Origin of the sequence: Aromatoleum anaerobium, from assembly GCF_012910705.2 — a bacterium.
In the GTDB taxonomy this organism is placed as follows: Bacteria; Pseudomonadota; Gammaproteobacteria; order Burkholderiales; family Rhodocyclaceae; genus Aromatoleum; species Aromatoleum anaerobium.
In genome coordinates this window covers 1-57671 of sequence record NZ_WTVG02000032.1, presented here as the reverse complement: position 1 = coordinate 57671, position 57671 = coordinate 1, and the positions used below count along the sequence as shown (strand labels likewise).

General features: G+C 63.7%; 44 protein-coding genes, 1 tRNA gene, 2 pseudogenes and 1 riboswitch (1 of these 48 running past the window's edge). Of the genes and pseudogenes, 23 read left to right on the top strand and 24 right to left on the bottom strand.

The features are described 5' to 3' along the window. On the bottom strand, positions 1 to 116 hold the start of the coding sequence (locus GO606_RS01550) for a beta-barrel assembly-enhancing protease (protein ID WP_169117936.1). It extends 1324 nt beyond the left edge of the window; the window shows 116 of its 1440 coding nt (coding positions 1–116); it begins with the start codon at positions 114 to 116; its stop codon lies beyond the left edge, outside the window. A 79-nt stretch (positions 117 to 195) separates the two neighbouring features. Between GO606_RS01550 and moaC the strand changes: the two genes are divergently transcribed. Continuing rightward, positions 196 to 705: a cyclic pyranopterin monophosphate synthase MoaC gene (gene moaC, locus GO606_RS01545; protein ID WP_169117937.1), complete on the top strand. Its 510-nt coding sequence runs from the start codon at positions 196 to 198 to the stop codon at positions 703 to 705. A gap of 198 nt (positions 706 to 903) precedes the next feature. On the opposite strand, the gene GO606_RS01540 is transcribed toward moaC, so the two are convergent. Together GO606_RS01540 and GO606_RS01535 are read right to left on the bottom strand one after the other, a co-directional pair. After that, entirely contained in the window at positions 904 to 1806 is a 903-nt protein-coding gene (locus tag GO606_RS01540; RefSeq protein ID WP_169117938.1) for a DNA-3-methyladenine glycosylase family protein, read from the bottom strand. After that, positions 1803 to 2330 carry a methylated-DNA--[protein]-cysteine S-methyltransferase gene (locus GO606_RS01535; protein ID WP_169117939.1) on the bottom strand — a complete coding sequence of 176 codons (528 nt, stop codon included), beginning with the start codon at positions 2328 to 2330 and terminating at the stop codon, positions 1803 to 1805. The genes GO606_RS01540 and GO606_RS01535 overlap by 4 nt, the downstream gene beginning before the upstream one ends. Before the next feature lie 113 nt (positions 2331 to 2443). On the opposite strand from GO606_RS01535, the gene GO606_RS01530 reads away from it, so the two are divergent. The 3 genes from GO606_RS01530 to GO606_RS01520 are packed head-to-tail and all read left to right on the top strand — an operon-like array spanning position 2444 to position 6544. After that, positions 2444 to 3634, top strand: coding sequence for an adenine nucleotide alpha hydrolase family protein (locus GO606_RS01530; protein WP_246979281.1), 1191 nt, complete (start codon positions 2444 to 2446; stop codon positions 3632 to 3634). A 1-nt stretch (position 3635) separates the two neighbouring features. Continuing rightward, positions 3636 to 5411, top strand: coding sequence for an AMP-dependent synthetase/ligase (locus tag GO606_RS01525; RefSeq protein ID WP_169117940.1), 1776 nt, complete (start codon positions 3636 to 3638; stop codon positions 5409 to 5411). Beyond that, complete coding sequence (locus GO606_RS01520; RefSeq protein ID WP_169117941.1) at positions 5408 to 6544, top strand: SDR family oxidoreductase; 1137 nt, start codon at positions 5408 to 5410, stop codon at positions 6542 to 6544. The genes GO606_RS01525 and GO606_RS01520 overlap by 4 nt, the downstream gene beginning before the upstream one ends. Positions 6545 to 6691: 147 nt before the next feature. On the opposite strand, the gene GO606_RS01515 is transcribed toward GO606_RS01520, so the two are convergent. After that, entirely contained in the window at positions 6692 to 7615 is a 924-nt protein-coding gene (locus GO606_RS01515; RefSeq protein ID WP_169117942.1) for a PEP-CTERM sorting domain-containing protein, read from the bottom strand. A 408-nt stretch (positions 7616 to 8023) separates the two neighbouring features. Between GO606_RS01515 and GO606_RS22220 the strand changes: the two genes are divergently transcribed. Together GO606_RS22220 and GO606_RS01505 are read left to right on the top strand one after the other, a co-directional pair. Further along, the gene (locus GO606_RS22220) at positions 8024 to 8899 is read left to right on the top strand and encodes a PEP-CTERM/exosortase system-associated acyltransferase (RefSeq protein ID WP_246979279.1); all 876 of its coding nucleotides are present in this window, start codon (positions 8024 to 8026) and stop codon (positions 8897 to 8899) included. Between the two features lie 62 nt (positions 8900 to 8961). Beyond that, the gene (locus tag GO606_RS01505) at positions 8962 to 9192 is read left to right on the top strand and encodes an antitoxin (RefSeq protein ID WP_169117943.1); all 231 of its coding nucleotides are present in this window, start codon (positions 8962 to 8964) and stop codon (positions 9190 to 9192) included. Positions 9193 to 9419: 227 nt separating this feature from the next. Here GO606_RS01505 and GO606_RS01500 read toward each other — a convergent pair whose 3' ends face one another. The 3 genes from GO606_RS01500 to GO606_RS01490 all read right to left on the bottom strand — a co-directional run bounded on the left by GO606_RS01500 (position 9420) and on the right by GO606_RS01490 (position 13679). Further along, positions 9420 to 11312, bottom strand: coding sequence for a propionate--CoA ligase (locus tag GO606_RS01500; RefSeq protein WP_169117944.1), 1893 nt, complete (start codon positions 11310 to 11312; stop codon positions 9420 to 9422). A gap of 128 nt (positions 11313 to 11440) precedes the next feature. Next, a complete protein-coding gene (locus GO606_RS01495) occupies positions 11441 to 12628 on the bottom strand; it encodes a GGDEF domain-containing response regulator (RefSeq protein WP_169117945.1) in 1188 nt (395 codons plus the stop codon). A 52-nt stretch (positions 12629 to 12680) separates the two neighbouring features. Then, positions 12681 to 13679, bottom strand: a complete 999-nt coding sequence (locus GO606_RS01490) for an oxidoreductase (protein ID WP_169117946.1) — start codon at positions 13677 to 13679, stop codon at positions 12681 to 12683. Between the two features lie 177 nt (positions 13680 to 13856). On the opposite strand from GO606_RS01490, the gene GO606_RS01485 reads away from it, so the two are divergent. Further along, positions 13857 to 14714 (top strand): HDOD domain-containing protein, encoded by an 858-nt coding sequence (locus GO606_RS01485; RefSeq protein WP_169117947.1) that lies wholly within the window; start codon positions 13857 to 13859, stop codon positions 14712 to 14714. 29 nt (positions 14715 to 14743) lie between these two features. Next, positions 14744 to 15745 (top strand): DUF4351 domain-containing protein, encoded by a 1002-nt coding sequence (locus tag GO606_RS01480; protein ID WP_169117948.1) that lies wholly within the window; start codon positions 14744 to 14746, stop codon positions 15743 to 15745. Between the two features lie 250 nt (positions 15746 to 15995). On the opposite strand, the gene GO606_RS01475 is transcribed toward GO606_RS01480, so the two are convergent. Further along, positions 15996 to 17918, bottom strand: a complete 1923-nt coding sequence (locus GO606_RS01475; RefSeq protein ID WP_169117949.1) for an ATP-binding cassette domain-containing protein — start codon at positions 17916 to 17918, stop codon at positions 15996 to 15998. 112 nt (positions 17919 to 18030) lie between these two features. Here GO606_RS01475 and GO606_RS01470 point away from each other — a divergent pair, with 112 nt between their 5' ends. After that, positions 18031 to 20154, top strand: a complete 2124-nt coding sequence (locus GO606_RS01470) for a site-specific recombinase (RefSeq protein WP_169117950.1) — start codon at positions 18031 to 18033, stop codon at positions 20152 to 20154. A gap of 11 nt (positions 20155 to 20165) precedes the next feature. After that, positions 20166 to 20240: transfer RNA gene (locus tag GO606_RS01465), tRNA-Arg, on the top strand. Between the two features lie 39 nt (positions 20241 to 20279). On the opposite strand, the gene GO606_RS01460 is transcribed toward GO606_RS01465, so the two are convergent. The 10 genes from GO606_RS01460 to GO606_RS01415 form a co-directional block, all read right to left on the bottom strand. After that, positions 20280 to 21077, bottom strand: a complete 798-nt coding sequence (locus tag GO606_RS01460) for a S1 family peptidase (RefSeq protein ID WP_169117951.1) — start codon at positions 21075 to 21077, stop codon at positions 20280 to 20282. Continuing rightward, a complete protein-coding gene (locus tag GO606_RS01455; protein ID WP_169117952.1) occupies positions 21074 to 22033 on the bottom strand; it encodes a transglycosylase SLT domain-containing protein in 960 nt (319 codons plus the stop codon). Before GO606_RS01455 ends, GO606_RS01460 begins: the two co-directional genes overlap by 4 nt. Before the next feature lie 55 nt (positions 22034 to 22088). Continuing rightward, a complete protein-coding gene (locus GO606_RS01450) occupies positions 22089 to 23369 on the bottom strand; it encodes a nucleotide sugar dehydrogenase (protein WP_169117953.1) in 1281 nt (426 codons plus the stop codon). A gap of 53 nt (positions 23370 to 23422) precedes the next feature. Beyond that, on the bottom strand, positions 23423 to 26209 hold the full coding sequence (gene prsT, locus GO606_RS01445) for an XrtA/PEP-CTERM system TPR-repeat protein PrsT (RefSeq protein ID WP_246979277.1): 2787 nt from the start codon (positions 26207 to 26209) through the stop codon (positions 23423 to 23425). 2 nt (positions 26210 to 26211) lie between these two features. Next, a complete protein-coding gene (gene prsR / locus GO606_RS01440; RefSeq protein WP_169117954.1) occupies positions 26212 to 27570 on the bottom strand; it encodes a PEP-CTERM-box response regulator transcription factor in 1359 nt (452 codons plus the stop codon). Further along, the gene (gene prsK, locus GO606_RS01435) at positions 27563 to 29668 is read right to left on the bottom strand and encodes an XrtA/PEP-CTERM system histidine kinase PrsK (protein ID WP_246979275.1); all 2106 of its coding nucleotides are present in this window, start codon (positions 29666 to 29668) and stop codon (positions 27563 to 27565) included. Before prsK ends, prsR begins: the two co-directional genes overlap by 8 nt. A 91-nt stretch (positions 29669 to 29759) precedes the next feature. Further along, positions 29760 to 31145, bottom strand: coding sequence for a TIGR03013 family XrtA/PEP-CTERM system glycosyltransferase (locus GO606_RS01430; protein ID WP_169117955.1), 1386 nt, complete (start codon positions 31143 to 31145; stop codon positions 29760 to 29762). Positions 31146 to 31452: 307 nt separating this feature from the next. Further along, positions 31453 to 32397, bottom strand: a complete 945-nt coding sequence (locus GO606_RS01425; protein WP_211166570.1) for an alpha/beta hydrolase — start codon at positions 32395 to 32397, stop codon at positions 31453 to 31455. A gap of 104 nt (positions 32398 to 32501) precedes the next feature. Then, the gene (locus tag GO606_RS01420) at positions 32502 to 32831 is read right to left on the bottom strand and encodes a hypothetical protein (protein ID WP_169117956.1); all 330 of its coding nucleotides are present in this window, start codon (positions 32829 to 32831) and stop codon (positions 32502 to 32504) included. 555 nt (positions 32832 to 33386) lie between these two features. Beyond that, the gene (locus GO606_RS01415) at positions 33387 to 35816 is read right to left on the bottom strand and encodes a DUF3141 domain-containing protein (protein WP_169120308.1); all 2430 of its coding nucleotides are present in this window, start codon (positions 35814 to 35816) and stop codon (positions 33387 to 33389) included. Between the two features lie 639 nt (positions 35817 to 36455). On the opposite strand from GO606_RS01415, the gene GO606_RS01410 reads away from it, so the two are divergent. Further along, positions 36456 to 36734, top strand: a complete 279-nt coding sequence (locus GO606_RS01410; RefSeq protein WP_169120310.1) for a type II toxin-antitoxin system HicA family toxin — start codon at positions 36456 to 36458, stop codon at positions 36732 to 36734. Positions 36735 to 36860: 126 nt separating this feature from the next. After that, on the top strand, positions 36861 to 37325 hold the full coding sequence (locus GO606_RS01405) for a ferritin-like domain-containing protein (protein ID WP_169120312.1): 465 nt from the start codon (positions 36861 to 36863) through the stop codon (positions 37323 to 37325). 27 nt (positions 37326 to 37352) lie between these two features. Here the strand turns inward: GO606_RS01405 and GO606_RS01400 are convergent, their stop codons facing one another. Together GO606_RS01400 and GO606_RS01395 are read right to left on the bottom strand one after the other, a co-directional pair. After that, the gene (locus tag GO606_RS01400) at positions 37353 to 38213 is read right to left on the bottom strand and encodes a PA4780 family RIO1-like protein kinase (protein WP_169120314.1); all 861 of its coding nucleotides are present in this window, start codon (positions 38211 to 38213) and stop codon (positions 37353 to 37355) included. A 536-nt stretch (positions 38214 to 38749) separates the two neighbouring features. Then, positions 38750 to 39376, bottom strand: a complete 627-nt coding sequence (locus GO606_RS01395) for an SAM-dependent methyltransferase (RefSeq protein WP_169120316.1) — start codon at positions 39374 to 39376, stop codon at positions 38750 to 38752. Between the two features lie 199 nt (positions 39377 to 39575). Beyond that, a riboswitch (cyclic di-GMP riboswitch) is annotated at positions 39576 to 39662 on the top strand. Positions 39663 to 39821: 159 nt separating this feature from the next. Between GO606_RS01395 and GO606_RS01390 the strand changes: the two genes are divergently transcribed. From GO606_RS01390 to GO606_RS01365, 6 genes and pseudogenes are all read left to right on the top strand, one after another. Further along, positions 39822 to 43169: a DUF4347 domain-containing protein gene (locus GO606_RS01390; RefSeq protein ID WP_169120318.1), complete on the top strand. Its 3348-nt coding sequence runs from the start codon at positions 39822 to 39824 to the stop codon at positions 43167 to 43169. Positions 43170 to 43207: 38 nt separating this feature from the next. Next, positions 43208 to 44275 (top strand): IS630 family transposase, encoded by a 1068-nt coding sequence (locus GO606_RS01385; RefSeq protein ID WP_169200649.1) that lies wholly within the window; start codon positions 43208 to 43210, stop codon positions 44273 to 44275. Between the two features lie 3 nt (positions 44276 to 44278). Beyond that, positions 44279 to 45886 (top strand): annotated as a pseudogene (locus GO606_RS22025) (putative Ig domain-containing protein); the annotation flags it as partial. A 107-nt stretch (positions 45887 to 45993) separates the two neighbouring features. Next, on the top strand, positions 45994 to 48405 hold the full coding sequence (locus GO606_RS01375) for a calcium-binding protein (RefSeq protein WP_246979271.1): 2412 nt from the start codon (positions 45994 to 45996) through the stop codon (positions 48403 to 48405). A 191-nt stretch (positions 48406 to 48596) separates the two neighbouring features. After that, positions 48597 to 50318, top strand: coding sequence for a type I secretion system permease/ATPase (locus GO606_RS01370; protein ID WP_169120148.1), 1722 nt, complete (start codon positions 48597 to 48599; stop codon positions 50316 to 50318). Then, positions 50318 to 51613: an HlyD family type I secretion periplasmic adaptor subunit gene (locus GO606_RS01365; RefSeq protein ID WP_169120150.1), complete on the top strand. Its 1296-nt coding sequence runs from the start codon at positions 50318 to 50320 to the stop codon at positions 51611 to 51613. Before GO606_RS01370 ends, GO606_RS01365 begins: the two co-directional genes overlap by 1 nt. Positions 51614 to 51695: 82 nt before the next feature. Here GO606_RS01365 and GO606_RS01360 read toward each other — a convergent pair whose 3' ends face one another. Continuing rightward, entirely contained in the window at positions 51696 to 51932 is a 237-nt protein-coding gene (locus GO606_RS01360) for a hypothetical protein (RefSeq protein ID WP_169120152.1), read from the bottom strand. A 572-nt stretch (positions 51933 to 52504) separates the two neighbouring features. Here GO606_RS01360 and GO606_RS01355 point away from each other — a divergent pair. Then, entirely contained in the window at positions 52505 to 53899 is a 1395-nt protein-coding gene (locus GO606_RS01355; protein ID WP_169120154.1) for a Fic family protein, read from the top strand. A gap of 75 nt (positions 53900 to 53974) precedes the next feature. Here the strand turns inward: GO606_RS01355 and GO606_RS01350 are convergent, their stop codons facing one another. Genes GO606_RS01350 through GO606_RS01340 form a run of 3 tightly spaced genes read right to left on the bottom strand, consistent with a single transcriptional unit; the run spans position 53975 to position 54812 of the window. After that, a complete protein-coding gene (locus tag GO606_RS01350; RefSeq protein WP_169120156.1) occupies positions 53975 to 54220 on the bottom strand; it encodes an addiction module antidote protein in 246 nt (81 codons plus the stop codon). 47 nt (positions 54221 to 54267) lie between these two features. Further along, a complete protein-coding gene (locus GO606_RS01345) occupies positions 54268 to 54543 on the bottom strand; it encodes a type II toxin-antitoxin system RelE/ParE family toxin (protein WP_169120158.1) in 276 nt (91 codons plus the stop codon). Continuing rightward, complete coding sequence (locus GO606_RS01340; protein ID WP_015435492.1) at positions 54543 to 54812, bottom strand: CopG family ribbon-helix-helix protein; 270 nt, start codon at positions 54810 to 54812, stop codon at positions 54543 to 54545. Before GO606_RS01340 ends, GO606_RS01345 begins: the two co-directional genes overlap by 1 nt. Before the next feature lie 429 nt (positions 54813 to 55241). Between GO606_RS01340 and GO606_RS01335 the strand changes: the two genes are divergently transcribed. The 4 genes and pseudogenes from GO606_RS01335 to GO606_RS01320 all read left to right on the top strand — a co-directional run. After that, entirely contained in the window at positions 55242 to 55847 is a 606-nt protein-coding gene (locus GO606_RS01335) for a DUF6398 domain-containing protein (protein ID WP_211166804.1), read from the top strand. Next, on the top strand, positions 55844 to 56371 hold the full coding sequence (locus GO606_RS01330; protein ID WP_169120160.1) for a hypothetical protein: 528 nt from the start codon (positions 55844 to 55846) through the stop codon (positions 56369 to 56371). The genes GO606_RS01335 and GO606_RS01330 overlap by 4 nt, the downstream gene beginning before the upstream one ends. 30 nt (positions 56372 to 56401) lie before the next feature. Next, on the top strand, positions 56402 to 56956 hold the full coding sequence (locus tag GO606_RS01325; RefSeq protein WP_169120162.1) for a DUF7713 domain-containing protein: 555 nt from the start codon (positions 56402 to 56404) through the stop codon (positions 56954 to 56956). 190 nt (positions 56957 to 57146) lie between these two features. Beyond that, positions 57147 to 57485: pseudogene (locus tag GO606_RS01320) on the top strand (transposase); the annotation flags it as partial. Positions 57486 to 57671: the final 186 nt, after the last annotated feature.

Here is a 57671-nt window from a genome sequence, read left to right as displayed (position 1 = left end):
TCGGCGAGCGGGGAAAGCTCGGACGCCGCGACGTCGCCGAGATCCGGCAGTTCGGCCGCGTTCAGGCGCGGCACCATCGCGACGCACAGCAGCAGGATAAAAAGTCGTTTGATCATCGGGTGCTATGATACCCATCCCCTTCCAACCGTTCCGCGCGGAATGTATCGCGCTATGGCCGCGACGCGCACAGAGCTCATGACACAATCCGGCACGCCTCCAATCGTCACCCCGACCCTCACCCATTTCGACGCCAACGGACAGGCCCACATGGTGGATGTCGGCGACAAGCGCGAAACCCGTCGCGTCGCGGTCGCACAAGGCCGGATCACGATGCAGCCGGCCACCTTCGCAATGATCCGGTCCGGCACCGCGAAGAAGGGCGACGTGCTCGGCATCGCCCGCATCGCCGCGATCCAGGCCTCGAAGCGCGCCAGCGAGCTGATCCCGCTGTGCCACCCGATTGCGCTGACGCGCGTCGCCGTCGAGTTCGCGCTCGACGAGGCGACGAGCGCAGTCGCCTGCACGGTGACGGCCGAGACCGTCGGGCGCACCGGCGTCGAGATGGAAGCGCTCACCGCCGTCAGCGTCGCGCTGCTGACGGTCTACGACATGTGCAAGGCCGTCGACCGCGGCATGCGCATGGACGGCATCCAGCTCGTCGAGAAACTCGGTGGCAAGTCGGGGCACTGGGTCGCCGGGACGTGAACCTTGCAAGTTGACGATCGCGAACTAGAATAGGGGTGTGCCCCGCGTGGTCGGTTAAAGTCTTTCGGAGGTAGTATTTCGGAAAGACAAGCGTAATTGCAGACCGGCCATAACGCGGGGCTATTTCTTTGCGCGGGGCTATTTCTTTGTGGCCGTTCGGTTGCGCCTCCCCCTCCCCGCGAGCACGGCGACCGAATGCTAAGGGAGCTTGCCCAGCCCGACAGCCCAAAGGTGAGCCGCAATCAACGCGCGCCACGGCGAGAATTCCGCAAGCCAGCGCTTCGCCTGTCCTTCGGTGACGCTCTCGGGGCAGTCGAGCACCGCCTGCAGGCTGCGGCGCACTGCCACGTCGCCGTGCAGCGACCCGTCCAGCCAGCCGAAACCCCGCAGCAGCGCGTAATCGATCGTCCACGGCCCGATGCCGCGCACGCGCATCAGGCGCTCGCGGATCTCGTCGACCGGCAGCGTCACGATCCACGCATCGAGCGGCAGTTCGTCATCGGCGACGAGACGGCCGAGCCTGATCAGCGTCTGCGCTTTCGCCTGCGAGAACCCGGCCGAACGCAGATCCGCCTCGCTCAGCACGGCGACCCGTTGTGCATCGGGATAGCAGGCGAGGCCGGCCGAATGGCGCAGCCCGGCGACTTCGATCAGCCGGCGCCGCAGCGAGATCGCCGCCCGCACGCTGATCTGCTGCCCGGTGATCGCCCAGCTGAGCGCTTCGAACGGACTCGCCGACAGCGGCACCCGCAGCCCGGGATGGCGGGCGATGAGCGGGCCCAGTTGCGGATGGTCGCGATAGGCACGTTCGAACGCCTCCACCTGCTGGGTCAGGCCCAGCATGCGCGGCAGCAACTGTGCGAGCGCCGCCGGCGCAGCGGCGCTCGCCACCCCGTCGACCGCGAGTTCGGCACTCGCATGCGCGCCGTCGAACCGGATCGTCAGGCACGCCGCGCGGCCTTCCCACGCGAGACCTTTTTGCAGCGTTCGCCCCTCGACCCGTTCCGCAACCGCGAGCGGGTCGCGCCGATGGAAAGCGAACACATCCTCGCTGCGGAAATCCGCCGGCAAGCCGACGCCCCAGGACAGTACCGCAGTCACCTCCCGGCCTCACGATCGAGCAGCGCCCGCTTGCGTTCGACGCCCCAGCGGTAGCCCGACAGCTGACCGTCGTTGCGCACCGCGCGATGACACGGGATCGCGACCGCCAGCGCGTTCGCGGCGCACGCCCCGGCCACTGCCCGGGCCGCCTTCGGCGCGTCGATTCGCCGCGCGATTTCAGCGTAGCTCGCTGTCTGCCCGGCCGGAATCTCCCGCAGCGCCTGCCACACCCGTTGCTGGAACGCCGTGCCGCGAATGTCGAGGGGCAGATCCAGCCCGAACGCGGGAGCTTCGACGAAGCCGACCACGGTCGCCACAATGCGCTCGAAACCGGCGTCGCCGCCGATCAGCGCGGCACGCGGAAAGCGGTCCTGCAGGTCGCGCGCGAGCCGGTCCGGATCGTCGCCGATCAGGATCGCGCACACCCCCTGCGCGCTCGCTGCGATGAGAATCGCTCCCAGCGAACATTCGCCGAGGGCAAACCGGGAGCTTGCTGCCGCGAGCGTTTCACGCTTTATCGTCATGATCCTGCATCCTTTCCGTGGTCCGATGGCTAGAATCTAGCGGACGCCGGATAATGGCGCACTCCGGCTCTTGCTTTTGAATTCGGTGGACCGCGAAACTGCGGGGCAGATCCGTGACGAACGACAAGGCCTTCGAGGAGCCGCGAAACTCCCGTCCCGTTTCCAGGAATCATCCGCAGGAGGTGACAGAACTCCGATCGAGCGGCCGGACCCAGAGGATCATGATGAAAAAATGCAAGAAATGCTTGCTGCCGGATATCGTACCCGGAGCTGATATTGACGCGAGCGGAGAGTGCAGCCTCTGTCGTGCCCGGTCGCCCGACGCTCAGGCGACTTCAGCGGCCTCCAAGTATCGCGAAGACCTTGAAGCCACCCTGAAGGCAGCGCGCAACCATCCCGGATCCGAATACGATTGCGTCGTTCCGCTCAGCGGAGGGAAGGACAGTCTGTACCTCCTTCACCGCTTGAAAGTCGATTACGGCTTGCGGGTGCTCGCTTTCACCTGCGATATCGATCTGCCGCCCGTGGCATGGGACAACATCCGCCTTGCGCTGCGCAAGCTCGACATCGATCACGTCGTTTTCAGACCCGCGTACGGGTTTTTGACAAAGCTCTTTCGCTACCTCCTGTGCAATCAGGAAGCGCGCGGCGCGGTGTACACCGTTTCCTACGTTTACGCGCCGCTGTTCGAAGGCGCAGCGATCCGGCTGGCGCTGGAGAAAAATATCCCGCTCATTCTCGCGGGCTATTCGCCGGGCCAGCCCGAACCGGAACGCATGCTCTACGAGTTCGATCCCGCGCTGATCAGAAGCGAGGACTGGACGCCCCCGCACCTCGTCGAGAGCGGGGAATTCTCTGCCGACGAACTTGCTGCGTTCTACAATCCGCTCAAATTGCCGGAAAACACCACCTTCCCGCGCTATCTCGCTCCTTACCATGCCTGGGACTATGATCAGGACCAGGTGATTTGCAAGGTGACCGAGCTGGGGCTGGTGCAGCGCAGTTCCCACGCGAGCCCGATCGTCAGCAACTATCCGATCAATTGGCTGATGATGTTTTCGGACCTCAAGCACTTCGGTTACAACCCTTATGTGCCGGAGTTCTCGGCGCTGATCCGGGAAGGAAAGGCAAGCCGGAATTACTGGCGGCTGGCGACTCCCGTCGTCAACTTCATGATCCGCAACAAGATCGGTCTGGGACGCGAGGTGCGCCGCAGCATGAACTGGTTGAGTCTCGCGGAAGCGGATCTTCGCATCACACTTCCGAGAGGCGCCTACGACCCTCCCCTGTTGCGCCGCGCCTGAAATGAATGCTTCGTTACAGACACTGCCGGAGCGCTTGCAGGCTCGAGCGGCGGCATCGCCCGATCAGCTCGCATATCTGCATCAGGTCGACGGGCGCGAATGGCAGCCCATCACATGGCGCGAACTCGCGCGGCGGGTCGACACCCTCGCCGGTCATTTCTCCGACCTCGGCCTACAAACCGGCGATCGGGTAGCGATCGCGCTGCCCACCTCGCCTGAATGGGAGTATTGCCAGCTCGCGGCGCTTGCGGTGGGGGCCGTGGTTGTCGGCATCGACGCACACGATGCACCGCGTAACGTCCGGCATATCCTGGACCTCACCAAGCCGCGCCTCCTGATAACCTCGACCTCCGAGACGCTACGGACGTTCGGCGAGCTGTGGCGAATTCCGGAGATCACGATCACCTGTGAGCGGCATCCCTCGGCGGGCCGCGGTCACACTCTCGGACAGCTGCTGGAAACGCAGAGCGGCCCTCGTTCCGCGGCGCCTCCTCCCGTGCCCGAAGACATAGCCACGATCGTCTTCACTTCAGGCAGCACCGGACAGCCAAAAGGTATCGCGTACTCGCATCGGCAGATCGCGCAAGCATGCGACACCATTCTTGAGCGTTTTCCTTCGCTGCGACAGGATTCACGTCTGGCTTGTTGGCTGCCCCTGTCGAACCTCTTTCAGCGCATCATCAACTTCTGCGCGTTGAGCTGCGGGGCGAGATCGTATTTCGTCGACAAGCCGGATCAAGTTGTCCGCCTTCTACCCCAGATCCAACCGACCTTCTTCCTCGGCGTCCCTCGTTTTTTCGAGAAGTTGCATGCCGGAATCCTCGGCGAGCTCGGGAAGCAGCCTGCGCCGGTTCGCGGTCTCATCCACGGAGCATGGACCGTCGGCTGCCGCATTGCCGAAGCGCGCCGCGCAGGCCGACGACCGGCGCTCGTGTGGCGCGCGCTGCATCCGCTCACGACACCTCTTCTGCGCCGAGTGCGATCGGTCATGGGGCACGAACTGCAGTTCATGGTCAGCGGCTCTGCGCCGATGCCGCGCTGGCTGCTGGAGCGTTTCCACGGCCTCGGCTGGCTTGTCCTCGAAGCCTACGGCATCAGCGAGAACGTGATTCCGGTCGCCGTGAACACCCCCCAGCGCTTTAGATTCGGAAGCGTTGGTCAGGCGCTTCCCGGCAACGAACTGCGGGTTGCGGACGACCATGAGCTATTGGTCCGCGGCGCCGGCGTTTTTTCGGGCTACTACGGCGAAACAGCCGACGGGGCGCCGCTCAGCGCCGACGGATTCCTGCACACCGGCGATTACGCCAGGATCGACGACGAAGGCTACATCTGGCTCGAGGGACGCAAGAGCGAAGTGTTCAAGACCTCGACAGGCCGCCGCATCGCTCCAGCACCGATCGAGGCAGCACTGAAGCAACTCGACTACGTCGATCATGCGGTCATCGTCGGACGGGATCGGCCCTACCCCGTTGCCATTCTCACGCTCGACTCCCGTCACCTGCTTGCCGGTGAAATTCACACCGCCGCGACATCCGCGGCCATCTCGGCTGATGTCGCTGCCGCCTGTGAAGGCTTTAGCGACTACCAGCGCCCTGGGGCAATCATTCTCAGCCTGCATGCGTTCACGGTCGCAGGCGGCGAACTCACGGCCAACCTCAAGCTTCGGCGCAAGCCGATCGAAGAACGATTTCGCGCGCAGATCGAGGAAGCATACGACCGTGCATCTCCACGCACGCCAACCACCCCCTCCCGACCCCGAGTGATCAACGCCACATGAATACCTATTTCGTCACCGGCGCGTCAGGCGCTGTCGGCAGTGCCCTCGTTCCTCTGCTCTACGCGGATACGCGCACGCGCGTGCGGATTCTCCTGCGAGCAAAGTCGGAACAACACCTGACCGAACGCATGGAAGAGTTGTGCCGGTTCTGGAAGCTGGCGCCGGACGCCGAACCTCGCACGCGGCTGACGGCACTGCGCGGCGATGCGTCGCAGCCCCGGTTCGGCTTGAGCGACCGCGAATACGCGACGCTGTGTACCGACACCACGCACATCATTCACTGCGCAGCCAGCGTGCGCATGAACGACACACTGGACCACGCGCGCCGCTCCGCAGTCGGTTCGGCGCAAGAAATTCTGTCACTGGCCCGCACGCTTGCGCGCAGCGGAACCTTGCGCAAAGTGGATTTCGTCAGCACCGTAGGCATCGCCGGCAAACGTCCCGGCGCACTGCCCGAACGCTGGATCGCCGAACCGCGCGCGTTTCACAACACCTACGAGCAGTCCAAGGCGGAAGCGGAAGTTCTCGTGCGGGCGGCGATCGAAGAGGAGCATCTGCCAATCACCGTGCACCGCCCTAGCATGGTGATCGGCGATTCCCGTGACGGCCGCATTATCCACTTTCAGATCTTCTACTTCATTTGCGAGTTCCTTTCGGGCCGCCGCACCTATGGCGTGCTGCCGGATCTCGGTGAGGTGCGGCTCGACATTATTCCGGTCGATGCCGTTGCCGGCGCTATCGCGAGGGCCAGCCTCGACCCGGACACCGTGGGCCGGATTTACCACCTCTGCTCCGGCCCGAACCATTCGATCCGTCTCAAGACACTGCGGCAGCTCGTCAGGGACGCCTTCGCGCGCCACGGCATCTCCGTCCCCTTTGGTGTGCTGCTGCCCCACGCCTTATTCTCGCTGCTGCAGCGTACCGCCGCACGCTTCGCTCCGGCCGATCGTCGGCGCACAATCTCGACGCTGCCGATTTATCTGGACTATCTCGGCGATCAGCAGGGTTTCGACAACCGGGAGTATTTAACCTGGCTGTCGGGTACGGGCGCACGCCTGCCGCAATGGGAGGATTATCTGTCGCGAGTGATCGAGCGCTTTCTGTCTGAAAGACATCCTCCGCCACAGCGCTGAGCAGCGGGCCCCCGCCGGCCGGCAGCCGGCCGGCGTCAATACATGAATGAGCCGGCCATTCCCGGCCGGCCCATCCTTCTGCTGCTCAAACGCAATTCGGTGCTTCAGGCGCGCAACTCCTTCAGCAAACGAGTGCGCGCTTCCTCGTTAGGCCACACGACTCTGCCGGCGGCGTGTAAACGCGGCACCGAGAAGCCCCAAGCCCAGCAAGGACAGCGTGGCAGGTTCCGGAACGGCATTGAAGCTCGCATCGGTGTCATCGATTACCGGCGCGACCAGGGGACGATCCGTAACCAGATTCTGACCAGTCCCCGTCAGCTTTGTTCCAGAAGCGACATCGATGCCCGGAATGGCGTCATACGCGATCGTCAGTTGATAGCTGAATGTCCCGTACTGCGTGACACCGGCGGTCTCGCCAGCACTCGGCAGGAAGACCGACGGATCCAGCGGCAGGTCCGTCGCCGCCGCGAAGTCCCCCCCGCCCCCCAGAGCAAGCGCCATGATCAGGGTTCCATCTTCCGCCGTCCCCGTTTCCACAACCACCGTGGTCAGGTCTTCGATGGTCGTCGCATAGCCTTGCGTATCGACGTCCAAGTTGTTCGCCGCATGCTGGAAGAGGAGGGACATCTCCCCGACCACGGGAGCCAGGACCCCAGCCGTAATATCGATTCCAGTCAACGCCAACCAATCCGCAGCAGTCGCCGTGCTGAACGTGAAATCGGCTGACGTGTAGGGGGGGACAGGACCAACCGGATCAATAACCGCTACCCCACCGATGGCAGCAATCTTGAATACGGATACGCCGGTGACTTCTTCACCGAGGGAGTCGATGTTAACGCCATTGATTCTTGGAAAGTCAAGCGCCTGAACCACAATGTCGTCCACCGCGAGGTCACCGGCCGCCACCTGGTCGTAGCCCCCAGCGGCGTTAGGGCGGAAAATATATTCGTTGCTGTCGTCCTCGATCACGTTGGCGCCGCTCATCCACGGCACCGCATAGGCAGAAGCAGTCAAGCCCATCATCATCGCGGCCCCCATTAGGCCTTTGGCAATCGCATTACGTGCAAGCATTTCAGTTTCTCCCAATAAGGTTCATAAGGTTCCTAAGGGGCTCGCCGAGCCTAGAAATACTAACGCAACCGTCGTGCCTGAATAGAAACTCTTTAATAATCATAGCTCTGTCGACTCTGAGAGCGAGTCCTTACCCGCAGGTGTAAAATATTTCGACACTCGTCGCCAAGCGGGAGCCGACGGCAGCACAAAAATCGGCATCGTCATTATCAAATGCTGTACTCATGCGCGCGCCGGCACAGACCAGTCATGCGATCGGCTATCATGGACGGCGTTTCGCCCGGGACGCCCTTGCGGTCGCGAACGACGCCGGTCAGCACCTCGACTTCCGGCGAGCCGCATCGCCGGTCCGCAGGCGCGATGCCCGACTGCGAGGGACGCGGACCATAGCGTAGGGGGTCGAATACAATGCAGATCTCGGACCGCCTCAACCTCGGTACCGGCTTCAGCAAGTATTTCCGCATGACTGCCGCCCTCGACGACGCGTCGCGCGCCGACGTGTTCCGCATCCGTCACGAGGTCTATTGCGAAGATCTGAAGTTCGAGCCGGAACCGCCCGATCGGCGCGGAATCGACGATTACGATGCGCATAGTGTTCATGGTCTGCTGCGCACCGTCGATCACCCGCACGCCCCCGTCGGCTGCACACGCATCGTCCTCGCAAAACCCGGCGAGCCGGAGGCTCCCCTGCCGTTCGAGCGCAGTTACGCCGCCGCACTCGATCGTTCGATCATCGACCCCGCCAAGCTGCCGCGCGACCGCATCGGGAAGATCTCGCGGCTTGCGGTCAGCCGCACCTGCCGTCGCCGCAAGGGCGAGGAGCATGTGGAAAGTCCGATGAGCGCGGCCGATTTTGCGAAAGGAGGTCACCACGCCCGTTTTCCGTTCATCCCGACGAGTTTGCTGCTCGGCTCGGTGGCGCTGGCCGAACAAAGCGGTAGACGGCAGTCCGCGCAATATGACGCCGACCGAACCGGCAGTCGGCACTTGCAGCCGGACGACGCCGGGGGGCGGAACTTTCCGACGCGCCGGCCGCGCCCACCTCTTTCAATGCTCGCGGTGCCAGATCCGCATATCGCTGCGGAACACCTCCTTGATCCGGTGCAGCGGCATGCTGCGAACAACTCCGTCCTCGTCGACGAATTTGAGCATCCTGCGGTTTTCCGGGTCGAACGAGACGTCGCGCAGGTCGACGTGGACGATGTGGTGCGCGACACAGTCGTAGTAGCCGAGCACGAAGTGCGCGGCGGCGTCACGCGCGGCGAGAGCACCGGGCGGGCGTGATAGCCCGGCACGACGGCTGCAATGTATATACTTTTTGTATGTATTTATTCGAGGAGCGCATCATGGCTTACGCCCGCGTCTTCCACTCCGGCAACAGCCAGGCGGTCCGCCTGCCGAAGGAGTTTCGGCTCGACACGGACCGGGTTGAAATCTTCCGCCGCGGCAATGAAATCGTGCTGCGCGAACTGCCGGGCAATGCGGCCGCGATCTTCGATGCGCTGATCGAGCTCCCCGTCGACTTCATGTCCGAAGGGCGCAAAGACGTCCCGCCGCAGGAGCGGGAGGCGCTCTGAATGTCGGTCCGCTATCTGCTCGACACGAACATCAGCATCTACATCGCGAAGCACAACCCGCCGGATTTCACAGGGCGGGCTGTGCTTTGAGCAGTTTTCCGGCCGACGAAAAATCCTCAGGCCGCAAGCCCTCGTCGGACGCGGCCTTTGGTCGAACCAGCAACGCTCGACGTTACCGGCCCGGACCAGCCGGGCGCGGTTTCTTGTCACCGTGAGACGATCGGCGGTCAGCCCGCGAGCGCGTTGCGGATCTGCTCCAGCGTGCCCGGATCGTCGATCGTCGTCAGGTCACCGGGATCGCGTCCCTCCGCCAGCGCCTGGATCGAGCGGCGCAGCATCTTGCCCGAGCGCGTCTTCGGCAGCCCGGAGATGAAATGCACACGGCCGGGACGCGCGATCGCACCGAGCAGGGTGTCGACGGTCTTCATGACGTCCTTCTCGAGTTCGGCGCGTTTCTCGGCGGTATCGACGCGCGACGCGTCCTTGACCACCGCGAAAGCCATCGGCATCTGCCCTTTCAGGGAATCGGCGACACCGACGACGGCCACTTCGGCGATCGCCGCGTTCGCCTGGATCGCCTCCTCGATCTCGCGCGTGCCGAGACGGTGACCGGCGACGTTGATGACGTCGTCCATGCGGCCGAGGATCGTGTGGTAACCGTCTTGGTCCTTGATGCCCCAGTCGGACGACGAGAAGATGACCGGATCCTTGAACAGCGTGAAATACGTGCTGACGAAACGCTCGTCCTGGCCCCACACCGTCGACAGGCAGCCCGGCGGCAACGGCGGCACGACGCCGACGATGCCTTTCTCGTTGGCACCGCATTCACTGCCGTCCTCGCGGAAGATGCGCAGGTCGTAGCCATACACGGGGAAGCTCGGCGAGCCGTACTTGATCGGCGTCTCCTCGATGCCGCGCACCGCGGAGAGCATCGGCCAGCCGGTTTCGGTCTGCCAGTAGTTGTCGATGACCGGGATGCCGAGCTCGTCCATGATCCACTTGTGCGTCGTCTCGTCGAGCGGCTCGCCGGCGAGGAAAAGATGCTTCAGCGACGACAGGTCGTATTTCTTCAGGAAAGCCGGGTCCTGCTTCTTCAGCACGCGCACCGCGGTGGGGGCCGAGAACATCACGTTGACCTTGTATTTCTCGACGATCTGCCACCAGATCCCGGCGTCCGGGCGCAGCGGCGTGCCTTCATACATGATCGTCGCCATGCCGGCGAGCAGCGGCCCGTAGATGATGTAGCTGTGGCCGACGACCCAGCCGATGTCGGAGGTCGCGAACATCGTCTCGCCGGCGAAGCCGGTGAAGATGTGCTTCATCGACGACGCGAGCGCGACCGCGTAGCCGCCGGTGTCGCGCTGCACGCCTTTGGGCTTGCCGGTGGTGCCGGACGTGTACAGGATGTAGCTCGGCTCGGACGATTCGAGCCAGGTCACGGGCACCTTCGCGTCAAGGTGCTTCGCGCGCAGCTCGGCGTAATCGACGTCGCGGCCTTCGACTTTGGAGAAGCCCTTGTCGAGCCCGCGGTCCACGATCAGGACTTTCTGCGGCGGAAATTCCGCGATCTTGCACGCTTCGTCCACGAGATGCTTGTATGGCACCGGCTTGCCGTTGCGCATGCCAGCGTCCGAACTCACCATCAGCACCGGCTTCGCGTCGTCGATGCGGGTCGCGAGCGAACCCGCCGCAAAGCCGCCGAACACCACCGAGTGGATCGCGCCGATGCGCGCGCAGGCGAGCATCGCGAATGCCGCTTCGGCGATCATCGGCATGTAGATCAGCACGCGGTCGCCCTTCCCGACGCCAAGCTCCTGGTAGATCGCGGCCATGCGCTCCACCTCGCGCTGCAACTGCGCAAACGAGTACACCTTCTCCTCGTCGGTCTCGGTCGAGATATACACCAGCGCCCGGTCGTCGGGGCGCACGGCGGCGTGGCGATCCACGGCGTTGTAGCAGAGGTTCGTCTCGCCTCCCTTGAACCACTTCACGAACGGTGGCTGCGAAAAATCGCAGACCTGGCCGGCGGGCTTGTTCCAGTCGATGAGCTGGGCCTCCTCCGCCCAGAATTCGTCACGGCTGTCGATGGAACGGCGATGAAATTCCTTGTACGTCGTCATGAGCATTCCTCTCCCTTCAAGATTCCCTTCATCTGCAAACGACTTTCAGACGCCGACGGACTTCCCACTCCCTGGACATCCGGGGCGCCCCCTTTACTGCTGTTGTATTTATATTTGTATGATGCTGTTCAACTTTTCGCGGCAGGATCGCTCCCGGTATCGGCATCGGCACCGATTTCGTATCCTTTCAGGCGCTCTATCGGGATTCCGCAACGAAACTGTAATTCTACCCACTGCAGCAGCGGAAGCAGCGTTGCAATGAGTTGCGGCAGCTGCGACGTGATCTCGGCGCCTTCTCCGGCCCGGATGCGCTCGAGGGCCTGGTCGATGCTGACCGCCTGCGTGATCAGCCGATCGACGAACGCCTGGGTGACTTCTCCCTGATCGCCGATGACGCGGTTGCCGCCCGCTTGCCGGCCGGTCTGCGCGCGCTGCGTCGCGAGCCCGATCAGTTCGCTCACGGTGCCGATGTCGTCGGTCGTCGAGTTCGACACGCCGATCGTCACGCTGATGCGAATGCGCTCCTCGCGATAGGTCATCACGAGCTTTTCCATCGCCTTCTGCAGGCGCAGCGCGAACGCGCAGCACCCGGCCCAGCCGCCTGCCGGCGAGAGCACGGCGAACCGTGCCGGGGCAAGCTCCGTGACGGTATCTTCCTTGCGCACCTTCGTGGCAAGTATTTTTGACAGCTTGCGGGTGACGAGCTGCGCGACGTGAGCGCCGTGCAGCACCGCGAGCTGCTCGTAGCGGTCGATCTCGACGACCATCGCGCTGATGTTGCCGCGGCGACGCCGCGCCAGCGCGAGTTCCTGCTCGGCGCGCCAATTCAGGCAGGACTCCGTGACGAGTCCAGAGGCGGGATCGATCGGGCTGTGCTTTGCCAGCGCGGCCCGGCTTTCCTCGAGCTCGCGCCGCGTCTGCGCGAGCCGGGTGAGCGAATCGAGGCGGGCAAGCAGTTCGGTGGCCCGGATGCCTTTCGTGATGAAGTCGTTGGCGCCGAGGCGGCGCGCGCGCTCACGCGCTGAATCGTCCTCGTCGCCGGAAATCACGATCACCGGCAGGTCATGGATGCGCGACAGCTTCGACGCCCGGACGCGCTCGAGCAGGCCATACCCGTCGAGCTGCGGCATGCCGATGTCGGTCAGCACCAGGTGAATCGTCGGATCCACCAGCAAGGCCTGCCAGCCGGCCTCGCCGTCGGCCTCCTCGCGGAACTCGAAACGCCCGCGGATCAGCTTGATGACCGATGCCCGCACCATGCGCGAGTCATCGACGATCAGCACCTTCGGCAACGGCTGATGTTCTTCCTCGCTCATGGTGGGATCTCCGGTAACGCGCCCGGGCGCCGTCGGGCGCCGTCGGGTGCCCTCAGGCGCCTATCCGCACGACGGTACGGCCTTTGACTTCGCCCTTGATGAAGGCGTCGAACGCGCCCGGCAATTCGTCGAACGCGATGGTGCGTGTAATGGCCGCGAGGTGGCGCGGCTTGAGGTCGCTCCCGAGGCGCTGCCAGACGCGCTGCCGCGTCGGAAAGCTCATGTAGCCAGAATCGACGCCGAGCAGGCTGACGCCGCGCAGGATGAACGGGAACACCGTCGTGTCCAGATGAAAGCTCGCGGCGTTGCCGATGCTCGCGACAGTGCCGGCCTGCTTCATCGTCGCGAGGATCCAGTGCAGGATCTTTCCGCCGACGTTATCGATCGCGCCGGCCCATTGCGCCGCTTCGAGCGGGCGCACGTTGTCGAAGTCGATCGTGCTGCGTAGCCGCACCTCGGCGGCACCGAGCATCTGGAGGTAATCGGCTTCGGCCTCCTTGCCGGTCAGCGCGACGACGTGATAGCCGAGGCGCGACAGCATGTCGATCGAAAGTCCGCCGACACCGCCCGTCGCACCGGTCACGACCACCGGGCCGCGCTCGGGCGCGAGACCGTTGTCTTCCATCCGCACGATCCCCAACGCGGCCGTGAAACCGGCCGTGCCGAGCGCCATCGCTTCGAACAGATCCAGTCCGTCGGGTAGCGGCACCACCCACCCGGCCGGCACGCGCGCGTATTCGGCATAACCGCCATGGTGCGACACGCCGATGTCGAAGCTGGTCGCAATCACCTTGTCGCCGGCCCGGAAACGGGCGTCCGCGCTTTCCACAACCTCGCCGGACAGGTCGATGCCGCCCACGCATGGAAAACGCCGGATGATCTTGCCGGCACCGGTCGCAGCGAGCGCGTCCTTGTAGTTGATGCTGGAATAATGGACCCGGATCAGCACTTCGCCAGCGTCGAGTTGCTCGCGGGTCAGCGTTGTCATGCGGCTGAAGACTTTCTTGCTCTCGTCCTGATCGATCAGGAACGCTTTGAACGGCGCAGTCACTTGGGGCAACTCCTCTCGGTTGGGATGCACGGGGATATGGACGCCACGGTTTTTTGGACCGATTATAGCCAAATCCCGTGCTCGATCTTTTCACGATCCGGCTGGCGTATGCGATTGCCACTCCGGTTCGAGCGAACCGGAACCGATGAATCGAAGAATCCCCGGCAGCCCAAGCCCATGCCCCTCCTTGACGCGCCCCTTGATTCGGTCGACGCCTATGTCGAATTTCTGTCTGCGCAGAACGTGCCCGTGCTGCGCCATACCGTCCGCGAATTCGCCACCCTCGAAGGACAGGAGAACTCGGTCAGCGGCAAGCGCATCGCCGCGGTCGTCATCAGCGATCCGCTGATGACGATGAAGCTGCTGACGACCCTTCAGGCCAGGCGGACTTCGGTGCAGAACCACGACATCACGACAATCGACCGCGCGATCATGATGATGGGGATAACGCCCTTCTTCGCCGCCTTTGCCGCGATGCCGACGCTCGAGGACACGCTGCACGCCCACCCCAAAGCGCTGGTCGGCGCGCTCCGGATCATCGGTCGCGCACGCCGTGCGGCACACTATGCGCGCGACTGGGCGATCCTGCGGCACGATCTGGACGTCGATGAAGTGACTGTTGCCGCGCTGCTGCTCGACGCGGTCGAAATCATGTGCTGGACTTTCGCGCCGGCGCTGACGTTGCGCGTCTACGAGATCCAGCGGGCAAACCGCTGGCGGCGCAGCGCGGATGCACAACGCGAAGTTTTCGGCTGCACCGCGCAAGACATCCAGATCGGGCTGATCCGGGCGTGGAAGCTTCCCGAGTTGCTGATCATGCTGATGGACGAGGCCCAGGCCGGCAGTCCGCGGGTACGCAACGTGCAACTCGCCGCCGGGTTCGCGCGCCACCTCGCTTCGGGCTGGGACAACGAAGCGCTGCCGGACGACATTGCCGCGATCGAAGAGCTGGTGCACCTCAATCGCGAACAGCTGATTGCACGCCTCGGCGTGCCGCCGGAAGATTCGTACCGATTCTTTCCGCCGGCGACCTGAGCGGGACCGGACCATCGCAAGATCGCGCCATGACATCAACAGCGGAAGCGGAAGTGGATCAATACGACAGCCCGTGGAAGGAGGCGCTCGAAGAAGCCTTTCCCGAATTCATCGCCTTCTACTTTCCCGACGCGCATCGCCAGATCGACTGGACGCACGAACATGTCTTTCTCGACCAGGAACTGCGCCAGGTCGTGCGCGACGCCGAGCTCGGCCGGCGCTTCGTCGATAAGCTGGTGCGGGTCACGCGCCTCGGCGGCGGCGAAGGATGGGTGTACGTCCATGTCGAGGTGCAGGGCAGCCGCGAAGCGGACTTCGCCAGGCGCATGTTCGTCTACAACTACCGCCTCTTCGACCGCTACGACCGCCCGGTGGCGAGCCTCGCCGTGCTCGCGGATGAAGAGGCCGCGTGGCGACCCGACCAGTTCCACGTCGAAGCATTCGGCTGCGAGACCGGCATCCGCTTTCCGGTCGCCAAACTGACGGATCACACCGAGCGGCTCGACGCCCTGCTCGCGGACACGAACCCGTTCGCGCTCATAACCGCAGCCCACCTCCTCACCCGCCAGACCCGCCAGGATCCCGCCACCCGCTTCCAGGCCAAACGCCGGCTCGTTCGCCTGCTCTACGAACGCGACTGGGACAAGCGCCGCATCCTGCGCCTGTTCTCGGTGCTCGACTGGATGATGCAGTTGCCGAAGGCTCTCGAGGCCAAACTGTGGCAGGATATCGAAGACATTGAAGGAGAACGGAAAGTGCGATACGTGACCAGCGTCGAACGGCTCGCAATCGAGCGCGGTATGCAACAGGGCATGCAAAAAGGCTTGGAAAAGGGCCTGGAAAAGGGCCTGGAGCAAGGCATAGTGAAAGGCGAAGGCACCATCCTGCGCCGCCAGCTCACCCGTCGCTTCGGCCCGCTTCCGCAGAACGTGCTCGACCGCCTCGCCTGCGCCGACTCCCGACAGCTTGAAACCTGGGCCGACCGGGTGATCGATGCCACGAGCCTCGACGAAGTCTTCGCCGAGGACTGACTCGGCCGGCACGTCGTCGGCAAACCGGTGCAGTCGCAGAGGCGCCGTAGGGCGGAAAACGAAGTTTCGGCGTAGCCAAAAGCGAAGCGTCTTCCGCCACTCCGACGCCTGCACATGCACCGTTGCAAGGCCTGGCGGATAACGCCTTCGGCTCATCCGCGCTACGCAATTCAGGGTGCCGGCATCAGCATGCACACCAATCGAACCGCGCAGCAGGTCTATTCACAGACTACGAGCCCGAACGGGCGGGTCACCCGCCCGCGCGCGTCTCCAGAGCCTCCCAGCGCGCCAGCGCATCTTCGATTTCCCGCTCTACGGTATCGAGCCGCTCCTTGATCTGCACGGCTTCCTGCGGCGCTTCCTGATACAGCGCCGGATCCGCCAGGCGCGATTGCAGCGCGCCCTGCTCCGCCTCCAGCGCTGCAATGCGGTCGGGCAATGCGTCGAGTTCCCTTTTCTCGTTGAACGACAGCTTGTCGCCGCGCGACGTCGTTGCCGCAGCCGCTTTCGACGCGGACGGAGCGCTTTTCGCCTGCGTCGCGGCAAGCCGCGCCTGTTCCGCACCGCGCTCCATCTCGGCCTGCTTGACCCGCTGCCAGTCGGCGTAGCCGCCGGCGTATTCGCCCCAGCGCCCGTCACCTTCGGCCGCGATCACCTGGGTCACGACGTTGTCGAGAAACGCGCGGTCGTGACTGACGAGAAACAGCGTGCCTTCGTAGGCGGACAGCAGCTCCTCGAGCAGATCCAGCGTCTCGATGTCAAGGTCGTTGGTCGGTTCGTCGAGCACCAGCACGTTGGCCGGCCGCGCGAACAGCCGGGCGAGCAGCAGCCGGTTGCGCTCGCCGCCGGACAACGATTTCACCGGCGACCGCGCGCGCTGCGGCGCGAACAGAAAATCGCCGAGGTAACCGATGACGTGCTTGCGCTCGCCGCCGATCTCGACGAAGTCCGAACCCGGGCTGATGACCTCGGTGAGCGGCAGTTCCGGGTCGAGCTGCTCGCGCAGCTGGTCGAAGTAGGCGACGGTCTGGCGCGTGCCGCGGCGCACCGTTCCGGCATCCGGGGCGATTTCACCGAGAATCAGCTTCAGCAGCGTCGTCTTGCCGGCGCCGTTCGGCCCGATCAGCCCGATGCGGTCGCCGCGCAGGATGCGCGTCGAGAAGTCGCGCACGACGACGCGATCGCCGAAGCGCTTGGTCACGTCCGTGAGCTCGGCGACCATCTGGCCGCTCTGTTCGCCCTTGTCGACAGCAAGCTTCACGTTGCCGAGCCGCTCGCGCCGCGCGGCGCGGTCGCGGCGCAGCGCCTCGAGCCGGCGCACCCGGCCCTCGTTGCGCGTCCGCCGCGCCTCGACCCCCTTACGTATCCACACTTCTTCCTGCGCGAGCACCTTGTCGAAGCGCGCGCTCGCTTTCGCCTCGGCGTCGAGCTCCTCCGCCTTGCGCCGCTGATAGTCGCTGAAACGTCCAGGATAGCTTGCGAGTTTGCCGCGATCGAGCTCGATGATGCGGGTGGCCACGTTGTCCAGAAACACACGGTCGTGGGTGATCACGACGACCGTGCCGCGGAAATCCCGGATCAGCGATTCGAGCCACAGGATGCCGTCCAGGTCGAGGTGGTTCGTCGGCTCATCGAGCAACAGCAGATCGGGCTCGGCGACCAGCGCCCGCGCCAGCGACACGCGCTTGACACCTCCTCCGGACAGGCTCGAAACCAGCGCATCGCCGGGCAGGCCGAGGCGCAGCAGGATCTCGTCGACGCGCTGGTTGAGCCGCCACGCGTCGGCCGCCTCGACCGCGTGCTGCAGCGCCTCGAGCCGCGCCAGCGCCTCTTCGCTCGCCGATTCGGCAACTGCATGCATCGCCGCGTGATACTCGACCAAAAGACGCGCGGCATCGCCCAGGCCGTCGGCGATCGTCGCGAACACGTCGCGTTCGACGGCGAAATCCGCCTCCTGGGGCACGTACGCCACCTTCAGCCCGGACTGCCGCCATACCGACCCGTCGTCGAGAACAGCCTGCCCCGCCAACACGCGCAGCAGGCTGGACTTGCCCGAGCCATTTCGCCCGATCAGCGCCACGCGTTCGCCTGCGTCGAGCTGGAACTCCGCATGGGCAAGGAGATCCACGTGCCCGTACGCAAGACAGGCGTTGTCGACAGAAAGCAGCGGCATGGTTAGAGGACTCGTTGGAATGAAAAGCCATTTTACCGGCCTGCTACCATAGCGGCGCATTCGAGCATAATGCGGTGCAACATTTTCCAGACAACACCATCGGCGAGGCGGCATGGAAGCATTGTTGGGACGGTTCCGCGAAGAACACGACGACGACCTCGCGCTGTGGGTCGCACTGGTCGATGAGCTGCGCCCGGCCAGAGCTTCCGACACGCAAGCGGCGATCACGGCATTGCGCGCCCTGACGCACACCCTCGCCGCCCGTCACGACCTTGCAGAAGGGCTGTGCGATGCGTTGATCCGCCTCTTTCAGGAGCGCAAGCAGGTATCGCTGTACGTCTCGTCCGGCCTGCTGCCGTCGACCGGTTTCTTTTCCGAGACGGCACATCGCATTTCCGGGCGCCTGCTGCCCGAAGTGGTCGACACCGACTACATGAAGGACGTGCTGAGCGTGGTCTTCCACCGCACGGATGACGAGGCATGGGTCACCGCGATCCCGGACGCAGACTGGGTCGAGTTCCTGCGCAGCGTTTTCGGCTCGACTCCGATCCAGCCCGACAGCACCGAAGAGGGCCACGAGCTGCCGCACGCCGCCGCCGAAATCCTCGAGGCGCTGCGGGTATTGTCGTACCACGTGTCGGCGATCGGGCTGGAGCCCGAGCTGATCCGCGTCGACCCCACACTCGAGGAACATGAATCGCCCTTTCTGGCGCAGAACGAAGAACTGGTGGCCTATCTCGACCACTATCGGCGCGCCTGGAAGGACGGCACCGAGTTGGTCGAAGACGAAAAGCATCTGCAGGTGATGCTTGACCAGTGCGACGACGTCGTGCTGCGGATCCGCAAGCGCGCGGCGAAGATCGGCACCAGCCTGGCGCTCACGTTCAAGCTCGAACGCCTCCGCCAGCACCTCGACCGGATGGCCGACCTGCTGTTCCTGCTCCATCGGCTGCATGCCGAACGACGCATCGACGCGGTCGCGACCCAGATCGTCGGTATCTTCAAGCAGCTGGTGCACGCCGAGTGCCGCAAGAACAAGCTCTCCGACTACTGGGGGCAGAACGTCGAACTGCTGTCGATGCGCATGACCGAAAGCGCAAGCAAGACCGGCGAGCACTACATTACCTCGACCCGCCGCGAATACTTCGGCATTCTCGGCTCGGCAGCGCTCGGCGGGCTGATCATCGCAGTGATGACGGGCCTGAAGATCGTGCTGGGTCGCCAGGGTTTCGCTCCCATGACCGAGGCCCTGGCGTTTTGCCTCAACTACGGCATCGGCTTCGTCCTGATCCACATTCTCGGCGGCACGGTCGCGACCAAGCAGCCGGCGATGACGGCCAACGCGATCGCCGCTTCCATCGGGGAAGCGCAGGGCAAGAACAGCAACCTCGAGAACCTCGTGGAACTCATCGCGCGCACCGTGCGGAGCCAGTTGGCCGCGATCCTCGGCAACATCGGCGTCGCGATTCCGATGGCGATGCTGGTGGCGATCGGCATCCACTCGCTTAGCGGCGATCCGTTCACCGACGCGGGCAAGGCGCGCGAACTGCTCAACCAGGTCGATCCCGTCAGCGGAGCGGTCCTGTTCGCGGCAATCGCCGGTTTCTGCCTGTTCCTGTCGGGGCTGATCGCGGGCTACTACGATAACCTGTCGGCCTACGAACGCATTCCGCAGCGGCTGTTGCAGCTGCGCTGGCCTCGCCGGGTGTTCGGCATCGCACGCATGCAGCGCGTCGCCACCTACGTCGAGAACAACCTCGGCGCGCTGGCCGCGAATTTCTTCTTCGGCTTCCTGCTCGGCGGGGTGACGGCGCTCGGGGTCCTGTTCGGCCTGCCGCTGGACATTCGCCACATCGCATTCTCGTCCGCGTACGTCGGCTACGCTGCCGTCGGCATGGACTTCACGCTGAGCTGGCAACTGGCCGCGCTGTCGGCAGCAGGCATCGCGCTCATCGGACTCACGAACCTCGGGGTCAGCTTCGCGCTGACCCTCTACGTCGCGCTGCGCGCGCGCCGCATCACCTTCGCGCAGGGACGCGAGCTGGGGAAAATGATCGTCCGGCGCTTCGTCTCGCGTCCCCGCGATTTCCTGCTACCGCCTTCTTCGACGGTACAGGCCGAAGAGCAGCATGGAGAAGCGCCGCTTCCCCAGCACGAACCGCACAATGGCCACGCCACCCACAAAATCCACGGAAACGGCAAAGGCGTGCTTGGTCGCCGGCGCTCGAACGGCTAGAATTGCGCGCTCTCCTCGTAGTTCAATGGATAGAACGAGCGCCTCCTAAGCGCTAGATGTGAGTTCGATTCTCGCCGAGGAGACCATTTCGCAACCTCCTGCCCGCCCGGGGGCGGGTTGCCCCGTCACTCCAGCCCTTTCAGCAGCGCCTTCAGGTACTCCACGGGAATCGCGTAGCTGATGCCCGACGGGTCGCTCAGAATGTTTTCCTTGGTGGATTTGACGAACACCATGTTGATCACCCCGATGAGTCGCCCCGTCTCGGAATCGAATACCGGGCTTCCGCTGTTTCCGGGGTAGGTCGTTGCGTCGAGCTGATAAATACGGAACGGGTCGTTCGACAGGCGGCGGATTAGCGCCTGATTGAGATGCTGCGCGCGTAGCTGCGGAATCCCGATCGGCGTGATCGCGGCGACGATGCCGCGGTGCGTCACGGGCGACAATCCCAGGACGCTGCCGATCGGAAAACCGGTCAGGGCGATGCTCTGACCTTCGCGGACGCTGCCGGACGACTCGTCGATGGACAGGGAAGGCAGCGGCGGACCGCCTTCGAGCCGCAACACCGCCAGATCGTGGTTCTTGTCGACTGCAAGCTTGCTGACCTTGCGTATCGTCGCCTGCCGCTCGCCGGGCACCGCCACCGCGAGCGTTTCCATTTGATCATCGGCCAACGCATCGGGCACGACGTGCGCATTGGTCGCGATCATCATCCCGTCACCGACAGCAAAACCGGTGCCGAGGAACTTGAAGGCGGGAGCGCGGGTGCGCTGGAAGGTGCCCACCGCAACCACCGACGGCTTGATGCGCGACACGGTATCGACCAGGTCTGCCGCCGCCGGGAGCGGAATCAGCATTGCAGTGGCCGTGGTTGCGGCGACAACGAGGCTGCGCCGGAGCGCACGGTTCGCCGCGCTGAAATTCATGTATCGCTCGCTCCCTCACTTGCCGGCTGCCCTGCCGGCATCACTGCACTGGGCCGTGCGATCCGGCTGTCGAACGGATGCTCCCGGCGCGCCACGAAGTTCAATATACGCGCCACATAGGCCCGCGTTTCGGGGTAAGGCGGCACGCCGCGGTACCGGTCGACCGCGCCCTCGCCCGCATTGTAGCCGGCAGCCGCGAGCGCAATGTCACCGCGAAAATACGCGAGCAACCAGCGCAAATAGGCGAGGCCTCCCTTGATGTTTTCGCGCGGATCGAACGGATCGCGGACGTTGAAGCGTGCGGCCGTGTCCGGAATCAGCTGCATGACGCCCATTGCATTCTTCGGCGAGACGGCTCCCGCATCGAGGCGCGACTCGGCCACCGCGATCGCCAGCGCGAAGCGGGGGCTGATCTGATAGGTGGGCGCGAGTTCGATGATCATGCGGGCAATGCGCTGCCGTTCGGCCGACAGCGACCGGATGTGGGTCTCGGGATTCCATTCATGATCGTCGAGCGCGACCGTCGATGCGGCATTCAGGCAAGGGGGGGCCTGCCCGCTGGGACCCCCGGTGAAGCGCAGCATCCGTCGCGCCTGCACGTCCCCGCGCGCGGCCGCCATCGCAAACAGCGTTCCGGCATAGGCGTCGTTGCGCCGCGTCCCTCGTCCGTTGGCATACATCCAGCCGAGGGCGTACATCGCTTCGGCATCGCCGAGGCGCGCCGCCTCGCAATAATGGGCGACTGCCCGGGCGGGATTGCGCGGTACGCCTTCGCCATGTTCGTGGGCGACACCCTGCTCGACAAGATAGCGTGCATGCGCCGCGATCGCGAGCTTTGCCCCAGTGGGACCCTGCTCCTTGCGCTCGACGGCATATGCCGGCGCCACGGTGCCGGCCGCGAGGACGAAAAGCAGCGCTGCACGACAGCGATCATTGCGGAGTTTGCGGCGTTTCATCATCCCCCCAATGGCATTGGCCCGGCTGCCGATACAGGTGTTCTAGCAGATGCTCCTAGAGTCGCCAAACCGTTACACCCGCTCTGGCCAGTGCGCCCGCGTCATAGGATGATTTCACGTCGGAGAAAACGCCCCCCGGCAGGAGCTTGTCTGCGAACTCATCCAGGTGCATATCGAGATACGCCGCATGGGAAACGGCAGCCACCATTGCCGCCGCCTTCGGCAGCGCTTCCCACGGCACGAGACGAATGCCGTATTCGCGGGCTGCCTCCGCAGGCGCGGCGACAGGATCATGGACATGCACGCTGCAACCGAAGCTCTCGAGCTCGCGGATCACGTCGATGACCTTGCTGTTGCGCAGATCCGGGCAATTTTCCTTGAACGTGAGCCCCAGCACGATGACATCGCAGCCCCTGATCGAGTGCCCCGCCTGGATCATCTGTTTCACGGTTTGTTCGGCGACGTACTTCCCCATGCTGTCGTTGATGCGGCGGCCGGCGAGAATGACCTGCGGATGATGACCGAGCATTTCCGCCTTGTGCGTCAGGTAATACGGGTCGACTCCGATGCAGTGGCCGCCGACGAGGCCGGGCCTGAACGGCAGGAAGTTCCACTTCGTTCCGGCCGCCTGCAGCACTTCGGTGGTATCGATTCCGATCTTGTGGAAAATCACCGCAAGTTCGTTCATCAGCGCGATGTTGAGATCGCGTTGTGTATTCTCGATGACCTTCGCGGCCTCGGCGACCTTGATGGAACTGGCCGGATAAACCCCGGCGCTTATGATTGCGCCATAGACTTCCTTGACCTTCTCCAGCGTCTGCGGCGTATCGCCCGAAACGACCTTGACGATTTTCGTCACCGTGCGCTCCTTGTCGCCCGGATTGATGCGCTCAGGTGAATAACCGACAAAGAAATCCTGCTTCCACTTCAGACCCGATTCCCGTTCGATGATCGGAATGCAGACTTCTTCGGTCGCTCCCGGGTACACGGTGGATTCGAATACCACGACCGCGCCGCGCTTGAGGTTGCGGCCCACCGTTTCGGACGAGCGGATCAATGGGGTGAAATCCGGCTTGTGGGCAGTGTCGACCGGCGTCGGCACGGCCACGACGATGAAGTCCGCCTCGCGGATGGAAGCCGGATCGGAATGACAACCGAGATGAATCGCGGCGCGAAGATCGTCTGACGGCACTTCCCCGGTCGGATCGACGAAGTCACGGTAAGCCGCGACCTTGTCGGCCGAGAGGTCGAAGCCGATGGTCTTGAATTTCTTGCCGAACTCCACAGCAAGCGGCAGCCCGACGTAGCCCAGGCCGATCACGGCGATGATGGTCATGAATGCGAGTCCCTAAAGGTTTCCGATATGCCGGTGCCTGAATGCTCGAGACCTTACAACCCTTGCTTCAGCTTGGTCGCTTCCGCATGCAACGGACTTCCCGCGGGCGCCTGCCCGAGCAGATTGTCGAGTTCCTTGCGAGCGTCGTCCTTGCGATCGGCTTTGAGGTAGGCCTTCGCCAGATTCAGCCGGAGCACCCCGGTCCCCGGAGACAGTCCGACAGCCTTGCGAAGATTTTCGAGGCCCTCGTCGCGTTGGCCGCGCTCCACCTGAAGCATACCCAGCGTGTCAAGAATCGCCGGGTTATCGGGCGCCAGTTTCAGCGCCCGCTCGGCCAGCGCGAGCGCCTCCGGATCCTTGCGCTGCCCCGCGATCCATGCCAGGTTGTTCAGCACCTGAGCATTGTCCGGGCTTAACTCATCCACCTTGTGAAATAGCTTTTCGGCCTCGTCAAGCCGCCGCTCTGCAAGGGCCCGCCCGGCAAGATAGCTGCGCAATACCACGTCCTTCGGGTGGGTGCGGAGCCAGTCGGCAGCCGTCTTCGCCGCATCCGGTGCCTTGCCGGCCAACACTTGTGCGGCATGCAACTTGGCAGCAGTTTGAGCCGAGGCCTCAAGCTCGAGCGCCTTGCGATATGCCTGCACGGCCGGCTCCCAGTTGGCACTGGCCGCGTGGATCTGACCTTCAAGAAGCGGACCGGCCGCCGCCTTCGGACGCTGCTTCTGAACGGTTGCCGAAATTTTCAGCGCCTCATCCGTCCGCTTGTCTTCGGCCAGCAGCGAAGCAAGGCGCTGCTGGGCTTCGAACATGTCCGGCTTATGCTCGAGCGCCCGGCGCAGCGACCGCTCGGCCCCTGCACGGTCCTTCGCGAACCGTTGCATATCCGCTACTTCGGTCAGCGATGGAGGAGATTGCGACACCAGCTCAGACAACTTGTTTAGTGAGGAGACCGCCTGTTGTTGATCGCCCGCTGCCAGCTGGGCCCGCGCCAGCATACTGATTGCCTGGGGCTGATCGGCGTGGCCGGCGGCGGCTTCCTGCGCGATCAAGAGCGCCTTTTTCGGGTCCTTGCTGCCAAGGTAATAGCGCACCAGTGCAAGTTTCGGTGCCAGCGCAGCCGGATTCGCACCGGCCGCACGTTCGAGCATCGATACTACTTCTGCCGGTTTTGCCTCGGTGCGGGCCAACAGATCGGCAAGCAACAAGTGTGCTTCGACGTTTTTCGGATTGGCCGCGACGATCTTTTCGAAGCGCTTGCGGGCGTCATCGGGGCGTTTCTCCCCAATATCCATCCGCGCGAGATTTGCCGCCGCGGCCACGGAATCAGGCTTCAGTTCGAGGGCTTTTTCGAAAGCCAGGCGAGCCCCTGCAGCATCCTTTCGGGCGAGCAGAATCCCTCCCTTGAGCACATGCGTCTGCGGGTTATTCGGCTGCTTGGCTTCGAGTTGCCGCTGCGCAGCCATCGCCTTGTCGAGCTCGCCGCGGCGAAGGTGCGCAAGAATCATGATCACATCAGCATGCCCCGTGTCGGACTCGAGATCCGACGCCGCTTCGAGATCGGCGAAAGCCTCGCTGGTGTCCCCGCCCAGCAACTTCGACACCCCGAGGCGCGTCCGCGCCATTGCATTCTCCGGCTCTACCGCCGCCACCTTGGCAAAATACTCCGCTGCACGGTCAAGATCGCCATTGGCCACGTGGATCCGCCCGGCCAGGCCCATCGTCGCGCTATCTACGGACGATGCATCCAGCAGCGGTTGCAGGGTCGTCAGCGCGCGACCCTGATCTCCGGACGCCATTAGCGACATCGCAAGCATTCGGCGCGCCAGCGGCTGTTTCGGAGCCCGGGCCAGAACTACCCCCAAGTGTTCCTGGGCCAGGACGTGTTGATTCAGGCGGATGTGGATGACGCCGGCGAGCAGGCGCGCGGGCAGATAACCCGGAGCCAGACGCACCGCCTCGGTGACGTTGTCGCGCGCCTCCTCGATTCTGTTGTTGCGCAGATCGACCAACGCCTGGAGGTAGCGCGTCGAGGGATGCTGCGGCGCACTCTTCTTCATCGCCTCCAGATGCGGCATCGCTTTGTCTACGCGGTTTTCCCGCAGCAACATCGATACCAGCGCGAAGTGGTAGTTCACCGCCTTCGGCCGAGCCTTGATCGCCTCCTCAAGGGCGGCCGCTGCGCCGGGAATGTCCTTCCTCATCAGCAACACATCAGCTCGAACGGCATGAGCATCGGCGGCGCCCGGGTCTGCCGCAATGGCGGCATCGGCGTCGGCGAGCGCTCCGTCGAGTTCTCCGGCGGACAACTTTACCTGCGCCAGGCCTGCCCGTGCGGACCCGCTGGATGGATCGGCCGCCGCCGCGGCCTCATACGCCGCCCGGGCCTTTTCGAGGTCCCCCTTGGCGAAATGCGCACCACCCACCGCGCCGAGCAGCACGGCCTGTCCGGCACGATCATCGAGCGTCTTGCCCTCGAACTCCTTCAGCACCTGGTCGAACTCGCCGGACAGCAGGAGGGCTCGCGCCAGCAGTGGGCCGACCTGCGCGTCCGGATAGCCGCGTTCCGCAGCCCGGCGCAAATCCTTCACCGCGCCCGCAATGTTGCCCTGTTCGAGGTTTACGCGGCCCAGAAGAAAACGCGCCTCGACCAGATTGCCATCTTTCTGGAGCGCATTCTTCAATTGAATCGCCGCCGCATTGGGGTCGTTCTTGGCGAGATAATCCTTCGCGGAGCGGAGCATGGTTTCCGGGTCATCACTGCAGGCCGTCAACAGCGCAGCGCTTAGGGCGACGGTAACAATTCGGCGAACAGTTGCGCCTGAAGCCTTCCGATTGGACACGGTCAGTTCTCCTTCTTCAAACCGAAACGGTTCATGAGGTCGTAAAGCGATGGGCGGCTCACGCCGAGAATGTCCGCCGCGCGGGCAATATTGCCGTTGGTGCGCGCCAGCACCCGCACCACGGCGCGCCGTTCCGCCTCGTCGCGCACCTGTCGCAGGTTGAGGTGCTGCAGATCCGGATCGACGCTGTCCAGACCCAGATCGTCGGACGTGATGCGGCTTCCCTCGGCCATGATGACGGCACGCTTGAGACAGTTTTCCAGCTCCCGCACGTTGCCCGGCCAGCGATGCGACTCGATTGCCGCCACCGCATCGTCGCCCAGGTGCATCGTTCCCCGTCCGTTGGCTTGCGCGAAGCGCTGCACGAAGGCATGCGCGAGAAGCACCGCGTCGCCGTCCCGGTCGCGCAACGGGGGGATTTCGATGACGATTTCGGCGAGCCGGTAATAAAGGTCCTCGCGGAACAGGCCGGCGCTGATCTGCGCCTTCAGGTCGCGGTGCGTCGCGCACACGATCCGCACGTCGACCGGAATCTCTTCCCTGCCGCCGATCCTCTCGATGACCCGCTCCTGCAGGAAACGCAGCAGCTTCGCCTGCAGCGCCATCGGCAGGTCGCCAATCTCGTCGAGGAAAAAAGTCCCCCTGTGCGCAGCTTCGATCTTGCCCTGCGTCTGTTTCACGGCCCCGGTAAAGGCCCCTTTCTCATAGCCGAACAGTTCGCTTTCGAGCAGCGTTTCCGGGATGGCGGCACAGTTGATCGCGACAAAGCGCTCCTTTGCGCGCGTCGACATCGCATGCAGGCCGCGCGCCAGGATTTCCTTGCCGGTACCGCTCTCTCCGAGCAGCGCGATCGTCACGTTCGCCGGCGCCACTTTCTCGACGGTGCGGCAGACCTTGAGCATCGCCGAGTCCCGCGTGAGGACGGCGGACAGGCTCGTTCCCTGGAGCGTCGCCAAACGCAGGTTTTCCATTTGCAGGTCGTGCAGGCGAAAAGCGCGGTCGATCGTCAGGCCGAGCAGCTCCGGTTCAAAAGGCTTGCCGAAGAAATCGTAGGCCCCCATCGCGACCGCCTTCACCGCGTTTTCGCGCTCATGCTGCCCGGTCAGGACGATGACTTTGGTATCGGGGGCCAGCGCGAGCATCTCGCCCAGCAGGCGAAACCCCTCGGCGCCGTCATCGGGCGCGGGGGGCAGCCCGAGATCCATCGTCACGACCGCCGGTTCATGACGTCTCAATTGCGTGATCGCGCTTTCCCGATCGCCCGCGACAACTGTTTCGAAAGCGTCGAAAGCCCAGCGCATCTGTTTCTGAAGTGCCGGATCGTCCTCGACGATCAGCAGCGTACGCCGCTTGTCATTCATGATTTTCGCGTACCCTTTCCCGCGTAGCTGGCAAATCAGGATCGGCCCGGACAGAAACGGGCAATACCACGGTCACGCAGGTACCGCGTCCCGCTTCACTGTCAAAATGAATGCGGCCTCCCAGTTCATGAATGTACTGCTGCGTCTCGTAGACCCCAATACCCATTCCCGTGGATTTACTGGTGTGAAACGGCTTGAACAGGCGCTCTTTCATGAACTCGGACGTCATCCCGCAGCCGGTATCCTCGACCGCCACACGGGCTGAGGACGGGTCCGGCATATCGACCCTTATTGTCACCTTGCCATCGTCCTGCGTCGCATCGAGGGCGTTCTGCACGAGATGTCCGATCACGCGCTCGAGCCGTTCGGGATGCGCCTGGACTTCGAGCCGCTGATCGCGGTCCGCGAACACCTCCACCGTCGGCTGCTGATGGCGCTTCGTCGCCTGGATGCGATCGGCCAGCGCACAAAGATCGACCCGCCTGTGCGGATCGATCGAACGTTTTTCCTGCAATTGCGCCATCAACGCGCGCATGCGCGATTCGACATGCGCGACCGTGTCGAGCATGTCTTCCTGGAACGCCGGATTGTGCTTGTGGCGCTCGGCGTTGCGGAGCATCAGCGACAGTTGGGCGACGAGATTCTTCAGGTCGTGAACGACGAACGCCGACATGCGGTTGAAGGAGTCGAACTTGCGCGACTCGAGCAAGGCTTCGGTCACCTGCATGCGGGCGAGATAGCTCGCGGCCTGGCGCTGGGCCGTCTTGAGCAGGTCGAGCACTTCCCAGTCGACCTCGAACGCGGTGCGAGGTGAATTGAGCACCACGAAGCCGACCAGCGCGCCCGACGACTTGAGCGGCACGACGAGCCACGCGTCGGGTATCGCGGACAGCCACATCGGCAACACCAGACCGTCGTAATGAGCGGGACGGGAGCGGAACTCCTCGAGATTGATGATCCATTCGCGCTCGTCGAGAAAACGGCATAGAGCACTGCCATCGTCCTCGGAAGCGTCCGAAGCCCCCTGATTGAGGCGCGCGTTGACCGAGAAGCGGCCGCTCGCGTCCTTCAGCCAGAGCGTTCCACCGGAACTCTCGACCAGATCCGAAAGGGCTTTTATGACCGATTGCCCGAGATCCAGCGCGCCGCCGGCGGACGAGAGCGCCTGGGTGAAGCGCAACCATTCGTTGCGATAATCGTAGCGGTAGGGGAACAGGTGCTTGTTGATGAACACTCTCAGGCGGGCACGCTGCGACCCCGAGAAGAGGAAAACCAGCAGCAGCAGGAACCCGGCGAACAGCAGGGTCAGTTGCAGAGCCCTGCCCCAGTTCCCGCCAAAATAGCGGACGTAGTATCCGGCCGCGGCGATTACCAGCAGGTACAGGCCCGACACCGCGAGCGCCGTGGAATGGAACGCCATTTCCCGTGATACCGAGATCCGCAGCGTCCACGACGGCGTACGCGCCGCTGAAACCGCGACCAGCGGAATCACCAGAGCATGGGCGATGCCGCGCACCCCCCACACATCGGGATCGAGCCGGCCGAACAGGAATCCGTCGGCGAACAGGTACAGTTCGAACACATAGCCAGCGGCGAGGCCGAGGCACAACGGTTTCAGTCCCCAGCGCGATTCTGCCGGTATCGCGCGGAAAAGCTGCTCCACGAGCACCAGGCCGAACACCGAAGCCACCAAAAAGGCGGCGAGCATCAGGTTTGCCGGCTTGAGATCGACGGGCAGATCGAGGCCGGAAAACGCTACCGCGATCAACTCGGCGGCGACCACGAGCGCCGTGAACCCTGCCGGCCATCGCAGCCGATTTCCCCCCAGGGGACGCAGCAACACAAGCAGGAACGTAAACCAGCAGGCGCTGCGGAAGACGTCCAGCACCGCGGCCAGCAGGGCCAGCCACGCGCTCGGATAGAGGACGAGAAAGGTGCTCGCGAGCGCCCACGACGCGCTGCTGCCCACGGCAAGAAGCAGAAAGCCGCCGGGAATGCCGCCGCGCCATGCGAGCAGAAGGTACAGACCGAAAAGAAGGTAAGCCCCCGCGGCCCCGCCGTAGCCCCACACCGCGACGTCGGACAGCTCGACACCCATCAGCCCCCCCAAGAGCAAGTCGTCTCGTCAACAACAGGACACGGATTCCGGTCCTCCGCTGGGTCTGCGAAAGTCGCCAGCCGATATCCAGTCAGTGTGCGCCCTCTCCGGTCAGGACGACCCTGACCGTTTCGAACAGAACGAGGGTATCGAGCACGATGGTGTGGTTCTTCACGTAATACAAATCGTATTGCAGCTTCTGAACAGCATCGTCCACCGAAGCGCCATACTGGTATCGAACCTGCGCCCAACCGGTGACCCCCGGCTTGACGCAGTGGCGAACGGCATAGAACGGGATCTCCTGCGCCAGTTGGTCGACGAAGAACGGACGTTCCGGGCGGGGCCCGACGAGACTCATTTCACCTTTCAGGACGTTGAAAATCTGCGGGAGTTCGTCGATGCGCAGCTTGCGGATGACCCTCCCGACCCGCGTAACCCTGTCGTCACCGGACACCGCCCACCGCGGCTTGCCGTCTTTTTCGGCGTCGCGCCGCATGCTGCGAAACTTGATGACGCGAAACACCCGTCCGCCCAGCCCGACCCTCTCCTGCCGATAGAAGATCGGCGCGCCGTCCTCCAGCGCGATCAGCAGCGCGGTGACCGCCATCACCGGCACGGCGGCCAGCAACAGGATCGACGATGCAGCCAGATCGAAGCAGCGCTTCACGAAGGCGCGTGCAAGGCCCTGCCTGAAGCCGTCGCCATAGATCAGCCAGCTCGCTTTCAGCGAATCGATGCGGACCTGACCCTGCACACGCTCGAAGAAGGACGACAGATCCAGCACCCGGACGCCCCACACCTTGCAGTCGAGCAGTTCACGAATCGGAAGGACACCCCCCCGGCGCTCCCGCACGGCGACGATCACCTCGTTCACCCGAAGCTGCCGGACCGTCTGAAGAAGATCCTTGCAATCGAGAACGCGGCCCCGGTCGACGTCGACCGAATCCTCCCCTTCCACCGCGTAGAAGCCGACTACCTCCATGCCGCTGCGCACCGGGTTGCCGAGCGATCGCTCCACCGACACCGCGTCCGCCCCCGTACCGATGATCAGCACGCGCGGGGCGAACATCGAAGTCGCCCAGTGGCGGTTGATCACCGCCCGCATCAGGAGGACCAGACCCAGCAACAGCATTACCGAGATCTGCATTGCCTCGGAGGCGAAATAGTTCCACGGAAGCACGAGGAACACTCCGAACGCCACCGGGATACTCACGACCATCGAGATCAGCACGCGACCTATCGTGGTGCGCGTCGACCGCTCCCCGTCGGCCGGCCGATACAGCCCCATCGCGCTGTTCAACAGGATCATCGCGATCGCGAAAAGCAGCGCCGAAGGCACGATGACGCGCCAGTCCACCGCCCCGCCGCGCACCTGTACCGCCACCGCGAATATCACCGCTATGAAAAGCACGAGGGCGTCGAAGACGACCTGTTGCAGGACGTGGGACGGAAAATAGTGACTGAATATTTTTAGCATCGGCACATCCTGGATTACGTGAGCAATCGGAATCACCGGGTCCCGAAAGGATTTCCTCCCTTTCCGGACCGAGATACGTACCTACCGCGATTTCATCCACTCCCGGCTCGTCCACACGATAGCCCCTGCGGAACGGCCTGTACATCAGCTCTGCATACCCGCGACGTTTAACCCACACTATCGGCTCGCGAGGGGGGTTGCTCCGTGTGTAATTCGGATTGTGGCAACGCAGCAGTTTTCCCCCTCCGCCGCCTCCAGCCGCCTCATCCGGTCTCCGGACTGAGGTTTGCACTCGATGAATCGACCGTCAGGGCTCGACTGCCCGTCGCAGGTCGGTGGTGATCCGGTCCACGGCGTGCGCGGCTTCCGGAAAAAACTGTCCCAGCGTGATGAACCCGTGGACGACCCCGTCCACCGCGACGTGCTCGATCTCCCCTCCCTCCGCTCGCACCCGCTCTGCAAAGGCCATGCAATCGTCGGCAAGGGGGTCGCACTCCGCCGTGACGAGAAGGATCGGCGGCAATCCGGCCAATGATGGCGCGCGCATCGGCGACGCCCGCCAGTCCTCGTCATCGCCTGCCGGAAGGTAGTGATCGTAAAACCATTCGAGGCTCTCCCGGTCGAGGAGATACCCTTGGCCGAAAAGTTGGCGCGACGGACGGTCGCTGGCGATCTCGGTGCTCGGATAGACCAGGAACATGAACCGGATAGCGACACTTGCCCGTTCACGGGCCAGGAGCGCGCCGACAATCGAAAGGTTTCCGCCCGCACTATCCCCCCCCAATGCGATACGCCCCCGGTCTATGCCCAGCAGTTGGGCTTGTTCTGCCGCCCACTCAATGGAAAAAATAGCATCCTCGACGGCAGCCGGAAAGGGGTTCTCGGGCGCGAGTCGATAGTCGATCGACAACACCGCGCAGCCCGAGCCGTTCGCCAGCTCACGACAAAGAACGTCATAACTTTCGAGGTCGCCAACGCACCACCCGCCGCCGTGAAAGTAGATCAGCAGCGGAAGCTCGTCGTCCCCGGGGCTATCCAGCGGCCGGTACAGGCGCGCGTTCAACGTGCTCCCGTCTGCACGCCGCATCGCCACTTCAACCGTTGCCGCAACGGCCGGAGAAGGCAGACCGAATGCCCATTGCAACTTCCGGAACGAATGTCGCGCCTGATCGACGGACAGCTCGTGAAAACGCGGGGCGCCGACACGGTAAACCATGTCCAGCAGTGCCTTGGCCTGGGATGAAAGGGGCATGCGCAAAATCCGGGGCCAGGCAGGGCTGAACCCCGATATGAAAATCAGGAGGCCCCGATTCTAACCGGAGAGCAGTTGCACAAACGGAGAATGGAAACAGACGGTCAATGTTCGACCGGGACGATGCGCGCACCGGACTGCCGCAGGATGAGTTCCATCGCCCTGCGGTCGGTGTTCGATGCGAGTTCCACCCTCAGCACGCACGCCCCGATATGCGCCAGGTCGGCAACGTCCGGCAATTCCTCGCCCGGACCCTGCCCAGGCTGATTCGAATACGTTTGACCGGGAAATTCGGCCGCGAGGCCGTCAGCGGTGAGATCCGTGCTGATCGCAATGCAGTTTTCCGCGATCCCGGCTTGCAGAAGCCGCGACTTCGCCTGTTGCGCTTCGCCCGGGCTGGCGAACACCCCTGTCATTACGGTGTTGCGTGTCATCTTCGACTCCTTGTACATCGCCAGGGCAGAAACGCTTTCGCCCGGACGAGTTCGGGGCGCCCGGCATCCCGGGCATCCGGCCGAGGCGAGGCGATCAGTTCGCCGGATCCTTCTTGCCGCCCTCCTTGAAAGCCGGATTCGAATGATCGTTCGCCTGCCCTGGAGCGGAGTGGGGCGCGCCTCTTTCGCCGGATCCGGTTCCGGGAGCGGGGAGTCGGGGTCACTGGCGGCGGCGCGTTTTCCTGCTGGACGGGCGGTTGGGCGGGGATGTCGGGGCACACTTTCTTCTCGCACCCTTTCCGCCAACAGTGCCGCAAAGCGATGACGAGCGGTACGAAGTACCTCATGTTCCGCATCCTTCGAGAATGTCTCGTTTATTCTTAGCATCCGCTGTCGTCCGTCGCCAGCCGCAAGGCAACGTGCTGCGGCGAGTAATGTGCCCATTGAAGCGACGCAGCCGCACGAGGCCGTGCGGCTGCGTTCCCTCCTCCGCCCGTCCGGAACCCGATCAGTGGCGTTCAGACGGAGGGGGCGTGGTGCGACCGGGAAACGCGATCAGGCGTTGCGTGGTTTGCGCGGCGCGCGTCGCCGCGGGGTAGCGGCGGCCTTGTCGCCGTCTGCCGTGCGGCCGCTGGCGCCATCCTGTGCGCGCTGCGCCTCGGCCGCCGGAAGACCGCTCGTGACCGCTTGTTGCGGCTCCACCGTGATGGCGACCGGCGCGGGCGATGCAGGGTCGTTCATGCCGGCCGGCGGGGATTCCGCTGCCGCGCCCGCGGACGTCGGTGCCCCCTCGGCGGCGTTCGGGCGCGCACGCAGGAACAGCGACTTGATGCGCTCGAATCGATCCGCAGCGTGCGCGCTGAGGTCGCCGCTGGCGGCCAGCACGTGCTCGATCTGCTTCAGGTGGGCATCGATTTCGGCGGCGCTCTGTCCCTTGAGCAAGGCCGGAATCGCCTCCAGCGCCGCCTCGCGGTCGTGCTTGAGGATGAAGAACTGCTCGCGCAGCAGGTGCTTGAAGTCGGCCAGCTTGAGGCCCGGCTCGAGTTCCGCCCGCGACGCACGCATCCGCTTGAAATTGCGCTCGTCAGTCGCAGGGGCTCCGCCCAGCACGTAGATGGTCGAGCGCATCATGGCCTCGTGGCTGCCACCGGCTGCGACACGAGCGTGAAGCTCGGCCTGACGGCGCTCGATGAAGCGACGATGCTCAAGCTCGGTGCCGGGACGCCGGCGGTGCGGCTGTCCGTCGGCGCGCAGGCCGACGAGAACCTGCAGCAGCGGCTGGCCATAGATGTCCAGGAAAAGCTGCTCGCTGGCCTTGTCGCGCAGGTCGCGCCACGTGTCGAGACCGCGGGCGATCTGCTCGGAAACGAGGGTCTCGGCCCTGCGGAAGACGTTGTCCTCGCCGACCGGATGGCGGTCGGCCCGCACCTTCTCGGCGAGCGCCGGCAGTGACAGGGCGAGCGGATTACGGTCGGAAAGCAGGCGGTAGCCGAGACGGTTCGGATGCATGCGCCGCATCCATTTGGCCAACGAGGGAGTCGACAGCGCGCGCACCCAAGGCTGCAAGAACAGGCGATAGAGGCCCAGGTTGATCTCGGAGATGCGGGCGACGGTGGCGAACCGCGCTTCATCGTCGGGCCGATGCCCGATCTCGCGGTCGAGTTCCGCGACCGTGCGCGGCGTGAACTCCAGCAGGTACTCGCGCTCGATCAGCCCGGCATCGGCACGCTCATCGGCGCGCGAAATCGACGTCTCGTAGAGTCCCGGCGGCAGCACGTCGATGTAGTCCATGTTGGCGGTGAACTCGGTGTGCTCCTTGCGCGAGACGCTGCCCGAGACGAAGATGCCCAAGTGACCGGTGCTGTCGTGTACGCAATAAACTATCGTTTGTTCGTTGGCGATGATGCCGTCAACCCCTTCATAGAGGTCGCGCACCCAGCCCAGCGCCTGGGGTGGCGGCGTGATGTCGTCGCCCCGCGAGCAGAACACCACGACCGGCGAACGCACGTTGCGCAAGTCGATGCGCCGCCCGTCGGAGGTCATCAGCTGGGCGGTCGAAAGGCGGTTGCCGATGAACAGGTTATCGACGATGTACTGGATCTCCTGGCCGCCGAGCACCACGTGGCCGCCCCACCAGCGCTCGAACTCCAGGTAACGCACCGCCTCGGTATCGACGTTCGCGAACACCCGGTACTGCTTGGTCCACCACGTGTTGGCCGGGTTGAGGTTTTCGAAGTTCTGCACCAGCCACGCGCCGTCGAACAGCCCGTTGCCCAGATCGCTCAGCAGCGCCGTCATCCAGCTGCCGCCGGACAGGCCGCCGGTGTAGCGCATCGGTGCCTTGCCGCGTTCGCCCGCCCAGTACGAAAGCGGCGAGCCGGCGATAAGGATCGGGCCGAACAGGTCCGGCTCCAGCGCCGCGGCCATCATGATCTGCCAGCCGGCCTGGCAATTGCCCACGACCATCGGCTTTTCCGCGGTTTTCGGATGACGTTCGATGACGCGGCGCAGGAACGCGATTTCCGCCTCGACCACGTCTTCCACGGTCTGACCCGGTTCGGGATAGGGCAGAAAACCGACGAAGTAGCACGGGTGCCCGGCGCGCAGCGCGACGCCGATCTCGCTGTCGGGCTTGAAGCCGCCGATGCCCGGGCCGTGCCCGGCGCGTGGGTCAACGACGACGAAAGGCCGCCTCAGCGGGTCGATCTCGATGCCCGCCGGAGGCAGGACCCGCATCAGTTCATAGTTCACCGGCCGCGGCAGTTCGCGGCCGTCCATCAGTACTTCGGTCTCGAAGCCCAGCACGCTGGGCTTGGTCTTTTCGATATGCTCGAGGTACTGGTTGCCACGATGGCGCATCACGTCCATGAACAGCACGCTGCGCTCGACTGCATCCCGCCAGTAGTCAAAGGCGGACCGTGCGAAACCGAACGGATCCATCAAGGGCAGTGTCGCTGCCGAAGGTACCGGTATCGGGAAATTCATTCTGAACTCCATTTATTGCCGTGGCGGATGGCAAGCGCCATGCTCCACGAAAGTCTAATCTGCTGCCCGGCCTCGTAAGCCGGGCCATGCCAGCGCTAGAGGGCACCCGGAATTGGAAAGTGTTCCAGAGGCCCGCGGTCAATCCCGGCGTCGCACCGGCAACGACCGAAGGACGCGGTCGCGGCGGGCGTTTCCCCGCCTCGCCTTTATTGCCCGGCGCCCGCGGGCAGCAATGTTCCGCTTACCAGCTCCAGCCGTCTACCAGGACGTCGCATTCCCTGGGGGAGATTGATCGAAAGTGCTCGCGTCAGCCCTGCGTCTGCCGAAATCCGTGCGTTCCCTCGTCCAGATCTGCTACAACCTTCCATCCCCTCTTTCCTTTCCGTCACGGAACCTTTGCCATGCCCGGAACCACCTTGCTCGCGCTGATCGACGATCATTGCGAGCATCCTGGACGATATCGCAGCGGGACAATTGCCCGGCAGACCGGCAAGGGTTAGGATTTATTCATTCACGTCGCATGGCCGGGGGAGACTGCAATGCGTTCGACGATGCGCGTTTTCGCCATTCCTGTCCCGTGCGTGCCGGCATGGGCAGCCGACCGGGCGTGATGATGCCCTGTCGATAGGAGGCCGGATCATGAGTCACAAGCACCGGGCGGTCTTGGAATCGATTTTTCACGAACCGCCCAAAAGCAACATTCAATGGCGCGAGGTGGAGTCGTTACTCAACCATCTCGGCGCAGTCATCGAGACAGGCCATGGCGGGCGCTTCCGCGTCGAGTTGAACCGCCACGAGTTCTTCCTCCACCATCCCCACCACAGCAACGAGTTCAGCAAACAATCCGTCAAACAGTTGCGCGAATTTTTGGCAGACGCCGGAGTCACTCCCTCGCTCTACGACGCGAATCACGAATAAGGGATGCCCGTCCGGGCGACGAGCCTGCGGCGTGCCAGTCCCTGCGCCGGCAGCACAGCAGGCCGTGGTCTAGAGTGAATCAACGCGCGAACGGGCCTCGTGCAGAGTGTCGCAAAGGAGGGTCTCATGGGGGAACTCGACAGGGAACCGGTCGTCGCGGTCCTGAACCGCATCCTCGAATCCGAGCTGGCCGGCGTCGTGCGCTACACGCATTACTCGTTCCTCGTGTTCGGCTTCGGCCGCATCCCGATTGTCTCGTGGCTGCGCGAGCAGGCCGACGAGTCGCTGATGCATGCGCGCGCGGTCGGCGAATGGGTCACGACGCTTGGCGCCTACCCGTCGCTCGCGATCGGCCCGCTGCTCGACTCGCACAAGCACGACATCGGGGCGATCCTGCGCGAATCACTCGAAGCCGAGCGCGCCGCACTGCAGCTCTACCGGGATCTGCTCATGCTCGTCACGGACCGCTCGGTCGCGCTCGAGGAGTTTGCGCGACAGATGATCGAGGTCGAGGAATTGCATCTCGCGGAAGTCGACAAGATGTTGCGCAAACCGGGCGATGTGTCGGCGTTCGCACCACAATCACCATAAGAATGAGTGCGAGTCGCGCCGGGCGGTTCAGGCGGCAGGAGTCTCGGCGGCCGCTCTGCCCGCTTGGCGCACCGCCTCCTCCTTGCGCGCTGCCTCGATGATCTGCATGACTTCCTCGAGGTCGGCGAGCCCCTCTTCGGCCTGGAAGACGCCAGTGAGCGCGCTCTCGGGCTGCAGTTTCCCGGATTCGTACAGCGACCAGATCTCCTTGCCGTAGTCGGTGTCCCGCAGCTCCGGGGCGAACTGGCCGAAGTAGGCAGCGAGGTTGTCGACGTCGCGCTCGAGCATGGCGCGGGCGTTGTTGTTGGCCGCGGCATCGACGGCCTGCGGCAGATCAATGATCACCGGGCCAGCGCGGTCAACCAGCACGTTGTATTCGGAAAGATCGCCGTGGACGATCCCGGCGCAGAGCATGCGCACGACCTGTCGCACGAGATCGGCGTGATACTGCCGCGCATCGTCCTCGCTCAGCACCACATCGTTGAGCCGCGGAGCCGGTTCGCCGTCTTCATCGGTCACCAGTTCCATCAGCAACACGCCCTCGTGGAAGTCGTAAGGCATCGGCACGCGCACACCCGCTGCCGCGAGGACTCGCAGCGCCTCGACCTCGGCGTGCTGCCACGCGGCCTCCTGTTCCTGCCGCCCGTAGCGCGAGCCCTTGGCCATTGCACGCGCCTGGCGGCTGTTCTTGATCTTGCGCCCTTCGGTGTAGTCGACCGCCTTGTGGAAGCCGCGCTTGTTGGCCTCCTTGTAGACCTTGGCACAGCGCACTTCGTCACCACACTGGACGACATAGACCATGGCTTCCTTGCCGCTCATGAGCTGACGGATGACGTGGTCGACGAGACCATCGGCCACCAGCGGTTCGATTCTGCTCGGAGTTTTCATGCGTGAGGATCCGCTCCTGTGCGATTGCATTTGTGCATGTGCGATTGCTGCGCAGCGCAGGGAAAGCAGCGAAGGTCGATCCATAGCCACCCTATCCCGCCCCGGCATAGTACGTCACCCGGCCAGGAAGCTGGCAAAAGGCTTTCCACCGGGCTTTCCACAGATTGCGCACCGCACCATGTCATTTCCCTATCCTTGTTGGGGGAATGTCAGAGTGTCATAGATAAATGCGGATGATTAATCGAAGGATAAAAAAATTCATTGCTTATCTTGTTGCGCCGCACAAGCTCTTCATCTAACCTTCAGCTGTCTCCTCCACCCTCCTCCTTTGGTGTGGATTTCAGCCCGGGCCCGAAAGTGCTCGGGCTTTTTCTTTATTTCTGCGCACTTCCCGCCCGGCGCTAAGCATCCGGGCCATTCTTCCTGACGCCGCGCGGGTTCAGCGCGAAAAGCCCGATCTGCAGCCCGGCCAGTGCATACGCACCGCCGTACATTCCGTCATCACGCCCCAGCGGGAAGGGGTGGGGAAGGTTTTTTCAAGGCTTGCGCGCAACGAGCCCGATCAGCGCCGAACAGCCGCGATGTGCTGCGCCTTCCGAGAGATCATCCTCGTACTCGACGAGTTCCTCGATCTCCCAGTCGGAGAACGCAACGCGCAGCAGTTCGCTCGTATACAGGTTCTCGACCGCCGACGGCCCGCCGGTGCAGTACTCGAGCTGCTTCGGCGTGTAGCCCTGCAGCAGGATCCGTCCACCGGGGCGCGCAAGCTGCTTCATCGCGGCGAATTGCCGTTCGCGCGCCGCCGCGTCGACGAACTGGATAAAGATGCCGACGACCCAGTCGAAAGCCTCGACGAACCGGGCTGGCGGCCAATCGGGGGCCATCATGTCCGCCTGGATGAACTCGACCTCGACCCCTCGGCCAACCGCGAGGCGACGGGCCTTTTTGATTGCGACGTCGGAGAGTTCGACCGCGGTCACGTCCAGCCCCTGCTCGGCCAGCCACACCGAGTTGCGGCCCTCGCCGTCAGCGACCGACACCGCGTCGCGGCCGCTCGCGAAAAGCGCCGCGCGGTGCGCGAGAAAGCGGTTCGGCCCGGTGCCGAACAGATACTCGTCGCCGGCATCGCGGTAACGCTTGCTCCAGATGGCTTCCTGCTCCATTCGATTTTTTCCCGTTGTCGTGGATAAACATCCCGGCCGCATTTGCAGTATCCGTGCCGCAGTCGACCGGCGTCTTTGCGGACAGTTCGATCGTATGACGACTACGCTGCAAGACGAAATTTGCGGGGGTCGCTCGATCTGCATATAGAGATGACGAAAAGATTAGAGGCGCCGATTGCAGGCGCATATAATCCGGCCACGAGTCAAAAAGCAAACGGGGCGAAAGCCCCGGACGCAAAGCCGCGGGCCCTAACCTGAAACCCAGGCGGGCAGCCGGGTTGCCTCGGCCTCGGCACGTTCGTGCTGACGCCCATTGCGCCCCTCGGTACGCAGCTTCACCACCGTATCGTCGCCATCCAATGGGCTGCCAAAGTTCATGCGACGACGGTGCGTCCGCCTTGACTGATACCGCACGCTGCTCCGTCACTCTGCCGAGAACCTGCCCATGACCAAGAACATTGTCTTCATCGATAGCCGTGTCGCCGACTTCCAGGCACTGATTGCCGGCCTGAGCGCCGATACCGAATGGGTATTGCTCGAGGCGAGCGAGGATGGGCTGGCGCAGATGCAGGCGGCTCTCGCAGGCTATAGCGGACTGGACTCGATCCAGATCGTTTCGCATGGGGCGGCCGGCACGGTGCATCTCGGGGCGACGGCGCTCGATCAGAGCACTCTCGGCAACTATCAGATGCCTTTGCAGGCGATCGGCCAGGCACTGAGCGCAAGCGGCGATCTGCTGCTGTACGGATGCAACGTCGCTGCGGGCAGCACTGGAGAGGCTTTCATCGCGGCACTGGCCGCGGCCACCGGGGCTGACGTGGCGGCGTCGAATGATCTGACGGGTGCCGGGGCGCTGGGCGGCGACTGGGTACTGGAGCGGACAACGGGGAACATCGAAGTTTCCGGGCTTCAGGGTAGCGATCGGGCCGGGCTGCTCGCGGCCAATACGGCGCCGACGTTCACTGTCGCGGATGGCAAGGTCACGACCGACTTCGGTTCCGATGACTATGGAAACGGCGTCAGCGTGCAGGCGGACGGCAAGATCCTGGTGGCTGGCTCCAGCAGTAGCGGCTTCGCACTGGTGCGCTACAACATCGACGGCAATCTCGACACCAGCTTCGCCAGCGACGGCACGGTGACGACCGACTTCGGTTGGTATAGCGGAGAGGGTCGCAGCGTCTCCGTGCAGGCTGACGGCAAGATCCTGGTGGCGGGGACCAGCGGCGGTGATTTCGCCTTGGTCCGCTACAACCCCGACGGCAGTCTTGACACCAGCTTCGATAGCGACGGCACGGTGACGACCAATCTCGGTTGGTATGGCGATGAGGGTCGCAGCGTCTCCGTGCAGGCTGACGGCAAGATACTGGTAGCGGGATCCAGCAACGGCAACTTCGCGCTGGTGCGCTACAACACCGACGGCAGCCTCGACGCCAACTTCGATGGCGACGGCACAGTGACGACCGATCTCGGTTTCTATGACGACGGAAACAGCCTCGCTGTGCAGGCTGACGGCAAGATCCTGGTGGCGGGGAGCAGCAGCGGTGATTTCGCCTTGGTCCGCTACAACCCCGACGGCAGTCTTGACACCAGCTTCGATAGCGATGGCACGGTGACGACCGATCTCGGTTGGTATGGCGATGAGGGTCGCAGCGTCTCCGTGCAAGCTGACGGCAAAATCCTGGTGGCCGGATCCAGCGGCGGCAAAACCGCGCTGGCACGCTATAACACCGACGGCAAGCTCGATACCAGTTTCAGCGGCGATGGCAAGGTTACGACCAACTTGGGAGAGGGGCGCAGCGTCACCTTACAGGCGGACGGCAAGATTCTGGTAGCGGGATCCAGCAACGGCAACTTCGCGCTGGCACGCTACAACACGGACGGCAGTCTTGACACCAGCTTCGACAACGATGGCATGCTCACGACCTCCTTCGATCCATATAGCGGCGAGGGTCGTAGCGTTACCGTGCAGGCTGACGGCAAGATCCTGGTAGCGGGATCCAACAACGGTGACCTCGCGCTGGCACGCTACAACACCGACGGCAGCCTTGACACGACCTTTTCGCCCCCGGAGAACACGCTCGCTGCCAGCCCGACCTATAGGGAGTCCTACGGCTCCGGGCACGATTCCTATTACTACATTTCCCCCGTCGTTCTCGATCCCGGCGTCCACATCCTCGACGGCGAACTTGCCACCGCGGGCAACTACAACGGCGCCACGCTGACCCTCACGCGCCATGGCGGTGCCAGCGGCGAAGATGTGTTTTCCGCAGCATCCGGCGGCACGCTTTCCACGCTTCTCAGCGGCAGCTATTTTGCTATTGACAGCGTCACGATCGGTCGCGTGACCACCAATGGTGCAGGTACGTTGACGCTCGCCTTCAACGCCAACGCCACCCAGGCACGGGTCGATGCGGCAATGCAGCAGATTGCCTACGTCAACACTTCGGACGCGCCGCCGGCGACGGTGCAGATCGACTGGACGTTCAGCGACGGCAATACCGGTAGCCAGGGTACGGGAGGGGCACTCAGCATCAGCGGCAGCACCACCGTGCAGATCAGTCCGCGCAATGATGCGCCACAACTCGTCGCCCCCATGCCGGACCAGATCGGCGCCGTTGATATTCCATTCAACTACACCCTACCGGCCGGCACTTTCAACGACCCTGACCGCGAGGCTCTGAGCTACAAGATCAGCATGGTTAATGGAACAGGGCTGCCGCCGTGGCTGTCATTCAATGCTGCGACCCGCAGCCTGACGGGCACGCCTGGCGCGGGCGATACCGGCGCCTTCGAGCTTCTAATGACCGCGACGGATGGCGAGGGCGCTTCGGTTTACGACACCTTCCGTGTGATCGTCGATCGCGAAGCGAGCGGAACCCTGACCGTCACCGGCGCAGCTCAGGAGGGCGGCAGGCTGACCGCCAGTCTGACCAACGTAAGCGATGTCGACGGGCTGACGGGCACTGGCTACCAGTGGCAAGTCTCCGGCGATGGCGCGAGCGGATGGAGCGACCTCAATGGCGCCACCGGCCCGAGTTACAGCATCGCAGCCGACCAGAGCCAGGTGGGCAAACACCTGCGTGTAGTGGCCACGACCACCGATACGTTGGGTGGAACTACCACCTTTACCGGCGAACCCTCGGCAAAGGTCGCCAACGTCAACGATGCTCCGTCTGGCAGCGTCACGATCACCGGCACTGCCCGCCTGGGCCAGACCCTGACCGCGACAAATAAACTGGTCGATTCGGACGGCCTGGGCACCATCAGCTACCAATGGCAGGCAGCGGGCAGCAACATCAGCGGCGCTACGGGTAGCACTCTTCTGCTGGGGCAGGCGCAAGTCGGCAAGGCCATCACCGTGGTGGCCTCCTACACTGACGGCATGGGTACGGCGGAAAGCAAGGCGAGCGTGGCGACCGCTGCCGTGACGAACGCCTCCGGTCTTCCTGTCATCAATACGGCGCCGACGTTTACGGTCCGGGATGGCAAGGTCACAACGGACTTCGGCGCATCTTCGTTTGATGATGGCGCCTATAGTGTTGCCGTGCAGGACGACGGGACGATCCTGATGGCGGGTTCCAGCAACGGCGACTTCGCCCTGTCACGCTACAACCCCGACGGCAGTCTTGACACCAGCTTCGCCAGCGACGGCAGGGTGACGACCGACCTCGGTTTCTATTATGGTGATTACGGCGGTCGCAGCATGGCCGTACAGGCCGATAGCAAGATCCTGGTGGCGGGCTCCAGCGTCGGCGACTTCGCGCTAGTGTTTAGTTGCGTTAATACAAGATAGTATTATGATACCCACTTCGCTTGACACAAGGGGGTCTCATGGCGCGAGTGGCGGTTGAGTTGTCGTGTCCGGCAGAAGTGATGTCGGAGCTTGAGCGTCTGTCTCGAAGTCGGAGCGGCGAGGTTCGCCTGGTCGAGCGTGCGCGCATCGTTCTGGCGTGCCTGCATGGCAAGCGCAATGACGAGGTTGCCAGCGAGCTCGGTGTTCGACCGAATACGGTCGGGCTGTGGCGCCGACGCTTTGCCGAGCAAGGTATCGCAGGGCTTCGCGACGCGCCCCGGCCCGGCAAGCCCGCCAAGTACGGTGTCGAGTTGCGCGACCGAATCTTGGCACAGCTCGAATTGCCGCCACCGGCCGGCATGGCGAGCTGGGATGGGGGCTCGCTGGCCAAGGCGCTGAGCGTGTCCGATCACGCGGTGTGGCGCATCCTGCGCAAGGAAGGCATCCAGTTGCAGCGCCACCGTTCGTGGTGCGTCAGCACGGACCCGGAGTTTGCCGCCAAAGCGGCCGACATAATCGGGCTGTACTTGAACCCGCCCGAGAACGCCCTGGTGATCAGCGTCGACGAGAAGCCCTCGATTCAAGCCCTCGAGCGGGCGCGCGGCTACGTGCAGACCAGCAGTGGCAAGGTCGTCCAGGGAATGAAGAGCACCTACAAGCGGCACGGCACCGTCAATTTGTTCGCCGCATTGGAGGTCGCCACCGGCGTCATCCGAGGCAAGACGACGCAGACTAAAAAGCGCGCCGACTTCCAGGCCTTCATGGACGAGGTCGTTGCCGACCAGCCCGTCGACCGGCAGATCCACGTCATCCTGGACAACTTGAACACCCACAAGAAGAACGAGGACTGGCTCGCCGCACATCCGAACGTCACCTTTCACTTCACGCCTACCAGTGCGAGCTGGCTCAACCAAGTCGAAATCTGGTTCGGCATCTTCCAGCGAAAGACGCTGAACAACGCGAGCTTCCGAAGCGTCGAGCAACTCATTGAGGCCATCCATGCCTTCACTGCCGCCTACAACGAAAACGCAGCGCCATTCGTCTGGCGCAAACGAGAGGTTCGCGGGTCACAGCTTCGTAATACTATTGTTAACTTACGCAATTAAACACTAGCACGCTACAACCCCGACGGCAGTCTCGACACCAGTTTCGCTAGCGACGGCACGGTGACGGCCAACATTTTTTGGTATGACGGAGGTGGAGAGGGTCGCAGCGTCTCCGTGCAGGCCGACGGCAAGATTCTGGTGGCGGGATCCTGTGACGGCAACTTCGCGCTGGCGCGCTACAACCCCGACGGCAGCCTCGACACCAACTTCGATAGCGATGGCACGGTGACGACCAACTTCGGCTCGTATCAGGACGCCGGCCGAAGCGTTGCAGTGCAGGCCGACGGGAAGATACTGGTAGCGGGAAATACCTATGACAGCTTCGCCCTCGCACGTTACAACACCGACGGCAGCCTCGACACCAGCTTCGATGCCGATGGCAAGCTCACAACCAGCTTCGGTTCGTATTCACAGGGCTTTGGAAACAGTGTCGCCGTGCAAGGCGACGGAAAAATCCTGGTGGCGGGATCCGCCAATGGGGATTTCATCCTGGCGCGCTACACCACAAATGGCAGTCTCGACACCAGCTTCGATGTCGATGGCAAAGTCATAACCAACTTCGGCTCATGGGGCAGTGCCGAGAGTGTCGCCGTGCAGGCTGACGGCAAGATTTTGGTGGCGGGATCCAGCAACGGCGACTTCGCGCTGGTTCGCTACAACGCCAACGGCAGTCTTGACACCAGCTTCGACAAGGATGGCAAGCTCACGACTGACTTCGACTCGGCAAACGATGCGGGTCGCAGCGTCACTGTGCAGGCCGACGGCAAGATTCTGCTGGCCGGGTCCAGCAACGGCGACTTCGCACTGGCCCGCTACAACTCCGACGGCAGTCTGGACAGCACCTTCTCGCCCTCCGCGAACACGCTGGACGCGCACCCTGCCTTTATCGAATCGCACTATCCAAACTACGTTGTCCTGGATCGCGATGCTCAGATTTTTGACCTCGAACTTTCGACAGCAAAAAACTACAACGGCGCCACGCTGACCCTGACGCGCCATGACGGGGCCAGCGGCGAAGATGTGTTTTCCGCAGCATCCGGCGGTTCGCTTTCCACCTTGCTCACTGGTCGCTATTTCGCGGTCGATGGCATTACGATCGGTCGCGTGACCGCCAACGCCGCAGGCACGTTGACGCTTGTCTTCAATGCCAGCGCCACCCAGGCCCGGGTCAATTCGGCGATGCAGCAGATTGCCTACGGCAACACTTCGGACGCGCCCCCGGCCACGGTCCAGATCGACTGGACTTTCAGCGACGGCAATACCGGCAGCCAGGGTACGGGAGGGGCTCTCAGCGTGACCGGCAGCACCACGGTGGAGATCATCGCGACGAATGATGCGCCAACGCTTGCCACCCCCCTGCCCGACAAGAATTTGACAATCGGCACCCCCTTCAACTATTCGGTGCCCGCCGGCGCCTTCAAGGATCCGGACCTTGAAATGCTCACCTACGGCCTCAGCATGGCCGACGGCAGCGGACTGCCGCCGTGGCTCTCTTTCAATGCCGCGACCGGCACCTTGTCCGGTACCCCTGACCCGATCGACATCGGGCCTCTCGATTTTAGAATGACCGCAACCGACGACGCCGGCACCTCCGTTTCGGACATTTTCCGCCTCACTGTCGCGTCCTCGTCCACCACCCACCCCCGCCCACGCCTGAAGGGAACGTCATCAACGGAACGGCCAGTAGCGATGTCCTCAATGGTCTTGCTGGGGACGACGTGCTCAATGGCCTGGCTGGCAACGACACGCTCAATGGCGAAGCCGGTGTAGACACCCTCGACGGCGGAGCCGGGACGGACATCCTGAAAGGCGGACTGGGCGATGACATTTATCTGATCGACCTCACAGCGGCCGGCGCGCTGCAGGACACCGTGACCGAAGCCCTCAATGCCGGCACCGACACGATCCGGTTGCGCGGCAGTTCGACCAACACTACTACAGTGACCCTGACACTGGGCGCCAACATCGAGCACCTTGATGCCAGCAACACGGGCGGCAGCCGCCTCAATCTGAGTGGCAACGCCCTCAACAACACCCTCACGGGCAATGCCGCCGCCAACGTCCTCAATGGCGGCCCCGGTGCCGACACACTCGCGGGCGGTGCCGGCAACGACACCTACGTCATCGACAATGCAGGAGACGCGGTGAGCGAAGCGCTCGACGCCGGCACGGATCTGGTCCAGGTCGGCATCGCCCTCGCGGGCGGAACGTACAGCCTCGCAGACAACGTCGAGAACGCCGCACTGAGCAGTCTCGTCGCGTTCTCCGTGACGGGCAACGCCCTCGACAACGTCCTCACCGGCAATGCCGCCGTCAACACCCTGGCGGGGGGTGACGGCAACGACACCCTCAACGGCGGTGCCGGCATCGACACGCTCACGGGCGGTGCCGGCAACGACACCTACGTCATCGACAATGCAGGAGACGGAGTCAGCGAAGCGCTCGACGCCGGCACGGATCTGGTCCAGGTCGGCGTCGCCACCGCGGGCGGAACCTATCGCCTCGCGGACAACGTCGAGAACGCGACCCTCACCAGTCTTGTTGCATTCAATCTGACAGGCAACGCGCTGGATAACACCCTCACCGGTAACGCGGCAGCCAACATCCTCAATGGTGGCGCCGGCGCCGACACGATGGTAGGCGGTGCCGGCAACGACACCTACATCATCGACCACGGGGACGACGTCGTGCACGAAGCGCTCAACGCGGGCCTCGATCTGGTGCAAGTCGGCATCGCCAGCACCGGTGGCCAGTTCATCCTAGCGGAGAACGTCGAGAACGCCACACTGATCAGCGCCGTCGCCTATGACCTGCAGGGGAACGGCCTGAACAACACCCTCAACGGCAACGCCGCAGCGAACAGGCTCGACGGCGGAGCCGGCACCGACATCCTGCAAGGCGGGCTGGGCGACGATACTTATCTGGTCGACCTCACCGCGGCCGGCGCGCTGCAGGACACCGTGACCGAAGCCCTCAATGCCGGCACCGACACGATCCGGCTGCGCGGCAGTTCGACCAACACCACTATGGCAACCCTGACGCTGGGCGCCAACCTCGAGCACCTTGACGCCGGCGACACGGGCGGCAGCCGTCTCAATCTGAGCGGCAACGCCCTCAACAACACCCTCACGGGCAATGCCGCCGCCAACGTCCTCGACGGCAAAGGGGGCACCGACAGCCTGAACGGCGGGGAAGGATCGGACGTATATCTGATCGCTCTGGCGACCGAGCACCCGGCGGCCGAGATCGCCGATAGCGGCACGACCGGCAGCGATGAAGTGCGCTTTGCGGCGAGCACGGCGAGCACGCTGACGCTGTACGCCGGGGACAGCGGCATCGAGCGGGTGGTGGTCGGCACCGGCAGCGGGGCGACTGCGGTGACTCTTGGCACCGCGGCGCTCAACGTCAACGCCGCCGCGGTGATGAACGCCTTGGCGATGACCGGCAACGCCGGCGCGAACACTCTGACGGGCAGCGCCTTCAACGACACTCTTGACGGCGGAGTGGGAGCCGACAGGCTGATCGGCGGCGATGGCAGCGACACCTACGTGGTGGATAACGTCGCTGATGCGGTGGTCGAGACGAACGCCACGGCCGCCCTGGGCGGCACCGACGTGGTGCAGGTGAAGATCGCGACCGCAGGCGGCACCTACACGCTTGGCGCCAATGTCGAGAACGCGACCCTCCTCAACACGACAGCGTACAAGCTGACCGGAAACGCCCTCGACAACATCCTGATCGCCAATGGCAGCGCCAATACCCTCAACGGCGGCGCGGGCAACGATATCCTGACCGGCGGTGCGGGGCTGGACATTTTCCGCTTTGACACCACGCTCAATGCCGCGTCGAACCTCGACACGATCACCGACTTCCGGGTGGTGGACGACACGATCCAGCTTGAGAACGCCCTCTTCACGTCGCTGACCGCCACGGGGGCACTGGCTGCCGGCCTGTTCCGAATGGGCGACGGCATCACCACCGCGGCCGATGCCAATGACTACCTGATCTACAACAGCGCCACAGGCGCGTTGTATTACGACGCTGACGGCACGGGGAGCATTAGCGCGCTCCAGTTCGCCACGCTCACCCCCGGACTCGCACTCGGCGCGGGAGATTTCATGGTCAGCTAAGATGCCGCGCAAAGTTGCGTCCCGCTCACGCGATTCGGCGCGGCGTCTGAACGGACCGCCTTGCCCGCGCCAGCGTGTCCGGGCCGTCCGCCGCTGCTTTGGGTGATTCCGGCTGGTCGCGCAAAGCAGCGTGCGACGTTACGCGCCGCCGGCGACCTGCTTGGCATTCAAAAAACTATTCTCCGAACATCATGCCTTCGACCGACACCCCGCGCCGGCTACCGACGCTGCTCGCTCCGCTGCACAGTGCGCTGTGGTATGCCGCCGGTTTCAGCATCTTCGTCAATCTCATGCTGCTGGGACCCACCCTCTACATGCTGCAGGTGTTCGACCGCGTCCTCTCAAGTCGCAGCGAAGCGACCTTGGCCATGCTCTCAGTCGGCGTGGCGATTGCGCTCGTCGCCATGAGCGCGGTGGAAGTGGCTCGCTCCCGCGTGCTGGTCGAAGTCGGCCGGCGCATCGACGAATGCCTGGGCGAGACCGTGCTGCGCCACATTGTGCGCGTGGCGAGCGCGCCCGCCCCGGCTTCGCCCTCGGGTGGCTTGCGCGACGTAGGGACGCTGCGCGGCTTCCTCTCCGGCGCAAATGTCATCGCCCTGTTCGACGCCCCGTGGATGGGCGTCTACGTCATCGTGATCTTTCTGTTTCACCCGGCTCTGGGCGCGGTGGCACTGGGCGGCGCCCTGCTGTTGATGGCGATCGCCTGGAGTACCGAACGTGCAAACCGCACCGCGCTCGAACAGCTGGCCGAATCGACGCGGCGCGGGGCGCAGTTCGTAGACCAGGGCCTGCGCAACGCGGATGTGCTCAACGGCATGGGCATGACCGTCGCCTTTGCCGCCCGCTGGAACGGGCTCAACCGCCGCACGCTCGATCTGATGCAGACGAGCAGCACCCGCGCCGGCAGTCTGCTTGCGGCGAGCAAGTTTCTACGCCAGGCGATCCAGGTCACGATGATGGGAGTGGGGGCGTGGCTGGTACTCGATAATCATGTCACCCCGGGCATCATGATCGCCGGCACCATTCTCTTTGGCCGTGCCATGGCGCCGGTCGAGGCCCTGATCGGCAACTGGAGCGGGCTGGTGGCGGCTCGCGGCGCGTACCGTCGGCTGACGCAGTTACTCCCGGCGGCGCAGGACAGTGGCGAGCGGACACCGCTGCCGACACCCACCGGCAAGCTGCAGCTCGAACGCATCGCGCTGGCGGGGCGCAGCCCCGATTTTCCCCTCCTGCGTCATGTCGACTTCACTTTGCCCGCGAGCAAGTCACTGGGCATCCTCGGCCCGAGCGGCGCGGGCAAATCGAGTCTCGCCAAGGTGATGGTCGGCGTGTGGGCGCCGAGCGCGGGCAAGGTGCGCATCGATGGCGCCGAAATTGCTCAGTGGGACGTGCAGCAGCTCGGCCCCCATCTGGGCTACCTGCCGCAGGATGTCGAGCTCTTCCCCGGCACGGTCGCCGAGAACATCGCCCGTTTCGACACGCAGGCTGGCCCAGAGGTGGTCGAAGCCGCGTGCCGCGCTCATGCTTACGACATGATTCTCAAGCTGCCCGATGGCTTCAACACGTTGCTGGGCGAAGGCGGCATCCGACTGTCGGCGGGGCAGGCCCAGCGCGTGGGTCTGGCGCGGGCGCTATTCCGGCGACCGTGCATCGTCGTGCTCGACGAGCCCAACGCCAATCTCGACGCCGACGGCGAACAGGCGCTGGTCCTGACCCTGGCCGAACTCCGTCAGGAGCGCACCACCGTGGTCGTAATCACCCACAAGGCTTCGCTCGTGGCCCCCCTCGACTATCTGCTGGTGTTGCGCGAAGGGCGCATGGAGCTTCTCGGACCGCGCGACGAGGTGCTGGCGCGACTGTCGGGGAGCGCACAGCCTGCGGCTGCGGCCGAGTTGATGCAAGGGGCCGCCTGATGAACCTGTCGTCCGTAAGTCCGCCGGTGGCCGCTCAACGCCTGGGGCTGTGGGCCATCGGCATGAGCCTGCTCGCCTTCCTTTTCTGGATGTGGCTCGCCCCGCTCGAGGGCGCGGTGGTGACGGTGGGGCTGGTGAAGGCCGAGACCAACCGCAAGTTCGTACAGCATACCGACGGCGGCATCGTCAAACGCATCCTGGTGCGCAATGGCGACCGGGTGCGCGAGGGGCAGTCGCTGGTCGAGCTCGACGACGTCAAACTCGACGCAAACCATCAGCTTCTGCAGGAACTGATGGTCTTCGAAACCCTCAAGCGCGAGCGCCTGGACGCCGAACAGCAACTGGCACCGCGTTTCGAAGTGCGTGCGCAACAGCGCATCGCCTTCGACCGCACCCTCGCCAACAACGCATTCCAGCGCGAACTGCGGATATTTCGCACCCGTCGCGCCTTGCTTGACGAGCAATTGGCGAGCTACCAGCGCCAGTTACGCGCTGTCATCGAAGAACAGGCGGCGTTGCAGCGCCAAATGGACGCCAGCCGCGAGGCCGTCCGGTTGGCACGGGAGGAGTTGGCGCTCAACGAAACACTGGTGCACAAGCAGTTCATTTCCCGCGCTCGCGTAATCACCTTTGAACGTTCGGTGGCTGAGTACAGTGCCAAGCAGGGCGAGCACGAGGCGCTACTGGCGCAGTCCGAACAGCGCCGCAACGACCTCGCCCTGCGCCTGGCTTCGGCCCGCAGCGAATACCAGCGCATCGCCGCCGAGGAGTTCAAGGAGACCAATGCCCAGTTGGTCCAGTTGCGCGAACAGTTGCGCCCGCTGGAAGATGCCGCTCGCCGCAAGTCGGTTGTAGCACCAGTTTCGGGCACAGTGGTGGGACTGCGGCTCAATGCCCCCGGGGAGGTGGCGCCCGCACGCGAACCGCTGATGGAAATCGTTCCGGACAACGAGGCGCTGGTCGTTGAAGCGCAGGTCGGTGTGGATGCCATCAAGCATCTGCGAGCGGAGCAAGGGACGGAACTGCGCTTCACCACCTTCAACGCGCGCACGACACCCTTGGTGCGGGGCAGCCTGAGCTACATTTCGGCCGACGCCCTGACGGACAAGGACGGCCAGCCTTATTACGTGATCCAGGTTCGCGCCCCGACCGACGCGCTGCGCGCTGCGGGCATCCCTGCCATTAAACCGGGCATGGCCGCCGAAGTGTACGTGCTGCTCGAAAGCCGCAGCGTGATCGACTACCTGATCTCCCCCATCACTGACACCCTGCGCCGTGCCCTGCGTGAGCCGTAAGCCGTAAGCTATTGAAGGCTTCATCGAGGATGTGAAGTTGTCCCCCTTTGATGGACGCCATCAAGGGCACTGCGACAGCAAGTTATCCACGGGCGCGCACCTGCTCACAGAAAGGCTGTTGGCAGTACAGATCATCACTCAGGAAGGTCACGTTCCAGTCGGCCAGCCGCCACGCCCCTTGCGCCAACCAGCGTGCGGCTGTCACCTTACGACTCACAATTGCCTGATGGCGATAGTCATGGATGGCGACTGCTTGCTGATCAGCAAGCAGCCGGCCACGGAAATTCGAGAGCGCACCAAAAAAAGAAGGCCCACTCACCGGCGGGCCTTCTGCTTTGACTTTTGCGCTGACTGCTCAATCTACGCTAACTGCTTTATTCTTGGGGCGACATACCGGGATCGAACCGGTGACAACTGGAGCCACAATCCGGCCTACAATTCCAATAAATCAGTAGCTTAGGTGCGATTTTTTGTAAGAACATTGCCTCTGAAGGCCAGTATCGGCGCGAAACCGCCACGCGATCTTACGAAAAAATCAGTCTCCCCATACATCGACAAACGCATAGTCAAAGTCGTCGCGAACTCCACAGTTTGCCATCTCGACACAGCCGCGCGGGGCAGCAAGCACAGTGAGCGTCAGGGTCGTTTCACTTCAGCTTACCCTTGATCCTCGCCAATTCTCGATACACAGTCCACCGCCCCGGCGGAACTCCGCTTCGTTGGCCGTGACGGCTACCAGTCCACGCGCCAGACCGCCGCCGGCAATCTGGCAGTCGTAATGGCCGGAAGTGGGACATGGCGCGAAAGCGGCCATCAAGTGGCACGACTGCTTATTTGCGCGCCATTTAAAATGGCGCGATACTGCATTACGCGCCATATAGAAGCGATCTCATGCCAAAAAAAATCCTGAACGAGGAACTCCAGCCCATCCTCGACCTGATCGCTCGACATCCGGGCGGAATCGGCATCGACGGGCTGCTCAAGCAGATAGGCCCGGCATTGCCGCGCCGCACCCTGCAACGCCGTCTGGCCAGCCTGGTTGCGCAACAACGTGTGCGAACCGAAGGCGAGGGGCGCGCCCTCAAGTATCGACTGCCGGAAACCGTCGGCTCGTCGGACGTCGAATTGCCCAACCTTCAGGCCTCCGGAACAGGTGAAACATACGTCCCTCTGTCCGCCGAGGGGATAGCAATCAAGGCCTACGTTCGCCAGCCGCGCCAGCAACGCAAACCCGTCAGCTACCAGATTAGCTTTCTGGAGCAATACCACCCCAACCGGACGGCCTATCTGCCCGCCGACTTACGCGCCCAACTGCACAGCATGGGGCGCTCGCCCGCCGAACAAGCAGTCGCCGGCACCTTCGCGCGGGACATTCTCAACCGCCTGCTCATCGACCTCTCCTGGGCGTCCTCGCGACTCGAAGGCAACACCTACAGTCGGCTCGATACCGAGCGTCTGATCGAATTCGGCGAGGCTGCCGAGGGCAAGGATGCACTGGAAACCCAGATGATCCTGAACCACAAGGCGGCCATCGAATACCTCGTCCGCGACGTCGAACGCGCCGGCCTGTCGGCGGAAACCGTCATCGCCCTGCACGCCTTCCTGTCCGACGGTCTGATGCGCGATCCGCTCACTTGCGGCCGCCTGCGCACGCACTCGGTCGAAATCGGCGGCAGCGTCTATTTGCCGATCGCCCTGCCGCAGCGGCTGGCGGAGCTGTTCGGCATCGTGCTGCGCATTGCCGCCGAGATCGACGATCCTTTCGAGCAGGCCTTCTTCCTGATGGTGCATCTGCCCTATCTGCAACCCTTCGAGGACGTGAACAAGCGCGTCTCGCGGCTGGCTGCCAACATCCCGCTGATCCGGCACAACCTCTGCCCGCTGTCCTTCATCGACGTGCCGCAGCAGGCCTATGTCGATGCAATGCTCGGCGTGTATGAACTCAACGACGTCGCCCTGCTGCGCGATGTCTTCGTCTGGGCCTACGAACGCTCCTGCCAGCAATACGTCGCCGTGCAGCAGCAGCTCGTCCCGCCCGACACCTTCCGCCTGCGCTACCGCAACGAACTGGCCGAAACCGTCGCCGCCATCGTGCGCGGCGGGCTGCACGCCGACGAAGACGCGATCCGCGCCGTCATGCCGGCCACAGTGGGCAAAGACGACCGGCCGCGTTTCGTCGCCCTGACGTTGGCCGAGTTCAACACGATTCACCCCGGCAACGCGATCCGCTTCGGGTTGAGGCCACTGGAGTTTTCGGCGTGGCTAGAGCAGCGGGGTGCTTCGTGACGCCACACAAATCACACGCAGGGTTTCAGGCCTGTCGCCAGGCAGCGATGCCGGAGATGCGCGGCGCGGCAGCGATCAACCCGGCGCCTGGCGCGGCGCCGCATGCAGTTGCAGGCCCAACGCGTGCGTCACCTTAAGGATGGTGGCGAAGCTCGGATTGCCCTCGCCGGAAAGTGCTTTGTACCGGCTCTCGCGCCCCAGACCGGTGTCCTTGGCCAGTTGGGTCATGCCCTTGGCGCGGACAATGTCGCCCAGCGCCTTGGCGATGAAGGCCGCATCGTCGCCGGTGTCTTCCAGGCAAGCCTCGAGGTAGAGCGCCATTTCCTCAATTGCGCTCTGGCTTTTAATAGGTTGGCGCCAAGGCCATGTCAGCGATCCTCTCGGGTGTGCCACAGCCTCAGCATGTAGATCGTCGATTCCTGAATCTCATAGCGCATCTCGTAATGCCCCACGAGAATCCGCCGCACCTCGCACGGCTCGAATTCATCGAGCCGTTCGCCGATACGTGGGTTCACCAGCAAACTTGACGGCGCAGCCGTGAGCGCCTGTATCGTGCGCGCAGCGGCAGGCTTATTCACCGGGGCGAGAAATTCGTACAGACGCGCCAAGTCGGAGAGCGCCTTGCCGGTCCACTTCAGCTCCATCAGCGCGGCACCGGCAATGGTGTGTCGGTGCCGAGACTGTCGGCCCATGCCTGCACGGCCTGATGGTCGATCACCCGACCGGCGTCGACGTCGGCAAGCGCCTCGCGGGTCAGGCGGCTGCGCTCTTCCTCCTGGTCGATCCAGGCCGACAGCGCCTGCTTCATGATCCAGCCGCGCGATCGTTCAAGTCGGGCAGCCATCTGATCGACTTTTTCCGCCAACGGGAGGGGGACATGTGCGGTCAGTACTTTGGTTTCGGTCTGTGCCATTTGAACTCTCCGGCGTCTGCGGAATTACACGATTCATCGGAACTTGCCGGAGCCAGCACCCCGGTTATCCCGGCTCGGGGAGGATGCCCCGCCGCCGTCACGGCGTCGGTTGTGTCCCCAGCCACGACAAGTTGCGGTCGCTCGAAACGCCAGAACACCACATCGACCGCACCCATGACCGTAGCGACCGCTCTTCAAAGGCCTACTTCTCGCAGCGATTCGATCTTAATCTTAGTGATTGGAGATGAATCAATCAAGTGACGGGTCGGTGTGATCGACGACGGGCAACTGTTCCTCGAGTCACTTGCGCAGCCCGCCATCTGCTGTAGCATCTCCGCCGGAACTGCCGTTCGTTCGACGCAGTTCCGGCGACCGGTGTGGAACCGTCTGCAGTCCTCACATCGAGAATCAGCCCGAGCGGCAGGTTCCATGAGCCGCATCGTCAGGTCCCGACCCCTTGGTGTCGGCCGGCCAATCAGCGACAATGTTGCGTCTTGCCTTCTTGCCGCCACCATGACCACGCCCGAGCGAATTCCCAAGGCCATGGCAGAGAAATTCGCTGCCATCACCGCATTGACCGACGCGTTCTGCGTGCAGCACCTCAACGAAGAATACCGCCGGATGATCCACCGTGTTGTGGGCGCGCTCGCCCGCAAACGCCCTTCACCGCTGTCGAGCGGCAAGGACAGCGTCTGGGCGGCGGCGGCCGTGCATGCGGTCGGCCGGGTGAACTTCCTCGACGACCCGGCGCAGGATCCTCACTGCAAGCCGAAGGTCATCTACACGTTTTTCGGGATCGCCGAGAGCACCGGGCAGAACAAGTCGAAGGCGATCCGGGACACGCTCAAGATGGGCCCCTTCTCGCATGAATGGACCTTGCCCAGCCGGCTCGCGGACAACCCCATGGTATGGATACTGCAGATCAACGGCCTGATGATGGACATTCGCACCGCCCCGCTTGAACTGCAGCGCCTCGCCTATGAGAAAGGCCTGATCCCCTTCATTCCCGCCGAACAGGCGGAAATGCCCGAATGAGCCGAATCTCGCGCGACGCCATGGCCAGAGCGCTCATTGCTGCACAAGCGATGGACCTGCAGCAGAAAGAGCAACTCGCAGACGAGGTGTTCCGCACACAACCGAACCTGCTTGGCTCCGTCGTCGTCTTGCCGCGGCTGGGCGTTGCGCTTTCGAAGGTCGATTTCGCGATCGAGATCCTGTTCGTCTGTTTCCAGGCGATGAAGGAATCGGGCCTGATCTGGCCCCTCATCACCGAAGATGATCAGGACCGTCAGTTGCAGCGTTTCATCGCCATCACTCGATTCGGCGATGACCTCAACAATCGTCTTCGGGAACGCTCGATGCAGCAATACATTGCCGACCACCCCGAGAAGGAATTGCTCGCCTACGTGATGGTAGAGACCTCGAAGTGGACGACACGTATCGTTCCTGAGGAATCGGACAAGTACGTCATGCTGGCGATCTGGAATCTGGTGAACTGCATCGCGTTCGTGGCCCTACCGAGGTCAAAAGGGAAGACTCGTCGAGGGCAGGCCAAGTGATCGACGTACGAAAGATCCAATGCGAGGGATGTGGCGAGGCCACCCAGCCACGACATCGTCACCTATGGCGCAATCGACAGCGGCCACCGGCAACTTTGCCCTCGATGCTTCAACGCCGAGGTCGCCCGATTGAACGGCCTGGAAGGTTTCGAAGACTGCCGTTTCGAGCCGATCGGGCTCGTGGACTGCACCGGTGAAACACACCAATTTGATTTCCGCACGCGACTTCTCGGGCACATCGTGGTGCTGGATGCGTTTGAACTACGCGATGGATGCCCGTCAGGTTATCAGTGCGAGATGGTCGGCGATCCCGAGGACGATCTGCTCGGGCTGCTCGGGCGACTGGTCGAGAGACTCCGTCGCATGCTCTCGGTCAGGCACCTGACAGCCGACGAGCCTGAACCCCAGATTGCCGCCCAGACGGTACGAGGGCGAATCGATTGGGACGATTCCGCAGTGCAGCGCACACCGCTCCTCGTGATCGATGGCCGGGAAATCTCCTGGGATGAGTTCGGCCGCATGTTGATGGCGTTCGAGGGCTGGCAGTTCAGGCTGGAGATCGTTGATCGTAGCGACGAGCCGTAAGCGCTTCGCATAATTTGCGATCGGACGTCACCGCGTAACCGGTTTGCGGCTGTCGCCTTGCGGGCAGGACCGACACGTTCCCCCGTTGATCCAACGGCGGGTATCAGCGCGCCGCTCGCCACATAGGCGCCATGCGATCCGGCTGTGATAAGGGGCGGCGCGCGTTAGGGCAGGCTTCCGGGCGATGACCCTCACTGGCGCCAACCGCAACGTCCTCACACAGCTTCTCCCCTTGGTGGAAGCGACGCCACCAATCCCTGGCAAGCGTTGACGACCGCTCTCGAAACCGCGGCTCGTGTAGACCGATCGCGGCTACGACCAATACCGTCGCCCGTTGTACGCGGCGAGCATCCGGACACAGATCGCCCATCGCGATCAGCCCCACGGTAATGGCCTTGGCAAAACCCGCTGGGTTGTCGAACGCACTCTCGGCTGGCTGCACAACTTTCGCCGATTGCGCATTCGGTTCGAGATCCTTGCCGTGATTCACGAGGCCTTCCTCAAGGTCGTCTGCCGCAGCATCTGCTGACGACAAAGCGGGAAGCCTTGGAGATGGTCGAGGCATTTTTCGAGGATATCCGCGCTTCGCTCGAAACTGACGAGGACGTCAAGGCAGATTTCAGCTGCGCGAAAAAAGCCCGAGCGTCAGGGGCGCAACTCGAGGACCGGTGAAACGGCGCGGGTGACCTCGCGCCGCGTTGTGACGCTTCACCCG

Bases quoted from the DNA above. Each gene is read 5' to 3' on its own strand.
- GO606_RS01425 (WP_211166570.1), bottom strand. From the start codon at position 32,397: ATGCCCCTTTCATCCCAGGCCAAGGCACTGCTGGACATGGTTTACCGT.
- GO606_RS01350 (WP_169120156.1), bottom strand. From the start codon at position 54,220: ATGGCGCTCTACCTCGAGGCTTGCCTGGAAGACACCGGCGACGATGCG.
- GO606_RS01430 (WP_169117955.1), bottom strand. From the start codon at position 31,145: ATGCTAAAAATATTCAGTCACTATTTTCCGTCCCACGTCCTGCAACAG.
- GO606_RS01455 (WP_169117952.1), bottom strand. From the start codon at position 22,033: ATGAAACGCCGCAAACTCCGCAATGATCGCTGTCGTGCAGCGCTGCTT.
- GO606_RS01495 (WP_169117945.1), bottom strand. From the start codon at position 12,628: ATGAGCGAGGAAGAACATCAGCCGTTGCCGAAGGTGCTGATCGTCGAT.
- GO606_RS01365 (WP_169120150.1), top strand. From the start codon at position 50,318: ATGAACCTGTCGTCCGTAAGTCCGCCGGTGGCCGCTCAACGCCTGGGG.
- GO606_RS01485 (WP_169117947.1), top strand. From the start codon at position 13,857: ATGCCCCTCCTTGACGCGCCCCTTGATTCGGTCGACGCCTATGTCGAA.
- GO606_RS22220 (WP_246979279.1), top strand. From the start codon at position 8,024: ATGCAGATCTCGGACCGCCTCAACCTCGGTACCGGCTTCAGCAAGTAT.
- GO606_RS01470 (WP_169117950.1), top strand. From the start codon at position 18,031: ATGGAAGCATTGTTGGGACGGTTCCGCGAAGAACACGACGACGACCTC.
- GO606_RS01505 (WP_169117943.1), top strand. From the start codon at position 8,962: ATGGCTTACGCCCGCGTCTTCCACTCCGGCAACAGCCAGGCGGTCCGC.
- GO606_RS01330 (WP_169120160.1), top strand. From the start codon at position 55,844: ATGAGCCGAATCTCGCGCGACGCCATGGCCAGAGCGCTCATTGCTGCA.
- GO606_RS01340 (WP_015435492.1), bottom strand. From the start codon at position 54,812: ATGGCACAGACCGAAACCAAAGTACTGACCGCACATGTCCCCCTCCCG.
- GO606_RS01500 (WP_169117944.1), bottom strand. From the start codon at position 11,312: ATGACGACGTACAAGGAATTTCATCGCCGTTCCATCGACAGCCGTGAC.
- GO606_RS01385 (WP_169200649.1), top strand. From the start codon at position 43,208: ATGGCGCGAGTGGCGGTTGAGTTGTCGTGTCCGGCAGAAGTGATGTCG.
- GO606_RS01480 (WP_169117948.1), top strand. From the start codon at position 14,744: ATGACATCAACAGCGGAAGCGGAAGTGGATCAATACGACAGCCCGTGG.
- GO606_RS01415 (WP_169120308.1), bottom strand. From the start codon at position 35,816: ATGAATTTCCCGATACCGGTACCTTCGGCAGCGACACTGCCCTTGATG.
- GO606_RS01370 (WP_169120148.1), top strand. From the start codon at position 48,597: ATGCCTTCGACCGACACCCCGCGCCGGCTACCGACGCTGCTCGCTCCG.
- GO606_RS01395 (WP_169120316.1), bottom strand. From the start codon at position 39,376: ATGGAGCAGGAAGCCATCTGGAGCAAGCGTTACCGCGATGCCGGCGAC.
- GO606_RS01515 (WP_169117942.1), bottom strand. From the start codon at position 7,615: ATGCTTGCACGTAATGCGATTGCCAAAGGCCTAATGGGGGCCGCGATG.
- prsK (WP_246979275.1), bottom strand. From the start codon at position 29,668: ATGGGTGTCGAGCTGTCCGACGTCGCGGTGTGGGGCTACGGCGGGGCC.
- GO606_RS01535 (WP_169117939.1), bottom strand. From the start codon at position 2,330: ATGACGATAAAGCGTGAAACGCTCGCGGCAGCAAGCTCCCGGTTTGCC.
- prsR (WP_169117954.1), bottom strand. From the start codon at position 27,570: ATGAATGACAAGCGGCGTACGCTGCTGATCGTCGAGGACGATCCGGCA.
- GO606_RS01520 (WP_169117941.1), top strand. From the start codon at position 5,408: ATGAATACCTATTTCGTCACCGGCGCGTCAGGCGCTGTCGGCAGTGCC.
- GO606_RS01355 (WP_169120154.1), top strand. From the start codon at position 52,505: ATGCCAAAAAAAATCCTGAACGAGGAACTCCAGCCCATCCTCGACCTG.
- GO606_RS01525 (WP_169117940.1), top strand. From the start codon at position 3,636: ATGAATGCTTCGTTACAGACACTGCCGGAGCGCTTGCAGGCTCGAGCG.
- GO606_RS01410 (WP_169120310.1), top strand. From the start codon at position 36,456: ATGAGTCACAAGCACCGGGCGGTCTTGGAATCGATTTTTCACGAACCG.
- GO606_RS01450 (WP_169117953.1), bottom strand. From the start codon at position 23,369: ATGACCATCATCGCCGTGATCGGCCTGGGCTACGTCGGGCTGCCGCTT.
- GO606_RS01335 (WP_211166804.1), top strand. From the start codon at position 55,242: ATGAGCCGCATCGTCAGGTCCCGACCCCTTGGTGTCGGCCGGCCAATC.
- GO606_RS01420 (WP_169117956.1), bottom strand. From the start codon at position 32,831: ATGACACGCAACACCGTAATGACAGGGGTGTTCGCCAGCCCGGGCGAA.
- GO606_RS01460 (WP_169117951.1), bottom strand. From the start codon at position 21,077: ATGAATTTCAGCGCGGCGAACCGTGCGCTCCGGCGCAGCCTCGTTGTC.
- GO606_RS01475 (WP_169117949.1), bottom strand. From the start codon at position 17,918: ATGCCGCTGCTTTCTGTCGACAACGCCTGTCTTGCGTACGGGCACGTG.
- GO606_RS01405 (WP_169120312.1), top strand. From the start codon at position 36,861: ATGGGGGAACTCGACAGGGAACCGGTCGTCGCGGTCCTGAACCGCATC.
- GO606_RS01345 (WP_169120158.1), bottom strand. From the start codon at position 54,543: ATGGAGCTGAAGTGGACCGGCAAGGCGCTCTCCGACTTGGCGCGTCTG.
- moaC (WP_169117937.1), top strand. From the start codon at position 196: ATGACACAATCCGGCACGCCTCCAATCGTCACCCCGACCCTCACCCAT.
- GO606_RS01390 (WP_169120318.1), top strand. From the start codon at position 39,822: ATGACCAAGAACATTGTCTTCATCGATAGCCGTGTCGCCGACTTCCAG.
- GO606_RS01400 (WP_169120314.1), bottom strand. From the start codon at position 38,213: ATGAAAACTCCGAGCAGAATCGAACCGCTGGTGGCCGATGGTCTCGTC.